Origin of the sequence: Pseudundibacterium arcticum (assembly GCF_042646465.1) — a bacterium.
In the GTDB taxonomy this organism is placed as follows: domain Bacteria; phylum Pseudomonadota; class Gammaproteobacteria; order Burkholderiales; family Burkholderiaceae_D; genus Undibacterium_A; species Undibacterium_A arcticum.
Genome location: NZ_JBHRTP010000072.1, coordinates 1 through 57,671, shown reverse-complemented (window position 1 = coordinate 57,671; position 57,671 = coordinate 1). Strand labels below are relative to the sequence as shown.

Annotated in this window: 51 protein-coding genes and 2 pseudogenes (1 of these 53 running past the window's edge); 12 read left to right on the top strand and 41 right to left on the bottom strand. The window is 60.4% G+C overall.

Features of this window, described 5'->3' with window-relative positions:
* From ACFOFO_RS20375 to ACFOFO_RS20325, 11 genes are all read right to left on the bottom strand, one after another.
* Positions 1–5 carry the 5' portion of a 2-hydroxychromene-2-carboxylate isomerase gene (locus ACFOFO_RS20375; protein ID WP_390326837.1) on the bottom strand. Its footprint begins 598 nt before the window's first position, so the window shows 5 of its 603 coding nt (coding positions 1–5); its start codon is at positions 3–5; its stop codon lies beyond the left edge, outside the window.
* Between the two features lie 18 nt (positions 6–23).
* A complete protein-coding gene (locus tag ACFOFO_RS20370) occupies positions 24–446 on the bottom strand; it encodes a CopD family protein (RefSeq protein ID WP_390326835.1) in 423 nt (140 codons plus the stop codon).
* Positions 447–517: 71 nt separating this feature from the next.
* The gene (locus ACFOFO_RS20365; protein WP_390326832.1) at positions 518–1,783 is read right to left on the bottom strand and encodes a glutamate-5-semialdehyde dehydrogenase; all 1,266 of its coding nucleotides are present in this window, start codon (positions 1,781–1,783) and stop codon (positions 518–520) included.
* 232 nt (positions 1,784–2,015) lie between these two features.
* On the bottom strand, positions 2,016–3,035 hold the full coding sequence (gene holA, locus ACFOFO_RS20360) for a DNA polymerase III subunit delta (protein ID WP_390326830.1): 1,020 nt from the start codon (positions 3,033–3,035) through the stop codon (positions 2,016–2,018).
* A gap of 9 nt (positions 3,036–3,044) precedes the next feature.
* Positions 3,045–3,596, bottom strand: a complete 552-nt coding sequence (locus ACFOFO_RS20355; protein ID WP_390332617.1) for an LPS-assembly lipoprotein LptE — start codon at positions 3,594–3,596, stop codon at positions 3,045–3,047.
* A 70-nt stretch (positions 3,597–3,666) separates the two neighbouring features.
* Positions 3,667–6,303: a leucine--tRNA ligase gene (gene leuS, locus ACFOFO_RS20350; RefSeq protein ID WP_390332614.1), complete on the bottom strand. Its 2,637-nt coding sequence runs from the start codon at positions 6,301–6,303 to the stop codon at positions 3,667–3,669.
* 237 nt (positions 6,304–6,540) lie between these two features.
* Positions 6,541–6,867: a barstar family protein gene (locus ACFOFO_RS20345; protein ID WP_390326823.1), complete on the bottom strand. Its 327-nt coding sequence runs from the start codon at positions 6,865–6,867 to the stop codon at positions 6,541–6,543.
* Entirely contained in the window at positions 6,867–7,328 is a 462-nt protein-coding gene (locus ACFOFO_RS20340) for an ExbD/TolR family protein (protein WP_390326821.1), read from the bottom strand. Before ACFOFO_RS20340 ends, ACFOFO_RS20345 begins: the two co-directional genes overlap by 1 nt.
* Positions 7,329–7,351: 23 nt before the next feature.
* Positions 7,352–8,062: a MotA/TolQ/ExbB proton channel family protein gene (locus ACFOFO_RS20335; protein WP_390326818.1), complete on the bottom strand. Its 711-nt coding sequence runs from the start codon at positions 8,060–8,062 to the stop codon at positions 7,352–7,354.
* 185 nt (positions 8,063–8,247) lie between these two features.
* The gene (gene dapB / locus ACFOFO_RS20330) at positions 8,248–9,054 is read right to left on the bottom strand and encodes a 4-hydroxy-tetrahydrodipicolinate reductase (protein WP_390328244.1); all 807 of its coding nucleotides are present in this window, start codon (positions 9,052–9,054) and stop codon (positions 8,248–8,250) included.
* Between the two features lie 16 nt (positions 9,055–9,070).
* Complete coding sequence (locus ACFOFO_RS20325) at positions 9,071–9,697, bottom strand: outer membrane protein assembly factor BamE (RefSeq protein ID WP_390326816.1); 627 nt, start codon at positions 9,695–9,697, stop codon at positions 9,071–9,073.
* Positions 9,698–9,808: 111 nt separating this feature from the next.
* Between ACFOFO_RS20325 and fur the strand changes: the two genes are divergently transcribed.
* Both fur and ACFOFO_RS20315 read left to right on the top strand, forming a co-directional pair.
* Entirely contained in the window at positions 9,809–10,240 is a 432-nt protein-coding gene (gene fur, locus ACFOFO_RS20320; RefSeq protein WP_390326814.1) for a ferric iron uptake transcriptional regulator, read from the top strand.
* A gap of 277 nt (positions 10,241–10,517) precedes the next feature.
* Positions 10,518–12,575 carry a S46 family peptidase gene (locus tag ACFOFO_RS20315; RefSeq protein ID WP_390332611.1) on the top strand — a complete coding sequence of 686 codons (2,058 nt, stop codon included), beginning with the start codon at positions 10,518–10,520 and terminating at the stop codon, positions 12,573–12,575.
* 117 nt (positions 12,576–12,692) lie between these two features.
* Here ACFOFO_RS20315 and hrcA read toward each other — a convergent pair whose 3' ends face one another.
* On the bottom strand, positions 12,693–13,715 hold the full coding sequence (gene hrcA, locus ACFOFO_RS20310; RefSeq protein ID WP_390326813.1) for a heat-inducible transcriptional repressor HrcA: 1,023 nt from the start codon (positions 13,713–13,715) through the stop codon (positions 12,693–12,695).
* Between the two features lie 267 nt (positions 13,716–13,982).
* Complete coding sequence (locus tag ACFOFO_RS20305) at positions 13,983–14,684, bottom strand: HAD family hydrolase (protein WP_390326810.1); 702 nt, start codon at positions 14,682–14,684, stop codon at positions 13,983–13,985.
* An 82-nt stretch (positions 14,685–14,766) separates the two neighbouring features.
* On the opposite strand from ACFOFO_RS20305, the gene ACFOFO_RS20300 reads away from it, so the two are divergent.
* The 8 genes from ACFOFO_RS20300 to can all read left to right on the top strand — a co-directional run bounded on the left by ACFOFO_RS20300 (position 14,767) and on the right by can (position 25,244).
* On the top strand, positions 14,767–15,660 hold the full coding sequence (locus ACFOFO_RS20300; RefSeq protein WP_390332609.1) for an NAD kinase: 894 nt from the start codon (positions 14,767–14,769) through the stop codon (positions 15,658–15,660).
* Positions 15,661–15,987: 327 nt separating this feature from the next.
* Positions 15,988–17,643: a DNA repair protein RecN gene (gene recN, locus ACFOFO_RS20295; protein WP_390326808.1), complete on the top strand. Its 1,656-nt coding sequence runs from the start codon at positions 15,988–15,990 to the stop codon at positions 17,641–17,643.
* 151 nt (positions 17,644–17,794) lie between these two features.
* Positions 17,795–18,898, top strand: a complete 1,104-nt coding sequence (hemH, locus tag ACFOFO_RS20290; RefSeq protein WP_390326805.1) for a ferrochelatase — start codon at positions 17,795–17,797, stop codon at positions 18,896–18,898.
* Positions 18,899–19,523: 625 nt separating this feature from the next.
* Positions 19,524–20,096, top strand: a complete 573-nt coding sequence (gene grpE / locus ACFOFO_RS20285) for a nucleotide exchange factor GrpE (RefSeq protein ID WP_390332606.1) — start codon at positions 19,524–19,526, stop codon at positions 20,094–20,096.
* A 149-nt stretch (positions 20,097–20,245) separates the two neighbouring features.
* Complete coding sequence (gene dnaK, locus ACFOFO_RS20280; RefSeq protein ID WP_390332604.1) at positions 20,246–22,183, top strand: molecular chaperone DnaK; 1,938 nt, start codon at positions 20,246–20,248, stop codon at positions 22,181–22,183.
* A 140-nt stretch (positions 22,184–22,323) separates the two neighbouring features.
* On the top strand, positions 22,324–23,472 hold the full coding sequence (gene dnaJ / locus ACFOFO_RS20275; RefSeq protein WP_390326804.1) for a molecular chaperone DnaJ: 1,149 nt from the start codon (positions 22,324–22,326) through the stop codon (positions 23,470–23,472).
* A 243-nt stretch (positions 23,473–23,715) separates the two neighbouring features.
* Entirely contained in the window at positions 23,716–24,336 is a 621-nt protein-coding gene (locus tag ACFOFO_RS20270) for a chalcone isomerase family protein (protein WP_390332603.1), read from the top strand.
* Positions 24,337–24,572: 236 nt separating this feature from the next.
* A complete protein-coding gene (can, locus tag ACFOFO_RS20265) occupies positions 24,573–25,244 on the top strand; it encodes a carbonate dehydratase (protein WP_390326798.1) in 672 nt (223 codons plus the stop codon).
* A 67-nt stretch (positions 25,245–25,311) separates the two neighbouring features.
* On the opposite strand, the gene ACFOFO_RS20260 is transcribed toward can, so the two are convergent.
* The 10 genes from ACFOFO_RS20260 to ACFOFO_RS20215 all read right to left on the bottom strand — a co-directional run bounded on the left by ACFOFO_RS20260 (position 25,312) and on the right by ACFOFO_RS20215 (position 33,902).
* The gene (locus ACFOFO_RS20260; RefSeq protein ID WP_390326797.1) at positions 25,312–26,397 is read right to left on the bottom strand and encodes an IS630 family transposase; all 1,086 of its coding nucleotides are present in this window, start codon (positions 26,395–26,397) and stop codon (positions 25,312–25,314) included.
* Positions 26,398–26,465: 68 nt separating this feature from the next.
* Positions 26,466–27,119: an energy-coupling factor ABC transporter ATP-binding protein gene (locus tag ACFOFO_RS20255; RefSeq protein ID WP_390326796.1), complete on the bottom strand. Its 654-nt coding sequence runs from the start codon at positions 27,117–27,119 to the stop codon at positions 26,466–26,468.
* Positions 27,116–27,814: an ABC transporter permease gene (locus ACFOFO_RS20250; protein ID WP_390326794.1), complete on the bottom strand. Its 699-nt coding sequence runs from the start codon at positions 27,812–27,814 to the stop codon at positions 27,116–27,118. Before ACFOFO_RS20250 ends, ACFOFO_RS20255 begins: the two co-directional genes overlap by 4 nt.
* Positions 27,815–27,883: 69 nt before the next feature.
* Positions 27,884–28,714 (bottom strand): 3-methyl-2-oxobutanoate hydroxymethyltransferase, encoded by an 831-nt coding sequence (gene panB / locus ACFOFO_RS20245; protein ID WP_390326792.1) that lies wholly within the window; start codon positions 28,712–28,714, stop codon positions 27,884–27,886.
* 35 nt (positions 28,715–28,749) lie between these two features.
* Positions 28,750–29,388 carry a deoxynucleoside kinase gene (locus tag ACFOFO_RS20240; RefSeq protein ID WP_390326791.1) on the bottom strand — a complete coding sequence of 213 codons (639 nt, stop codon included), beginning with the start codon at positions 29,386–29,388 and terminating at the stop codon, positions 28,750–28,752.
* Positions 29,389–29,505: 117 nt separating this feature from the next.
* Positions 29,506–30,006 carry a 2-amino-4-hydroxy-6-hydroxymethyldihydropteridine diphosphokinase gene (gene folK / locus ACFOFO_RS20235; protein WP_390326789.1) on the bottom strand — a complete coding sequence of 167 codons (501 nt, stop codon included), beginning with the start codon at positions 30,004–30,006 and terminating at the stop codon, positions 29,506–29,508.
* Positions 30,006–31,424: a polynucleotide adenylyltransferase PcnB gene (gene pcnB / locus ACFOFO_RS20230; RefSeq protein WP_390326788.1), complete on the bottom strand. Its 1,419-nt coding sequence runs from the start codon at positions 31,422–31,424 to the stop codon at positions 30,006–30,008. The genes folK and pcnB overlap by 1 nt, the downstream gene beginning before the upstream one ends.
* On the bottom strand, positions 31,417–32,091 hold the full coding sequence (locus ACFOFO_RS20225; protein WP_390326785.1) for a histidinol-phosphatase: 675 nt from the start codon (positions 32,089–32,091) through the stop codon (positions 31,417–31,419). Before ACFOFO_RS20225 ends, pcnB begins: the two co-directional genes overlap by 8 nt.
* Positions 32,088–32,777 (bottom strand): DnaA regulatory inactivator Hda, encoded by a 690-nt coding sequence (gene hda / locus ACFOFO_RS20220; protein ID WP_390326784.1) that lies wholly within the window; start codon positions 32,775–32,777, stop codon positions 32,088–32,090. Before hda ends, ACFOFO_RS20225 begins: the two co-directional genes overlap by 4 nt.
* A gap of 6 nt (positions 32,778–32,783) precedes the next feature.
* Positions 32,784–33,902: an AI-2E family transporter gene (locus ACFOFO_RS20215; protein WP_390332601.1), complete on the bottom strand. Its 1,119-nt coding sequence runs from the start codon at positions 33,900–33,902 to the stop codon at positions 32,784–32,786.
* A 194-nt stretch (positions 33,903–34,096) separates the two neighbouring features.
* Between ACFOFO_RS20215 and purM the strand changes: the two genes are divergently transcribed.
* Positions 34,097–35,140 (top strand): phosphoribosylformylglycinamidine cyclo-ligase, encoded by a 1,044-nt coding sequence (purM, locus tag ACFOFO_RS20210; protein ID WP_390326782.1) that lies wholly within the window; start codon positions 34,097–34,099, stop codon positions 35,138–35,140.
* 51 nt (positions 35,141–35,191) lie between these two features.
* On the opposite strand, the gene ACFOFO_RS20205 is transcribed toward purM, so the two are convergent.
* The 11 genes from ACFOFO_RS20205 to ACFOFO_RS20155 form a co-directional block, all read right to left on the bottom strand.
* Positions 35,192–36,112 (bottom strand): proteasome-type protease, encoded by a 921-nt coding sequence (locus ACFOFO_RS20205; RefSeq protein WP_390326780.1) that lies wholly within the window; start codon positions 36,110–36,112, stop codon positions 35,192–35,194.
* Positions 36,113–36,212: 100 nt separating this feature from the next.
* Positions 36,213–37,055: a transglutaminase family protein gene (locus ACFOFO_RS20200; protein WP_390332599.1), complete on the bottom strand. Its 843-nt coding sequence runs from the start codon at positions 37,053–37,055 to the stop codon at positions 36,213–36,215.
* A gap of 1 nt (position 37,056) precedes the next feature.
* Positions 37,057–38,010, bottom strand: a complete 954-nt coding sequence (locus ACFOFO_RS20195; protein ID WP_390326779.1) for an alpha-E domain-containing protein — start codon at positions 38,008–38,010, stop codon at positions 37,057–37,059.
* A 7-nt stretch (positions 38,011–38,017) separates the two neighbouring features.
* On the bottom strand, positions 38,018–39,460 hold the full coding sequence (locus ACFOFO_RS20190; RefSeq protein ID WP_390332597.1) for a circularly permuted type 2 ATP-grasp protein: 1,443 nt from the start codon (positions 39,458–39,460) through the stop codon (positions 38,018–38,020).
* Positions 39,461–39,564: 104 nt separating this feature from the next.
* Positions 39,565–41,610 carry a sodium:solute symporter family protein gene (locus ACFOFO_RS20185; RefSeq protein ID WP_390332596.1) on the bottom strand — a complete coding sequence of 682 codons (2,046 nt, stop codon included), beginning with the start codon at positions 41,608–41,610 and terminating at the stop codon, positions 39,565–39,567.
* Positions 41,603–41,893: a DUF4212 domain-containing protein gene (locus ACFOFO_RS20180; RefSeq protein ID WP_390326777.1), complete on the bottom strand. Its 291-nt coding sequence runs from the start codon at positions 41,891–41,893 to the stop codon at positions 41,603–41,605. Before ACFOFO_RS20180 ends, ACFOFO_RS20185 begins: the two co-directional genes overlap by 8 nt.
* A gap of 186 nt (positions 41,894–42,079) precedes the next feature.
* Positions 42,080–43,705, bottom strand: a complete 1,626-nt coding sequence (locus tag ACFOFO_RS20175) for a sensor histidine kinase (RefSeq protein ID WP_390326775.1) — start codon at positions 43,703–43,705, stop codon at positions 42,080–42,082.
* Positions 43,706–43,722: 17 nt separating this feature from the next.
* On the bottom strand, positions 43,723–44,439 hold the full coding sequence (locus ACFOFO_RS20170; protein WP_390326772.1) for a response regulator: 717 nt from the start codon (positions 44,437–44,439) through the stop codon (positions 43,723–43,725).
* A 175-nt stretch (positions 44,440–44,614) separates the two neighbouring features.
* The gene (locus tag ACFOFO_RS20165) at positions 44,615–45,619 is read right to left on the bottom strand and encodes an ABC transporter substrate-binding protein (RefSeq protein WP_390332594.1); all 1,005 of its coding nucleotides are present in this window, start codon (positions 45,617–45,619) and stop codon (positions 44,615–44,617) included.
* Between the two features lie 58 nt (positions 45,620–45,677).
* Positions 45,678–48,554, bottom strand: a complete 2,877-nt coding sequence (locus ACFOFO_RS20160) for an MFS transporter (RefSeq protein ID WP_390332592.1) — start codon at positions 48,552–48,554, stop codon at positions 45,678–45,680.
* Between the two features lie 244 nt (positions 48,555–48,798).
* Entirely contained in the window at positions 48,799–49,956 is a 1,158-nt protein-coding gene (locus tag ACFOFO_RS20155) for a pyridoxal phosphate-dependent aminotransferase (RefSeq protein WP_390326766.1), read from the bottom strand.
* Positions 49,957–50,139: 183 nt separating this feature from the next.
* On the opposite strand from ACFOFO_RS20155, the pseudogene recA reads away from it, so the two are divergent.
* Positions 50,140–50,290 (top strand): annotated as a pseudogene (gene recA, locus ACFOFO_RS20150) (recombinase RecA); the annotation flags it as partial.
* A 51-nt stretch (positions 50,291–50,341) separates the two neighbouring features.
* On the opposite strand, the gene ACFOFO_RS20145 reads toward recA, so the two are convergent.
* The 7 genes and pseudogenes from ACFOFO_RS20145 to ACFOFO_RS20115 form a co-directional block, all read right to left on the bottom strand.
* The gene (locus ACFOFO_RS20145; RefSeq protein WP_390332589.1) at positions 50,342–51,208 is read right to left on the bottom strand and encodes a fumarylacetoacetate hydrolase family protein; all 867 of its coding nucleotides are present in this window, start codon (positions 51,206–51,208) and stop codon (positions 50,342–50,344) included.
* 222 nt (positions 51,209–51,430) lie between these two features.
* Positions 51,431–52,663, bottom strand: coding sequence for a serine hydrolase domain-containing protein (locus ACFOFO_RS20140; protein WP_390326765.1), 1,233 nt, complete (start codon positions 52,661–52,663; stop codon positions 51,431–51,433).
* 62 nt (positions 52,664–52,725) lie between these two features.
* Positions 52,726–53,922, bottom strand: a complete 1,197-nt coding sequence (locus tag ACFOFO_RS20135) for a serine hydrolase domain-containing protein (RefSeq protein ID WP_390332667.1) — start codon at positions 53,920–53,922, stop codon at positions 52,726–52,728.
* Positions 53,923–54,165: 243 nt separating this feature from the next.
* Entirely contained in the window at positions 54,166–54,915 is a 750-nt protein-coding gene (locus tag ACFOFO_RS20130) for an aspartate/glutamate racemase family protein (protein ID WP_390326757.1), read from the bottom strand.
* 233 nt (positions 54,916–55,148) lie between these two features.
* On the bottom strand, positions 55,149–56,552 hold the full coding sequence (gene hydA, locus ACFOFO_RS20125; RefSeq protein ID WP_390326755.1) for a dihydropyrimidinase: 1,404 nt from the start codon (positions 56,550–56,552) through the stop codon (positions 55,149–55,151).
* Positions 56,553–56,565: 13 nt separating this feature from the next.
* Positions 56,566–57,294, bottom strand: a complete 729-nt coding sequence (locus ACFOFO_RS20120) for a maleate cis-trans isomerase family protein (protein ID WP_390332588.1) — start codon at positions 57,292–57,294, stop codon at positions 56,566–56,568.
* A 158-nt stretch (positions 57,295–57,452) separates the two neighbouring features.
* Positions 57,453–57,671 (bottom strand): annotated as a pseudogene (locus ACFOFO_RS20115) (MFS transporter); the annotation flags it as partial.

Below are 57,671 nucleotides of genomic sequence, written 5' to 3'. Positions count from 1 at the left end.
TTCATGGCGGGTCCAGTCCAGTTTCAGAACGGTTTGACGATCACCAGAATCACGATCGCCAGCAGCAGCACGACCGGCACTTCGTTGAACCAGCGAAACCAGGTATGACTGCGGGTATTGCGCGCATTTTCGAATTTTTTCAACAGCGCACCGCAGGCGTGGTGATATCCGATCAGCAGTAGCACCAACAGAAGTTTGACATGCAGCCATGCATTGCCCGGCCCTTTGCCGATGCCGTAACCGAGCCACAGCCACAGGCCGAATACGAGTGTCGGAATCATCAGCAACGACATGAAGCGGTACAGCTTGCGCGCCATCGTCAGCAGTCGTTCGGTCGCGACAGTTTCGGTTTCCATCGCCAGGTTCACCAGGATGCGCGGCAGGTAGAACAGGCCGGCGAACCAGGAGATGATGAAGACGATGTGCAGGGATTTGATCCAGAGCATGTAATTCCTTGTGAGCTTTTTGCTGGTTTTTCTTGCTTTTTTCCGCGCCGCTAAACACGCATCAGCGGCGTCTACACACGTACTTCGCCATGCCCCAGCACGACATACTTCAACGAGGTCAGGCCATCCAGTCCGACCGGTCCACGCGCGTGCAGCTTATCATTCGAAATGCCAATCTCGGCGCCAAGCCCATATTCGAAGCCGTCGGCGAAGCGGGTCGATGCATTCACCATCACCGACGCCGAATCGACTTCACGCAGAAAGCGCATCGCGCGGCTGTAATCTTCGGTCACGATGGCGTCGGTGTGTTGCGACGAATAATGGTTGATGTGCTCGATCGCTGCGTCCACATCGGCCACGACCCTGATGGCCAGAATCGGCGCCAGGTATTCGGTGCGCCAGTCTTCCTCGCTCGCGGCCGATAAATGCGGATAGCCGGACAGAATGCCACGCGCCTCGCCATCGGCACGTAATTCCACGTCTTTGGCGGCGTACAGTTTTGCCAGTTCAGGCAGCAGCAGTGGCGCAATGTTGCGCGCCACCAGCAGCGTTTCCATGGTGTTGCAGGTGCCATAGCGATGGCATTTGGCATTGAACGCGATGTCGAGCGCCTTTTTCTGGTCGGCCTTGTCGTCGATATACACATGGCAGATGCCGTCCAGATGCTTGATCATCGGCACCTTCGATTCACGCATCAGGCGCTCGATCAGGCCCTTGCCGCCGCGTGGCACGATCACATCGACGTATTGCGGCAGCGTGATCAGCTCGCCGACCGCGGCGCGATCGGTGGTCTCGATCACCTGCACCGCGTCAGCCGGCAGGCCGGCACCCAGCAGGCCTTCCTGCACCAGCTTTGCCAAGGCCTGATTGCAATGGATCGCTTCCGAGCCGCCGCGCAGGATCGTCGCGTTGCCGCTCTTGATGCACAGGCCGGCGGCGTCCACTGTGACGTTCGGGCGCGCCTCGTAAATGATGCCGATCACGCCCAGCGGCACGCGCATCTGCCCGACCTGGATACCGGTCGGGCGGTATTTCATGTTCGAAATTTCGCCGATCGGATCGGGCAGGGCGATGATCTGTTCCAGCCCTTCGATCATGGTGGCGATCGCCTGGTCGGACAGCGTCAGGCGGTCGAGCATCGCGTCGGTCAGTCCGTTGGCGCGGGCCGCCGCCAGATCCTGTTCATTGGCGGCACGCAGCAGCGCGGCATCGCGCCGGATCGCGGCGGCAATCAGTGCCAGCGCCTGATTCTTGACGCCGGTATTGGCCTTGGCCATCGCGCGCGACGCTTTGCGGGCGCGCTGGCCGACTTGAGTGATGTAGAGTTTGATGTCCATAATTATTGATTGTCGGGTACGTCGATAAATCGGGTCGTCATCCCAGAGAACGCTGGAACGACGCAGAACGTGAGTCCGCGCTGCCGGAATACCGATTCAGCCGCGAGAAAGTAGGATGGGTGCAACCCATCTTTCTCTTTTGGGGCCCAATGATGGGTTTCACCCATCCTACGAAATTACGCATCTTGCGCAAGCCCCAATTAATTTGAATTAACAATAGCAATTTCTCGGTTCAGGGCCCGCGTGCCACCGTCAGCCCCAGCTGCAACAACGCATCCCAGCTATCACCGGCGTAGGCTTTCGCCCGCAGCCCCTTGACCATCTTGTCGATCTGCGCCGCCCGCTGCAGCGCGCTTTCCAACACCGGTAATGTCAGACGTCGCAGCGCTGGCTCCATCAACCGTTCGCGCGGGCCCCAGATCCGGTATTCCTTCAGCAGCACGCCCAGCGGCCGGCCTTGCGCCACACCGGATTTTAATTTTAACAGTGTGCGGATCTCCTCGGCGACCGCCCATAACACCAGCGGCAACGCCTCGCCCTCGCCTTTCAGGCCTTCGAGCATGCGCACCAGGCGCGCCACATCGCCGCCCAGCATGGCCTCGCTCAGCTTGAATACGTCATAGCGCGCGACGTTCAGCACCGCGTCGTGGATCTGCTCGAAACTCAGCTTGCCTTCCGGGTGCAGCAGGCCGAGCTTCTGGATTTCCTGATGGGCGGCCAGCAGATTGCCCTCGACCCGTTCGACGATGAAGTCGATGCTTGGGCGGTCCGCGCTTTGGCGCTGCGCCGCCAGTCGGGTGCCGATCCAGTTCGGCAATTGTGCGCGCTCGACCAGCGGGATATCGATGTACACCGCCGTCTGTTGCAGGCTGGCAACCCAGGCTGCCTTTTGGGTGGCCCAGTCCAGCTTCGGCAGCGTGATGATCGTGACATTGTCGGGGCTCAGACTGGCCCCATACTGCTGCAAAGCCTGGCCGCCTTCCTTGCCGGGTTTGCCGCCCGGAATCCGCACTTCGATCAGCTTCTTGTCGCCGAACAGCGATTGCGACTGGTTGGCGGCCAGCAATTCGCCCCATTTAAAGCTGCGCTCCACGCTCAGCACTTCGCGCTCGGAAAATCCTTGCGCGCGCGCCGTCTTGCGGATCTTGTCGGCCGCTTCCAGCGCCAGCAGATGCTCGTCGCTGGTGATCACATACAGCGACGCCAGCGTCTTCGCCAAATGGCCGTCAAGGGCATCGACCCGCAATTGCATCGTGGCCCTTCAGGGCGCCAGCCGCAGTGCGCCAAGGCGGCGCATCAGCTGCTGTACCAGATCGGTCTGGATGTCGCGATACAACAGCGCTTCTTCACTTTCATTGGCCAGCGCCTGATTCTCGTTATAGCTGATCGCGCGTTTCAGCGTGATCTCGGTTGGTGCCAGGACTTCGCGTTCCTGGCTGTCCTTGACCCGAAACACCAGCGTATACGTCAGCGAATATTCGCGTACCCGGCCCTGCGAGTTGAGGGACAGGATCTGTTTGTTCTTCGCCTCCGACAGCACTTCCATCACGACCTGGGCCGCCTTCGGATCGGCCACCACCGTGGTATCGCCGCCGGCGCGCAAGTTGCGCTTGAGCTCGGCACCGAGTGGTGAAGATTCCGGCAACGCCACATAGATCGACTTGAACGGCAGGCTGGTCTTGCCGGTCGAGCCGCGCAGGTGGAAGCCGCAGGCCGACAGCGCGCACGCTGCCAGCACGAGCAGTGCGTAGCCGCGCACCTGAGCGAGCAAGTGGCCGGCGTTTTGGGCCTTTGAAAACTGCATCTTGAACATCCCGTTTAGTCCTGTCCGATTAGTCTTGTCCGATTTGCCTTGTACGATTTTCCTTGTTACAGGCAATCCATCAGGCCACGATATTGACCAGTTTGCCAGGCACGATGATGATCTTCTTCGGCGTGCCTTCGATGTAGCGTTGCGCCTGCTCGTTGGCGAGTGCGGCCGCTTCGATGGTTGCCTTGTCGGCATCCTTGGCGACCGTGATGCTGCCGCGCAACTTGCCGTTGACCTGGATCATCAGTTCGATCTCGGCCTGCACCAACGCGGCCGCGTCGACCTGCGGCCAAGGGGCGTCGAGAATGTCACCATCTGCCTTGGCGTAGCCGAGTTCCTGCCACAGCACATGGGTGATGTGCGGCGCCACCGGGTTCAGCACGCGCAGGAATATCGACAGGCCTTCGGCGATCACGGCATTCGATACCGCGCTGTCATCGAGCTTGGCGCCTTCCAGCGTGTTCAACATTTTCATGCAGGCCGATACGACGGTGTTGTATTGCGTGCGCTTCAAGTCGTGGTCGGCCTGCTGCAAAATCTTGTGGATTTCACGGCGCAAGCTCTTGTGCGTATCGGTCAAATCCTTCAGAGCGCCGGCGCCCGCCGCTATGCGTCCGGCTTGCGCGTATGCATACGCCCACACGCGCTTGAGGAAACGGTTCGCACCTTCGACGCCGCTGCCCGACCATTCCAGTGTCTGTTCCGGCGGCGACGCGAACATCGTGAACATGCGTGCGGTGTCGGCGCCGTACTGGTCGATTTGCGCTTGCGGGTCGATGCCGTTGTTCTTCGATTTTGACATCTTTTCGATGCCGCCGATTTCGACCGCAGCGCCATCGGATTTCAGTCGCGCCGACAGCGGCCGACCCTTGTCGTCCAGCTTCAGTTCGACATCGTCCGGGTTGAACCAGGTCTTCTTGCCGCCGGCCTCTTCGCGGTAATAGGTTTCGTTCAGCACCATGCCTTGGGTCAGCAGGTTGACGAATGGCTCGTCGAACTTGACCAGCCCGAAGTCGCGCATCACCTTGGTCCAGAAGCGCGCGTACAGAAGGTGCATCACCGCATGCTCGATGCCGCCGATATACTGGTCCATCGGCATCCAGTAATCGTTGCGCTGGTCGACCATGGCGTTACCGGCGTCAGGCGAGGTGTATTTCATGTAATACCAGGACGAGTCGACGAAGGTATCCATGGTGTCGGTCTCGCGCCGCGCCGGCTTGCCGCATTGCGGGCAATCGACGTGCAGGAATTTTTCATGCTTGTTGAGCGGGTTGCCGCTGCCGTCCGGCACACAGTCTTCCGGCAACACCACCGGCAAATCCTGCTCCGGCACCGGCACCGCGCCACAGTGTTCGCAGTGGATGATCGGGATCGGCGTACCCCAGTAACGCTGGCGCGAGATGCCCCAGTCGCGCAAGCGGTAGGTGATCTTCTTTTCGCCCAGGCCCAGCTCGGCGAGGTCGGCGGCGATCGCATCGACCGCGTCCTGATACGCCATGCCGTCGTATTTGCCGGAGTCGATGCAGACCCCGAGTTCCTTGTCGTCGTACCAGTCGTGCCAGCTTGCTTCGGAAAAGGTCTGGCCTTCGACCGCGATCACCTGTCGAATCGGCAGTACATATTTATGGGCAAATGCAAAATCGCGCTCGTCGTGCGCCGGCACGCCCATTACCGCGCCGTCGCCGTAGGTGATCAGCACGTAGTTGCCGACCCAGACTTCGAGCAGCTGGCCGGTCAGCGGGTGCTTGACGAACAGGCCGGTCGGCATGCCTTTCTTTTCCATCGTCGCCATGTCGGCCTCGGCCACGCCGCCTTTCTTGCACTCGGCGATGAACTCGGCCAGTTCCGGATTCGATTTGGCGGCGTGAGTCGCCAGCGCATGTTCCGGTGCCACCGCGCAGAAGGTCACGCCCTTGATGGTGTCGACGCGGGTGGTAAACACCCACAGCTTGCCGTCGTTAATCAGCTTGCCGTCGTCGTCCTTGATCTCGTGCGGGAATGCGAAGCGTACCCCGGTCGACTTGCCGATCCAGTTCGACTGCATCACGCGCACCCGCTCCGGCCAGCCGGGCAGATTGTGGTTGACGTGATCCAGCAATTCTTCGGCGTAGTCGGTGATCCGCGCGTAGTACATTGGTATCTCGCGCTTTTCGATTTGCGCGCCGGAACGCCAGCCGCGACCGTCGATCACCTGTTCGTTAGCCAGCACGGTCTGGTCGACCGGGTCCCAGTTTACGGTGCCGGTTTTCTTGTAGATGATGCCTTTTTCCAGCATCTTCAGGAACAGCCACTGATTCCAGCGATAGTATTCCGGCCTGCAGGCGGTCATTTCGCGCGACCAGTCGATTGCCAGGCCGATCGCCTGCATCTGCTGCTTCATGTGCGCGATGTTGGAATAAGTCCATTGCGCCGGCGGCACGTTGTTGGCGATTGCCGCATTTTCGGCCGGCATCCCGAACGCGTCCCAGCCCATCGGCATCAGCACGTTGTAGCCATTCATCCGCAGGTAGCGGTACATCACGTCGTTGATGGTGTAATTGCGCACATGGCCCATGTGCAGCTTGCCCGAAGGGTAGGGCAGCATCGAACAGGCGTAGAACTTGCCTTTCGGGAAACGGGGATCGTTTTCGACTGCTTTGTAGGCGTCGATGGCCCGCCAATGGGCTTGGGCGGATTGTTCGACGTCGGCTGGGCTGTATTTTTCTTGCATGAGGGATGCGGCCAAAAAAGTGATTTGAACCGAGCATTATACGGGCTCAATCTGCTGCTCCGCCTCGCCGCTGCGTCCGGACCCCGGGCCATCGCATTAAACAAGTGGCAAGTAGGATGGGTGCAACCCATCATTGCGGACCTGGATGATGGGTTGCACCCATCCTACTTGCTCAATCCGGGGTCCAGCCGCGCGGGTGCGCCCGGACCACGCTAGCGCCCGGATATCGGCGCCGGATCAGCGCAGCAGCAGCGACAGCGCCGGCAGTTCGCCGTAATCCTCATAGCGTTCGTTAAGGGCGGCGATGCAAAATTCCAGCTCTTCCAGAATCTCGGGCGCGCTCTGGCGCAGCTGTTCGGCATGCAGCAATTCGATCTGCAACACCTCATGTTCGGTCAGATGGAACTTCGACATGCCGTCGTCGTCACGCAGATAACTGAGGCAATCGACCCACGCGTTCATATTGCGGCCATAGAACTCAGGAAAGCCGAACGCCTGTTCGCACAGGTTGTGAAACGCGGCCCAGTCGCGGATGGCGGCGCCGTCGAGGATGACTTTGGTCATTATGGTTTCGCCTGGATATTGGTCTGTGTGGAGGCCGCTGCCATCCCTGGCTTCGGTTCGGTAACGAAGCCGAGCTTGCCCAGATTATTGCTCTGCGCTGCCGCCATCACCTGCGCGATCACCTCGTAACGGGTGTCCTTGTCGGCGCGCAGCTGCAGTTCAGGTTGCGGCGACTTTTGTGCCGCGGCTGCCAGCTTCGCGCCGAGCGCGTCCGGCGCGACTGGATCCTGGTTCCAGTACAGCTTGCCCTGGGCGTCGATCGACAGGGAAATCGTCTCGGGCTGGTCCGGTGCGGCGGCCGAGCGCGCATTCGGCAGATCGAGTTTGATCGCGTGCGTGAACAGCGGTGCGGTGATGATGAAGATCACCAGTAGTACCAGCATCACGTCGACCATCGGCGTGACGTTGATCTCGGACATCGGTGCCGCGTGCTGCTGGTCGTTGAATCCGCCAAAGGTCATGTCGACTCCCGCTTGAGATGAGGTCAGGCTTCTTTGCCAATCACGCGCGCGCCGGTGGTCAGGTAGGCGTGCAAATCGTGCGCGAAGGCGTCGAGTTCGGCCAGTGTCAGCCGGTTGACGCGGTTAAATGCGTTATAGGCCAACACCGCCGGGATCGCTACCGTCAGTCCGAGCGCAGTCATGATCAGCGCCTCGCCGACCGGGCCGGCAACCTTGTCGATCTGCACTGTGCCGGCCGTCGATACCGCCGCCAGCGCATGATAAATGCCCCATACGGTGCCGAGCAGGCCGACAAACGGTGCGGTGGCGCCGACCGAGGCCAGCAGTGTCAGGCCGGCTTCGAGGCGCGACGACACGCGGTTGATCGCCTGGCGCAGGGTGCGCGTGATCAGTTCACTGGGATCGATGCTGGCATTCAGCGAAGCCGGCGAGCCGCTCTGCGCCTTCATGCTGGCGGCTTCGACGCTTTGCGCCGCCAGCGGCGTGAACACGTTCTCGCTATCGGCCTGGCGTATCACGGCGATCGCGTCGGGCAGGGTCGGCGCCTTCCAGAATGCGTCCAGCGTGCCGGCGCTCTTGCGGATGCGCCACGAACTCCAGCTCTTGGACAGGATGAAATACCAGCTGACCAGCGACATCAGCAGCAGCACATAGGCGACTGTGTGGCTGACCGCGTCGCCTTGCGACCAGTAGTGGGACAGTCCTGAAGCTTGCGGTGCGAGAACGGGATTCATGGGGCCGGGGTCAGGGTCGATTTATGGTTGCTGCAGTACTACGGTTGCTGTGGTATCCCGGTTTCATCGAAGGCTGCCGGTGCTGACAAGCCGCTAATATACTCATCCGCTTGATGGCTTGTTGCGCAATTAAATCATGCAGAGTTGCAATATACTCCGTCAAAATCGGGTGAAATCAAGCAATATCAGCGAAACCCGAGCACATCCTGCATGTCGTACAAGCCGCTGCGCTTGTCGGCCAGGAAGCGCGCCGCGCGCAGGCTGCCGTGCGCGTAGGTGACGCGGCTGGATGACTTGTGCGAGATTTCGATCCGTTCGCCGATGCCGGCAAACAGCACCGTGTGGTCGCCGACGATATCGCCGCCGCGAATCGTGGCGAAGCCGATCGACGACGGGTCGCGCTCGCCGGTCACGCCTTCGCGCGCATACACGGCGACCTCGTCGAGCTTGCGGCCCATCGCGCCGGCGATCACTTGACCCATCTGCAGCGCGGTGCCGGATGGCGCATCGACCTTGTGACGGTGATGCGCCTCGATAATTTCGACGTCATACCCTTCGCTGAAACTCTGCGCCGCCAATTCCAGCAGTTTCAGCGTGACGTTGACGCCGACGCTCATATTGGGCGCGAACATGATCGCCGTTTTCTGCGCCGCCGCGGCGATCGCCGCCTTGCCGGCCTCGTCGAAGCCGGTGGTGCCGATGATCATCTTGATGCCGTGCGCGGCGCAGTATTCCAGATGCGCCAGCGTGCCTTCGGGACGGGTGAAATCGATCAGATAGTCGGCCTGGGCCAGTCCCTTGGCGAAATCGGATTCGATCAACACGCCGGCTGGTCGGCCCAGAAATTGCGCGGCATCGGTGCCGATCGCCGGTGACGACGGCTGGTCCAGCGCGCCGGCCAGCATGGTATCGGGCGCGTTCTGGATCGCTTCGATCAGCATCCGGCCCATGCGGCCGCTGGCGCCTGCAACGGCGATCTGCAATGGGGGCAATGGAGTCATGGCGTGATTACTTTGTGATGTGGATTTGCGGCGGCGCCGCTTCCGGCGCCGCGTCCGTGGCTTTTTGCGGAGCGCCGGCGATACGGGCGATGTATTCGTTTTCGGTAGGCAGGTTGCCGCCCTCGAAGTGGTCGAGACGCTTGTCCTTGAAGAACAGCGTGACGCGACTGGTGGTGAGTTCACCGTCGCCTTTTTGCAGACGGAACAAATAGTCCCAGCGGTCGGCGTGGAACAGGTCGGTCAGCAGCGGCGTGCCCAGCACGAAGCGCACCTGTTCCTGGGTCATGCCGGGATTCAACTGTGCGACCATTTCTTCCGACACGAAATTGCCTTGCTGAATCGTGATCCGGTACGGCGAGAATATGCCGAACACCCGCTGCAGCTTGGACGGGCCGGTGGTTTTCACTCCCGATTCGGCGGCTGTCGCCACCGGCGCGGTGCCGGGCGCACTGCCTTCAGCCGCCGGCGCCGCCGTGGCTGCAGCGGCGGCTTGCGGCGCGGGGGCATCGTCGATCAACGGGTTCCTGGTGGTGGCGCAACCTGACAGGCACGCGGCCAGTGCCAGGCACAAAGCGCCAGCGGCGGTGGGTGTACGGCGTAATGCATGATGTGAATACGAGAGCAACATTCGCATGGGCGGCTTTAAGTCGGATATCAAGATGGTGAGCCCGTCGCTGCAATTCGATTGAGCTTCGGCGCCAAAACGCTATATGATAAAGCAGATCACCGTTATCCAACCAATTACATGACCAATACCCCCTCCGACCTGAAAGCCAGCGGCCTGAAAGCGACCCTGCCGCGCCTGAAAATACTGGAAATTTTCCAGAACAGTGCGGTGCGCCACCTGACCGCCGAAGACGTCTACAAGATACTGATCACCGAGAATATGGATGTCGGCCTGGCAACCGTGTACCGCGTGCTGACCCAGTTTGAACAGGCCGGTTTGCTCAGCCGTAATCATTTTGAAACCGGCAAGGCCATTTTCGAGCTGAACGAAGGCTCCCATCACGACCATCTGGTGTGCCTCGACTGTGGCCGGGTCGAGGAATTTTTCGACGAGGAAATCGAAAAGCGCCAGCAAACCATTGCGCATCAGCGCGGCTTTGAAATTGCCGAGCATGCATTGGCGTTGTACGCCCATTGCAGCAAAACCGATTGTCCGCATCGCGCCCGATAATTTTTTTGATTGCAGCAGTGATGCTTGAACGTCGCTTTATTGCGCCGCATCAATTATTTCAGGAGTGAAATAACAGGGGAGTATTAATCAAAACCCTGTCCCGTCCGCCCGTTGATGAACGGGCTTTTTTTATACTGCGTCCAGTATAAAATCGTACCGGATCAGGCGCCGGTACAGAGTGGCGCGATCGCTGCTTTTCCCTGCCTTTTCCTTTCTTGCCAGCACTAATGATAGCGAGTAGATTGCTTGGTTTTGTCACCAAGCAAAGGGAGCAATCATGCGAATTCACTGGTTACTGGCAGCACTCGCGATACCCGGCATCACGCTGGCCGCCGAGGGCATGTGGACCCTCGACAACCTGCCGGCCAAGCGGATGCAGGCCGAATACGGTTTCACACCCGGCGGCGACTGGGTCAAGCATGTGATGCTCGGCTCGGCCCGGATTGCCGGCGGCTGCTCGGCCTCGTTCATTTCAAAAGACGGTCTGGTGATGACCAATCATCATTGCGCGGCGGAATGCGTGGAGCAATTGTCGAGCGCGCAGAAAAATTACATGAACGACGGTTTCATGGCCAACAAGCGCGAACAAGAAGTGCGTTGCCCGGAGATCGAACTCAATCGCCTGGAACAGATCAAGGATGTGACCGAACAGGTCAAGAGCGCCACCAAGGGCCTGGATGGCGAGGCCTTCAAGCGCGCGCAAGACGCGATCAATGCCAGGCTGAGCTCGGAATGCGTCGGCAGCGACAAGGATACGGTGCGCTGCGACGTGGTCAACCTGTACCACGGCGGCCGTTACCATGTGTACAAATACCACCGCTTCCAGGACACCCGCCTGGTGTGGGCGCCGGAACGGGCCGCGGCATTTTTTGGCGGCGATCCGGACAACTTCAATTTCCCGCGCTATGACCTCGACATCTCGCTGCTGCGCGTGTACGAGAATGGCAAGCCGGCGGTGATCAAGGATTACTTCCCGTTCAGCAAGAACGGCGCACAGGATGCCGAGATGGTGTTCGTCACCGGTCAACCGGGCCGGACCCAGCGTCAGCTGACGCTGTCGCAGCTGGCCACCTTGCGCGATACCGGGCTGATCCCGCGGCTGCTGCAATTGTCGGAGCTGCGCGGCGTGATGGAGCAATACGCCAAGACCGGCCCCGAGGCGGCGCGCCTGGCCGAAGCGGAACTGTTCGGCGTGGAAAACGGCTTCAAGGTATTCAAGGGCCAGCTCGAGACCATGCTGGACCCGGCGCTGATGAAGAAAAAGCAGGAGGATGAGGCTGCGTTGCGCCGCTTCGTGGCGTCCCGGCCGGATCTGAAGACCCGGCTCGGCGGCGCCTGGGATGCGATCGACAGGGTGCAGCAGGCGGCGCGCCAGCTCAGCGTGCCCCTGACCATGGTCGGGCGCGGTCGTGGTTTCGACAGCCATTACTTCCAGTACGCGCGGATGCTGGTGCGCGGCGCCGACGAACGCAGCAAACCGAATGGCGAGCGGCTGCCGGAATTCACCGATGCCAATACGCCGGAGCTGGAGCAAACATTGTTCTCGACCGCCCCGGTGTATCCCGACTTCGAAAAAGTCACACTCGGCCTGTCGCTGACCAAGATGCGCGAATCGATGGGCGCCGACGACGCGTTCGTCAAGCAGGTGCTGGGCAAACAGGCGCCGGATCAATTCGCCGCGGCGCTGATCGACGGCACCAAGCTGGGCGATCCGGCGGTGCGCAAGGCGCTGTGGACCGGCGGCAAGGATGCGATCGCAAGCTCGAACGACCCGTTCATCAAGCTGGCGCTGGCGATCGATCCGCACGCCCGTGCCATCCGCAAGCAATTTGAACAGGACGTCGAGGCGGTCGAGCAAAAGAACTCGGAACTGATTGCGCAGGCACGTTTTGCGCAGCAGGGTCTGGATGCGTATCCGGACGCGACCTTTACCTTGCGCATGTCCTACGGCGAAGTCAAAGGCTGGGATGACGCCGGCAAGAAGATCGCACCGTTCACCACCATCGGCGGCGCATTCGAGCGCGATACCGGGGCTGAGCCGTTTGCGTTGCCGGCCTCGTGGCACAAGGCGAAGGACCGGCTGAACCTGGCCCAGCCTTTCAATTTCGTCACCACCAACGACATCATCGGCGGCAATTCCGGCAGCCCGATGATCAACCGCAACGGTGAAATCGTGGGCCTGATCTTCGACGGCAATATCCACTCGCTGGGCGGTGCGTTCTGGTACGACGGCCGCATCAACCGCACGGTCGCGGTGCACAGCGGTGCAATCACCGAGATGCTGGGCAAGATCTACGGCGGTGAAAACCTGGTGCGGGAGATGACGGCGCACTGATGGCGAACTTGCAATATTGATGCCGGTATCGGCGATATTGGCTCGGGATGAAGCAAAAAAACACGGCTTTGATCATTGATCGAAGCCTTGTTTTTTTCGTGCCGGTCATGCCGAGTGCTAAGTGTGACTCAGCGCATTCGACAACAGTTTGGCCGTGATATCGACAATCGGAATCACCCGTTCGTACGCCATCCGGGTCGGGCCGATCACCCCCAGCGTGCCGACGATCCTGCCGTCGACGGCATACGGCGCGGTGACCACGCTCATGTCGTCCATCGGTACCAGGCTGGAATCGCCGCCGATGAAGATCTGCACGCCGGACGCCTTGCTGGACACGTTGAGCAGCTGCAGCAGGCCGGTCTTCTGCTCGAACATGTCGAACAACTGACGCAGCGACGTCATGTTCGACGCCAGATCGGACACGGAGAGCAGGTTGCGCTCGCCGGCAATCACCACATCGTCGCTGCTGTCGCTCATCGCCTCGCTGCCGGCCTCGACTGCGACCTGCATCAGCCGCGTCATGTCGTCGCGCAACTGGCGTAATTCGCCCTGCAGCCGGATACTGACTGCGTCGAAACTGAGGCCGCCGTAATTCTGGTTGATGTAGTTCGCCGCCTGGATCAGCTGGGTCGGCGTGTAATCGACGTCGGTCAGCAGCAGCCGGTTTTGCACATCGCCGCCGGGGGCGACGATCACCAGCAGAATGCGTTTCTCGGACAGGCGCAGAAAATCGATTTGCTGGAATACCGACTCGCGCCGCGGCGACAGTACCACGCCGGCAAATTGCGATAGCGACGACAGCATCTTCGCGGCATTCGCAATGGTCTTTTGCGGCTGCGCGTTCGGTAGACGCGATTGCAACCGCGCCTCGACCGCGCTCTCGTCGATGCCTTTTGCCGTCAGCAACCTGTCGACGAACACACGGTAACCGCGCGGCGTCGGGATCCGGCCGGCTGACGTGTGCGGGCTGCTGACGAAACCCATCGCCTCGAGGTCGGCCATGATGTTGCGGATCGTGGCTGGCGACAACTCCAGCCCCGAGATCTGCGACAGCGCGCGTGAGCCAACCGGCTGGCCGTCGGCGATATAGCGTTCAACCAGGGCCTTGAGCAGGGTTTGTGCGCGGGGTTCGAGTTGCATCTGGCGTGGCATGCGGCGTGAACCTGAGTGGATCGAATTGTCATTATGCGCTTTGTCATCGCGTCAGTGGTGGCGCCGATGATGCAATCGGGCAATTGCCGATGGATGTTGTCGTTTCAGTAATTTGTAACCGGCGACGGCAGCGTGAGCATTGCACGGAAAAAGTAGGGTGCGCCATGCGCACCAATGGTGCGTCGGCACGGGTAATGGTGCGCATGGCGCACCCTACATTCTTTATATTGCGTAAATCCTGTTACCGAATTTTGATTACTGCGTACTGAGCCATTGCTCCAGTTCAAACAGATTGGACACCACCGCATCCGGGTTGACATGGGGGGGCAGGCCGCGTTGCGGCAGCAGGTCGGCCCGATTCAGCCAGACAGCGCGCAGGCCGGCACCTTGCGCGCCCGCAATGTCGCGGGTCGGGTCGTCGCCGACATAGACCGCCTCGACCGGCGCTACGTGCAGCAAGTCACAGGCGGCGTGGAAGATTTCCCGGTCGGGCTTGGCGCAGCCGAACTGGTGCGCCGCGATTGATACCTGAAAATGATGGGCCAGGCCGATCGTCGCCAGATCGGCGAAACCGTTCGAGATGGTGCCGAGCAGGTGGCGCTGGCCGAGCCGGGTCAGGCTCGGCCGCACATCGTCATACAGCACCACATCGCTGCGTGCGCGGCTGAATACGTCCATCGCCGCATCGACCTTGCACAGGTCTTCGCCGCAGATATTGAAGGCCTCGGTCAGCACCGCATGGCGCAGCGCCCACAGGTCGATCTGGTAACGCGGATTGCCCGCCATCAGCACCTTGCGGCGGACCTGCAGGGTTTCGATGCTGAACTGCTGCGGCACCTGCGGCGCATGCTGGCGCATCCAGTCGAACAGCGCCGCCTCGGCGCGCACCAACACCGGCCCGATCGACCACAGCGTGTCGTCGAGATCGAACAGTACCGCCTTGACTGGCTTTTTCATACGTGCAAATTCCTGCCTACTCTGAAATATGGTTTAATCGTTCGCATCCATCTATTATCTTACCGAAGCGCGCCGATACGCCATGCCCCTTGAACCGAAAACGATCGCACTGGTTGGCAAGCTTAACGCCACCGGCATCCTGCAGTCGCTGGCCGAGATCGCCGATTTTCTGGATGACGCCGGACATACCGTCGTGATCGAAAGCGACACCGCGCGCAATGTCGAACTCGAAGGCTTCGCCACCATGACGCCGGCCGAGATCGGCCAGCATGCCGCTGCCGCGATCGTGGTCGGCGGCGACGGCACCATGCTCGGTATCGCGCGCCAGCTGGCTCCCTATAATGTACCGCTGATCGGAATCAATCAAGGCCGGCTCGGTTTCATGACCGATATCCCGCTGGACCGAATGATCCCCGTTCTGGCCGACATGCTCGAAGGTAAATTCGAATCGGAACGCCGCAGTCTGCTGGAAGGCTCGGTCGTGCGTGACGGTGAAACGATCTTCAGCGCGCTCGCGTTCAACGATGTGGTGGTGTCGCGTGGCGCCGGTTCCGGCATGGCCGAGCTGTGCGTCGTGGTCGATGGCCACTTCATGTATAACCAGCGTTCCGACGGCCTGATCATCTCGACCCCGACCGGCTCGACCGCCTACGCCTTGTCGGCCGGCGGCCCGCTGCTGCACCCGAATCTGGGTGGCCTGGTACTGGTCCCGATCGCGCCGCATGCACTGTCGAACCGCCCGATCGTGCTGCCCGACAGTTGCCAGATCGCCATCGAAGTCAAGGGCGGACGCGACATCAGCGTCAATTTCGACATGCAGACGTTTGCCAGCCTGCTGCACCGCGACCGTATCCTGATCCAGCGTTCCAGGCACAGCGTGGTTTTCCTGCACCCGAAAGGGTGGAATTACTACGACACGCTGCGCGAAAAATTGCACTGGAACGAGTATCCATCAGTAGAAGGCCAGCTAAAATAGGGCATCTCTGTCAATCTACTGCGCGGCCCAATCTCACGCTTGCGATGCTCACCGTACCTGCGTACGGCTGCGCTTCTCGGCGCGACCTTGGACCGCTCGCTACGATTGTCAGAGCGCCCGACACTGGCCATCCGAACCCAAGAACAAGAGTTGCAATGTCAACCTGCCGTGTCATTCCGGCGCACGCCGGAATCCAGTGTCGTTCGCGGATCATGCCGGGACGTGGGTTCCGGCCGTCACCAGAAAGCCACAATGCTTTGCAAATGGCGGCGTTGTTGTATAAATAGCAGTAACAATATTGACCACCAATTCACCTCGAACCTCCCTATGCTGCGTACCCTCTCCATCCGTGATTTTGTCATCGTCGATACGCTCGAACTGGAATTTTCCGCCGGTTTTTCGGTCCTGACCGGCGAAACCGGCGCCGGCAAATCGATCCTGATCGATGCGCTGATGCTGGCGCTGGGCGGACGCGGCGATGCCAGTGTGGTGCGCGACGGCGCTAACAAGGCCGATATCAGCGCCGAGTTCGCCACTGACGGCGCCGCCGGCGACTGGCTGGCGCTCAATGAATTTGCCAGCGACGAGGGCGGCGTGCTGCTGCGCCGCGTGATCGACAATGCCGGCCGCTCCAAGGCCTTCATCAACGGCATCGCCGCCACCGCCGCGCAACTGCGCGAGCTGGGCGAGATGCTGGTCGATATCCACGGCCAGCACGCGCATCAGTCCTTACTGAAAACCGATGCGCAGCGCGCCTTGCTCGATGGCCAGGCCGGTTTGTTCGGCGACACCCGCGCGGTTGCGGCCGCCTACAAGGTCTGGCAGGCGCTGGCGCGGCAACGGCTGGAGTTCGAAACCAACGCCAAGAATGTGTTGCTGGAACGCGAGCGGCTCGAATGGCAGGTCGGCGAGCTCGACAAGCTGGCGGTCAAGTCCGGCGAATGGGACGAGATCAGCAACGAACACAGCCGGCTGTCCCACGCGGCCAGCCTGATCGAGGGCGCGCAGGAAGCGGTGGCGGCAATCTCCGAATCGGACAATCCGATCCTGTCGCAATTGTTCGGCCTGCACCAGAAGCTGGCAAGGCTGGCCGACATCGACGATGCGCTGAAACCGGTGCTGGAATTCATCGAGCCGGCGCGCATCCAGCTGCAGGAGGCGACCTATTCGCTGAACGACTACCTGGGGCGGGTCGAGCTCGATCCCGAGCGCCTGCGCCATGTCGAGGCGCGGCTCGATGCGATCCATTCGACCGCGCGCAAGTTCCGTGTCGCGCCAAACGAGCTGCCGGCCTTGTGCGATACCCTCACAGCGCAACTGCAGCAGCTGGCCGATGCCAGCGACCTCGATGCGCTGCGCCAGCAGGAAGCGCGGCTGGAAGCTGATTATCGGGTACTGGCGCAGAAGCTCTCGAAGGCACGCGCCAAGGCCGCCAAGGCGCTGGGTGACGCGGTCACGGCCGCGATGCAGGACCTGAGCATGTCCGGCGGCCGCTTTGCGCTGGCCTTGAACGCCTGCGAGCCGGCCGCCTACGGGCTGGAGCAGGTTGAATTCATGGTCGCCGGACATGCCGGCACGGTGCTGCGACCGCTGGCTAAAGTCGCGTCCGGCGGTGAACTGGCCCGCATCGCGCTCGCACTGTCGGTGATCACGTCGAGCGCGACCACCACCCCGACCCTGATCTTCGACGAGGTCGACAGCGGCATCGGCGGCGGCGTGGCCGAGGTGGTCGGCCGTCTGCTCAAGCGGCTCGGCCAGGACCGCCAGGTGCTGTGCGTGACGCACCTGCCGCAAGTCGCGAGCCAGGCCATCCAGCACTTCCAGGTCAGCAAGGCCGTCAGCGTGGTTGCCGGCGGCAAGACCGTGTCGCGCATCGACCGGCTCGACGCCAAGGCGCGGGTCGAAGAGATCGCCCGCATGCTGGGCGGGCTCGAGATCACGGCCACCACGCGCAAGCATGCGCGCGAGCTGCTGGCCGGCTAGGAAAGCTGTTCTGCGGGAGTATGTGGAAAAATATGGTATCTTGCGCCCAGTTTCATTGGGCTTTGAAATATACACGCCCTAGTATATTTCCCATAAAAATATGTCCTAGTTCGGCTTGGCGCCGATGCTTAACCCCGGATCCGATCCATTCATGTCTTTTCGCAAAGAACCGCCCACCGTCCACGGCAGCATCGCCCACACCGCCGTGGTGCTGGTCAACCTCGGCACGCCCGATGCGCCGACCGCCGCCGCGGTGCGGCGCTACCTGAAGCAATTCCTGTCCGACCCGCGCGTGGTCGAGATACCCAAACTGCTGTGGTGGTTCATTTTGAACTGCCTGATCCTGCCGATCCGCTCATCGAAGTCGGCGGAAAAATACGCGGCGATCTGGACCAGGGAAGGGTCGCCGCTGAAAGTGCATACCGTTAAACAGGCGACGTTGCTGCGCGGCTATCTGGGCGAACGCGGGCATGCGCTGCGGGTCGTGTATGCGATGCGCTACGGCAGCCCGTCGTTGCCGACGGTGCTCGATCAGCTGAAGACGGACGGTTGCGAGCGGATTCTGATCCTGCCGGCCTACCCGCAGTATTCGGCCACCACCACTGCCTCGATCTATGACGCGGTGTTCAGTCATTACGCGCAGGTGCGCAATGTGCCGGAACTGCGCTTTGCCAAGCATTACCACGACCACGACGGTTATATCGACGCGCTGAAGGTCTCCGTGCTGACCCATTGGCAGCAGAACGGCCGGCCGGAGCGGCTGGTGATGAGTTTTCACGGCGTGCCGAAACGGACGCTGGAACTGGGCGACCCGTATCATTGCGAATGCTACAAGACGGCGCGACTGCTGGCGACGGCGCTTGGGTTGTCACAGGATCAATATGTGGTGAGCTTCCAGTCGCGCTTCGGCAAGGCCGAATGGCTGCAGCCGTATACCGCGTCGACGCTGCGACAGCTGGCGCAGCAGGGCGTGCGACGGGTCGACGTGATTTGCCCCGGCTTCACCAGCGACTGCCTGGAAACACTGGAAGAGATCGCGATCGAGGCGAAGCAGGATTTTCTGCATGCTGGCGGCCAGGAATTCCATTACATTGCCTGCCTGAACGAAACGCCGGAATGGCTGCACGCGCTGGCGGAAATTGCCGAGCAGCACATGATCGGCTGGCCCACCATCGGCAGCGCCGCACAACGGCAGATGCAGCAACAGCAAGCCGAACTGACGCGCAGCGAGTCGGCCCGGCTCGGGGCTAGATGAAAATATCTTGAGTATTTGCTGCTCCTGCCCTATTTATTTGCGGCATTGCAGACTATTGGCGGGAGTATCTGTCTTTGCCGCAAGAATAAATCGTGACCTCGCGCCGGAGCGCATTGCCGACGCTTGATCCCCGCGTCAGTTTCATCATTCACTTTGCTAGAATAGCGCCGCGCTCAAGGCAAGGAGGTCAGGTCGGCATAGCAGATCAGCGCCGCCGTGAGCAGCGTGTAGGCGACGACCGTCAGGGAAATCAGCGGAAGTTTCATCTGTGCTCCTTGCGCCGTGGGTGCCCGCGGCGAGAACGGGAATTTATTTTGTGGTCGGATCATCCAAGCCATACTAGTCCGCCGCAGCGTCGATTTCACACCGAAATGTGGTAAATCTTGTAACAAAACTTTGCGCGCCAAGCGGCCAGATCGGTCGCTCGGTACTCTTGCAGGAGTGCGGTCGCGCCTGCCGGGTTTTGGGGCGCAAGCGGGGCAAAATCAGTTGATAGGCGAGTTGATAGGCATTAACCGCGCGCCAACCGTGCCGCCATCTGCGTGACATCCCCTTGAAATAGAAACGAATAGCCCCATGTCGCCTGTGGGTTAAACATAAGTTATTGATTGTTGGAGGCTTTTTGATGCAAGACCAAGAAAAACAGACCGAGCAGATAGCACCGACGGAGGACAGCCCGCAGGTTGCCGCCGTCGGGCCGGTCGATGCGGCCGAAGCGACCGCAGCGACCGACTCAGCGCTGGCGCAGCAGCTGATTGAGGCTGAAGCGCGCGTAGCCGAGATGCAAGATGCGTTCATTCGCGCCAAGGCCGAAGGCGAAAACATTCGCCGCCGGGCCCAGGCAGACATCGCGAAGGCGCATAAATTCGCGATCGAAAGCTTTGCCGAGGCCATGCTGCCGGTCAAGGACAGTCTGGAAATGGCATTGAAGGTCGAGTCGCCGTCGCTCGAATCGCTGAAAGAAGGCGTCGAAATGACGCTCAAGCAACTGTCATCGGCGTTCGACAAGAGCCGTCTGGTGGCGATCGAGCCAGCCCAAGGCGACAAGCTCGATCCGATGCAGCACCAGGCGGTGTCGGTGGTGCCGGCCGACCAGGATGCCAATACGGTCGTCACCGTGTTGCAAAAAGGCTACATGATTGCGGATCGCCTGTTGCGCCCGGCGATCGTCGTCGTCGCAGCCGAGAAACAGGCTTGAAACTGGGGAAATGAACGCTATATAGGTCAAGTAAGCGGCAAATAAGCAGAAATCAAAAGGATTGTGGCCACGCGTTGAGCGCAAGCATGCATTACTGCGCAATCGACCGACCGGCCGCAGCAAAAATACAAGAATCGAAAGGAACTGACATGGCAAGAATTATCGGTATCGACCTGGGCACCACCAACTCGTGTGTGTCCATCATTGAAAATGGCCAGCCGAAGGTGATTGAAAACTCCGAAGGCGCACGCACCACACCGTCGATCATCGCCTATCAGGAAGACGGCGAGATTCTGGTCGGCGCGCCGGCCAAGCGCCAGGCGGTGACCAACCCGAAGAACACGCTGTACGCCGTCAAGCGCCTGATCGGCCGCAAGTTTGAAGAGAAAGAAGTGCAGAAGGACATCGCGCTGATGCCGTATGCCATCAGCAAGGCCGACAATGGCGACGCCTGGATCTCGGTGCGCGACAAGCGACTGGCACCGCCGCAAATCTCGGCCGAAGTGTTGCGCAAGATGAAGAAGACCGCCGAAGACTACCTCGGCGAAGAAGTGACCGAAGCCGTCATCACGGTGCCGGCCTACTTCAACGACTCGCAGCGTCAGGCCACCAAGGACGCCGGCCGCATCGCCGGTCTGGACGTCAAGCGCATCATCAATGAGCCGACTGCGGCGGCGCTGGCGTTCGGCATGGACAAGACCGAAAAGGGCGACCGCAAGATCGCCGTCTACGATCTGGGCGGCGGTACCTTCGACATCTCGATCATCGAGATCGCCGACGTCGATGGCGAGAAACAGTTTGAAGTGCTGTCGACCAATGGCGACACCTTCCTCGGCGGCGAAGACTTCGACCAGCGCATCATCGATTACATCATCGACGAATTCAAGAAAATCAACGGCCTCGACCTGAAGAAAGACCCGATCGCGCTGCAGCGCATCAAGGCCTCGGCCGAACGTGCCAAGATCGAGCTGTCGTCGTCGCAGCAGACCGAAATCAACGAACCCTACATCGCGATGGCGAACGGCGCCCCGGTCCACCTGAACCTGAAGATGACGCGCGCCAAGCTCGAATCGTTAGTCGAGGACCTGATTGCCCAGACCATCGAGCCATGCCGGATCGCGATCAAGGATGCCGGCGTGAAAGTAACCGAGATCGACGACATCATTCTGGTCGGCGGCATGACCCGGATGCCGAAGGTGCAGGAAAAGGTCAAGGAATTCTTCGGCAAGGACCCACGCAAGGACGTCAATCCGGATGAGGCAGTCGCGGTCGGTGCCGCGATTCAGGGTTCGGTGTTGTCGGGCGAGCGCAAGGATCTGCTGCTGCTGGACGTGACGCCACTGTCGCTCGGTATCGAGACTTTGGGCGGCGTGATGACCAAGATGATCCAGAAGAACACCACGATTCCGACCAAGTTCAGCCAGGTGTTTTCGACCGCCGACGACAACCAGCCGGCCGTGACCATCAAGGTGTTTCAGGGCGAGCGTGAAATCGCCGCCGGCAACAAGGGCCTGGGTGAATTCAATCTGGAAGGCATCCCGCCGGCAGGGCGCGGCACGCCGCAGATCGAAGTCACCTTCGATATCGACGCCAACGGCATCCTGCACGTCGGCGCCAAGGACAAGGCGACCGGCAAGGAAAACAAGATCACGATCAAGGCCAACTCCGGCCTGACCGAAGCCGAAATCGAGAAGATGGTGAAGGACGCCGAACTGAACGCGGCCGAGGACAAGAAGCTCAAGGCGCTGGCCGAATCGCGCAATCAGGCCGACGCGCTGGTGCATTCGACCCGCAAGTCGCTCGGTGAGTATGGCGACAAGCTCGACGCCGGCGAAAAGGAAAAGATCGACGCCGCGATCAAGGACCTGGAAGAAGTGATGAAGAGCAGCGACCAGTCGACCATCGATGCCAAGATCGAAGCGCTGTCGTCCGCTTCGCAGAAACTGGGCGAGAAGATGTATGCCGACATGCAGGCGCAGCAGGCAGCGGCAGGTGCGGCGGCTGGCGGCGATGCCGGTGCCGCGGAAGCCAAGCCGAAGCAGGACGACGTGGTCGACGCCGACTTCAAGGAAGTGAAAGACAAGTAATCTCCGGTCTAACGGCAAGCGTCACTGGAACGCCGTACAGACTTGCCGAGTCGATGATTGCCGCGTGCAATTTTCGACTCGGCTTTTTCACATATTTCGCTGACAGATTGACAGACAGATAAAGAGCAAGGTGCCGAAAAATGGCGAAGCGTGATTATTATGAAGTACTGGGCCTGGCAAAAAACGCCTCCGACGAAGAGATCAAGAAGGCGTATCGCAAGCTCGCAATGAAACACCACCCGGACCGCAATCCGGACAGCAAGACGTCGGAAGAAAAGTTCAAGGAAGTCAAGGAAGCGTACGAGATGCTGTCGAACGCCGAAAAGCGCGACGCTTACGATCGCTACGGTCATGCCGGCGTCGATCCGAACATGGGCGGCGGTGGCGGCTTCGGCGCTGGTGCCGGTGCCGGCGGTTTTGCCGATGCGTTCGGCGACATCTTCGGCGACATCTTCGGTGGCGGCGGCGGTGGTGCACGCGGTGGCCGTGGCGCTGGCCCGCAAGTCTATCGCGGCGCCGATCTGCGCTACAACCTCGACATTTCGCTGGAGCAGGCGGCGCACGGCTTCGATACCACGATCCGGGTGCCGTCATGGGACAAGTGCGATACCTGTCACGGTTCCGGCGCCAAGCCCGGCACCGCGCCGACCACCTGTACCACCTGCGGCGGCCACGGCCAAGTGCGGATGCAGCAAGGTTTTTTCAGCATCCAGCAAACCTGCCCGAAATGCCATGGTACCGGCAAGATCATTCCGGAGCCTTGCCCGACCTGTGCCGGCGCTGGCCGCATCAAGCGCAACAAGACGCTGGAAGTGAAGATTCCCGCCGGCATCGACGATGGCATGCGCATTCGCTCGTCCGGCAACGGCGAGCCGGGCATGAACGGCGGTCCGGCCGGCGATTTGTATGTCGAAATTCACATCAAGCAACATCCGGTATTCCAGCGTGACGGCGACGACCTGCATTGCGAGATGCCGATCTCGTTCGCCAAGGCGGCGCTCGGCGGAGAAATCGAAGTGCCTACCCTGAGCGGCAAGGCGGCGTTCACGATTCCGGAAGGCACGCAATCGGGCAAGACCTTCCGCCTGCGCGGCAAGGGCATCAAGGGCGTACGCTCGAGCTACGCCGGCGATCTGTTCTGCCACGTCGTGATCGAAACGCCGGTCAAGCTGACCGACAAGCAGAAGGAGTTGCTGCGCGATTTCGAGCGCCTGACCATGGAGGGCGGCGCCAAGCACAATCCGCAAAGCAAATCGTGGATGGAGAAGGTCAAGAATTTTTTTGAGTGATCTTGCGCCACAGCGGCCCAGTGATGGGCCGATCCACCAAGAACGCCGATCTGGACCGATCGGCGTTTTTTTGTGCCGTGTTTTTATTGTATTGAAGTAATAGTGCAGGCTTGCGTGAGCTGTCAGGTATGCTATCTTTGCTATCTTGTACCAAGGTAATTCGCGTGCTAATGATTCGTTTTAATGATTCATTGCAATGATTTTATTCCCCATGCATGGATAAGTGGGAACTCTGGAGACGATATGAATTGTGGCAACCGCATCAAATCCCTGCTGACCGTTGCGTCAGTGGCGTCGGCCCTATTGGTCGCGGCAACGCTGGTGTCGGCGCTGGAAGTGAGCGGCATCAAAATGGAAGAAACGGCGCGCGTCGCCAATCAGGAATTGAAATTGAACGGCGCCGGCATGCGCTACAAGGCGATCTTCAAGGTGTATGTAGGCGGCCTGTACCTGACCGAAAGGAAGACGAGCGCCGCCGACGCGCTGGCTGCGCCCGGCCCCAAGCGGATCACTCTGGTAACGATGCGCGAGATCAGCAGCGATGATCTCGGACGCAGCTTCATGGAAGGTCTGAACAAGAATTCCGACCGTACCGAAAAGACCAAGATCATCAGCCAGATGCAGCGTCTTGGCGAGGTGTTCGGCTCGACCCCGGAGCTGAAGAAAGGCGACGTGGTGACGATCGACTGGCTGCCCGGAACCGGCACCCTGATCGCGGTCAATGGCAAGAAGATCACCGATGCCTTCCCCGACCTGGTGTTCTACAACGCGTTGCTAAAAATCTGGCTCGGTGACAAGCCGGCGGACGGCCAGCTGAAGCGTGCGATGCTGGGCGAGAAACCGGAAGACTTCAAGCGCCAGTAAGGCAGCGACCAAGCGGAACCTGCGGAACACGGCGCTCACACCCGGAAAAATGGCAGCCTCGGCTGCCATTTTTTTGCCGGCGCGCTTGCTTGCCGCTGCAGCGGCCCCCGATGGCGAGGGCAAATGCTGGCATAATTCCACAACCTGACGGCTGCCCGGCGCCAATGCGCAAGCCGTCTTTTTGGCCGCGAGCCATGCAATTGGCCCGCGGTCCCACACATTGCTCTCCCGACCCGATGACAGAAACCACCCAAAAAACGCTTGCACTGGAAGAACTGCTCGACCGCAACCGGCGCTGGGCGACCTCGATGGTCGCAACCGATCCGCAATATTTCTCCAGGCTGACGGCCCAGCAGTCGCCCGACTACCTATGGATCGGTTGTTCCGACAGCCGGGTGCCGGCCAACGAGTTGCTCGGCTTGCCGCCGGGCGAACTGTTCGTTCATCGCAATATCGCCAACGTGGTGGTGCATAGCGACCTGAACTGCCTGTCGGTGCTGCAGTTCGCGGTCGAGGTGCTGCGCGTCAAGCACGTCATCATCGTCGGCCATTACGGCTGTTCCGGCGTCCATGCGGCGCTGACCGGACGCCGCGTCGGGCTGGCCGACAACTGGCTGCGTCATGTGCAGGATGTGCATCAGAAGCATGAAAAATACTTGGGCGCAACGCTCTCGCCGCGCGTCAGGCATGATCGTTTGTGCGAGCTGAACGTGATCGAACAGATCGTCAACGTGTGCCAGACCACCATCGTGCAAGATGCCTGGGAACGCGGTCAGCCACTGACCATGCATGGCTGGGTATATGGATTGCAGGACGGGCTGTTGCGCGATCTGAACATGACGGTCAGTGCCGCCGATGAGCTGGCGCCGAAGTGGGCCAACAGCCTCGCGCAGTATCCGGTGGAGTGATCTGCCCAGCCGGGCGCACCGGACCAAACGCCCCGCCAAGCCCTCCACAGGCTGCTAGTGTACTGCGTCAAACGGATTGCATCTTATTAAGCTTGGCGCGGGCACGCGTGACTTTCGCCAAAATGTCAGTTGCTTTCGCCGTCCAGATGAACGGTTTCGGAGAACGATTGTGCTTGTCTATGAATTGCTCAATCGTGCTGATCAAGTCTGGGACGCAATTGAAGACACCGCGTCGCAATTGGGTCCCGGACAGGTCGCGAAAGAACCGTTCGACCATGTTTAGCCAGGACGCGCTGGTAGGGGTGAAATGCATGTGAAAGCGCGGATGCTTGGCAAGCCACGCTTTCACGTTTGGATGCTTATGGGTCGCATAGTTATCAGCGATCAAGTGAAGCTCCTTGTCCTTGGGCGTACTGCGATCGATCTGCCGCAGGAAGCGCAGCCACTCTTGGTGGCGATGTTTTGTCATGCATTGGCCGATGACATTTCCATCGAGCGTACTCATCGCCGCGAACAGCGTCGTCACCCCGTTGCGCTTGTAATCGTGTGTCATCGTTTGACAGCGACCTCGCTTCAGTGGCAAGCCCGGCTGCGTCCGGTCGAGCGCCTGGATCTGGGACTTCTCGTCACAACAGAAGACTAATGCTTGTTCTGGCGGATCGAGATACAGTCCAACGATATCTTCCAGCTTCTCCGTGAAGTGTTTGTCGTTCGATACCTTGAAGGTCGCCATTCGATGCGGTTTGAGTCCGTGCGCCTGCCAGATACGCCGCACGCTCGCCGCACTTACACCGACCACAGCTGCCATTGTTCGCGTACTCCAATGGGTCGCGTTATCCGGTTGTTGCTGCGTCGTCCGCGTCACGATTGCCTTGATCTTACGCGCGGAAATCTTCGGCGTGCGCCCCGGCCGTGTCTCATCGTGTTCGATCCCCGGCAGCCCTTCATCGACATAGCGACCTCGCCAGCGTGCTACCGTGCCTCGCCAGACACCCAAGTCGGCGCCGATTTCCTTGTCCGTCTTGCCCTGCGCCGCAAGTAAGATCATCTTGGCGCGCTCGGCAACCCGCACCGATATCTTTCTGCCAGTAGCACACGCCTCTAACTGCTCACGCTGTGCTTCGGTCAACTCAACTTTCATCGCGATTCGCATGATTTATCCCTCCAAATACAGAATAGACGCAAATTGCAGTTAAGTTGCATTATTTATGACGCACTACACTAGCGCGCTGCCAGCCGGCCATCCATCAATTTGAGCCGCTGCACTGCGGGCAGCGCGATCAGGTCGCGGTCGTGGCAGGCCATCACGACGCTGCTGCCTTGTGCGATCAGGCTCGGGATCAGCGCGATCACCTGTTCGCGCGCCGCGCCGTCCAGGTTCGAGCTCGGCTCATCGAGCAATAATAATCTCGGTTTCAGGATACGGGCACGTGCAAGTGCGATGCGCTGCTTTTCGCCGCCGGACAGGGTCTGGGTCTTGCGCTCGCGCAGATGGCTGACGCCGGCCCACGCCATTGCCTCTTCCACCTGTCGCTGCCGGTCGTTGCGGGCCACGCCGCGCGCGCGCAGCCCGTATCCGATGTTGTCGGCGACGCTGGTCGCAAACATCGCCGGATGCTGGTGCACATACACGATGGCGGCGCGCAGCGCAGGCGGGTAGGGCGTCAGCGGCATGGCCTGCCCCATGAAGCTGAGGTGCGCGCAATGCGCCGGTTCCAGCCCGGCGAGGATGCGCAGCAGGGTGCTCTTGCCGGCGCCGTTGATGCCGGTCAGCGCATAGGCGCTGGCCGGCCCGATGTCGAGCGCATCGATGTCGAGCAGTGCGCGCGCACCGAACTGTTTGCGCAAGCCGCGGATCGCCAGCAGCGGCGTCATCGGGTCGCCTGTAGCGTATGGGCATCGCCCTGCAACAGCATCAGCGCGGCGTTGATCAGCAGCGCGATCGCGACTAGCACCAGCCCCAGCGCGATCCCTTGCGCGAATTCGCCCTTGCTGGTTTCCAGCGCAATCGCGGTGGTGATGGTACGCGTGGCGCCGGCGATATTGCCGCCGACCATCATCGCGCAACCGACTTCGGAAATCACGCGGCCGAAGCCGTTGATCAGCGCCGCCATCACGCCGAAACGGCCTTCGTGCAGCACGGTCAGCATCACGCGCCAGCGCGACGCGCCGAGCGTGACTGCGGTCTCGGCCAGGCGCGGATCGGTGGCCTGCACCGCCGCCAGCGTAAACGCGATCAGCACCGGCAGCGCAATCAATACCTGGCCGGCTACGATGCCGGTTTGCGTGAATAACCAGTGCCAGCTGCCCAGCGGGCCGCTGCGGCTCAGCCCCAGATACAGCAGCAGCCCGATCAGGACAGTCGGCAGTGACAACGTGGCCTGGGCCAGCCAGATCACGATGCGGCGACCACGGAACCGGTGCCTGGCGATCGCATACCCGGCCAGCACCGCGACCGGCGTCGCCAGCAGCAGGCCGATGACCGAGGTCTTGAGCGAGACCCAGATGATCTGCCACAGTGCCGGGTCGCCTGACAACAGCAGTCGGAACGCATCATGCAAGGCTTGCATCGGGTCAGGTGTGGTCAGGTTGGGTGGGACGTGGGGGCGGCTTTGGAAACGGCGTTAGCAGCAGCGGGTTTAGAAACAATGTTCCGGCGCCGGAAACGACTGGTCCTTGACCGCGGCGACATAGGCGCGCACGGCGCCATCGATGCTGCTCTGGCCGTCCATGAAATTCTTCACGAAGCGCGCCTTGCGGCCCGGGAAGGTACCCAGCATGTCGTGCATCACCAGCACCTGGCCCGAGCAATCGGGTCCGGCGCCGATGCCGATGGTCGGAATCGCCAGCAGCGCCGTCACTTCCTTGCCCAGCGCCGCAGGAATCGCTTCCAGCACCAGCAGCGCCGCACCGGCCGCCTGCAGCGCCAGCGCGTCCGCTTTGAGGCGGTCGGCCGCGTCGGCGGTCTTGCCCTGCACCTTGTAGCCGCCTAGCTGATGTACCGATTGCGGGGTCAGGCCGAGGTGCGCGCAGACCGGGATCGCGCGGTCGGTCAGGAAACGGATGGTATCGGCCAGCCACAGGCCACCTTCCAGCTTGACCATCTGGGCCCCGGCCTGCACCAGCAGCACCGCATTATCGAATGCAGCCTGCGGCGTCGCATAGCTGCCGAAGGGCATGTCGGCCACCACCAGCGCGGTCTGATTGCCGCGCGCCACGCTGGCGGTATGGTAGGCGATGTCGGCCACCGTGACCGGCAGGGTCGAACTGTGGCCCTGGCAGACCATGCCGAGCGAGTCGCCAATCAGCAGCATCTCGACCCCGCAGCGGTCCATCAACGCCGCGAAACTGGCGTCGTAACAGGTCAGCATCGCGATCCTGTCGCCGGCGGCGCGCTGCGCCATCAGACTCGGCAGGGTGACCGCCTTGCGTTGTTCCTTCGCTTCATTACCCTGCAAATATCCAGCCATGGTGATTCTCCGAAATTAATCTGCACTAATCTACATTAGTCTGCGCGATTGAAAAAATGACGCTTGCCGCGCATATTGCCGATATGCGCCAGCAGCAGCCCGAAATCCTCGTCCCGGATCGGGTTGAAGTGTTCTGCATTGACGATCAGCAGCGGCGCATCGTCGTAGTCGTAAAAAAAGCGGCTGTAACTCTCGCACAGCCGGTTCAGATAGGGCGCGGAAATGCCTTCTTCCATCTCGATGCCACGCCGGTTGACGCGCTCGATCAGTGTGGCCGGCTCGGCCTGCAGATAGATCACCAGGTCCGGCCGTGGCGCCTGCGGCCGCAGGTGGGAATACAGGTTCAGATACAGGTTGAACTCGTCGTCGCCCAGGGTCAGGCGCGCAAAGATCGGATCCTTGTCGAGCAGGAAATCGGACACGGTGCGGCTGTCGAACAGATCGGTCTGCGCCAGATCGCGAAGCTGGTTCATGCGCTGGAACAGAAAAAACATCTGGGTCGGCAACGCGTAGCGCGCAGCATCACGATAGAATTTTTTGAGGAAAGGGTTCTCGGCCGGCTGCTCGAACAACTCCTGGGCACCGAAATGGGTCGCCAGGCGGCGCGCCAGCGTGGTCTTGCCGACCCCGATCGGGCCTTCGACGACGATGTACTTGGTTTGCTCGAAATCCATGTTATGCGTCACCCTGGCTCAGGGGCGTGTTGGTAATCAATTTCATGGGAGTATATCCAAAAACCATGGTCATGCCGCGCGATTAATGTGCGGTTCAATTATATACTGGCGCCAGTATTAATCATCGATCATGCATATTGCCTGGTCCGCGACGGCCGGCGCGAAGCTGTGCGCCGGGCCCTGACCCGGAATCGTCAGCAGCGGGTCGAGCTGCAGCAGCGGGATCAGCGCAAACGCGCGTTGCGTCAGGCGCGGATGCGGTACGGTCAGGTGTTCCGATGCGATTTGCTGTTGCCCGTACAGCAGGATATCGAGGTCGAGCGTGCGCGGCGCATTCCGATAGGGCCGCTCGCGCCCGAACGTCAACTCCAGCGCCTGCAGGCGCTGCAGCAGCTCGGCGGCAGTTAATCGGGTCGTCAACTGCACCACCGCGTTGACGTAATCGTCGCCACCGGCATCGATCGGCGCGCTGCGAAACAAGCTCGATTGCGCAGTGACGCTGGTATCGGGCAACTGTGCCAGCGCGGCGATCGCGCGGCGCACCTGCAGCGCCGCATCGCCCAGATTGGCGCCTAGCCCGATGTAGGCGGTGACTGCCGTGGTCGGGTCGAACACCATTATTGATTGCCCTCGCCGCCGGACGGCTCCGCATTGCCGCGCTCCGCCGAGGTGTCAGCGCCGCTGTCCCCCGTTTTTGCACGACCGCGTCCGCCACGCCGTTTCGGCCGCTTCTTGCTGGCGCCGGCGCTGTCTTCCGCGCGCGATTTTTGCGCCAGCAATTGCTCGCGGCCGGGACCGTCGCCCTCGATGAATTCGGTCCACCATTCGCCGATCGCGCTGTCGATTTCGCCCGACGCGCAGCGCAGCAGCAGGAAATCGTAACCGGCGCGAAAGCGCGTATGTTCCAGCAATTTATACGGTGTCTTGCCGGTACGCCGCTCAAAGCGCGGCTGCATGGCCCAGATGTCACGCATGTCGGAGCCGATCTTGCGCTGCAGCGCCAGTTTCTCGGTCTGGGTATTGAGCACGTCGTCGGCCGCCAGATGCAGCGCCGGAATCGGATATTCGCCGGCGGCGCGGTAGGCGGTCCATTTTTCCAGCACCTGATGCCACAGCAGCGATGCGAACAGGAAGCCGGGCGACACCGGTTTGCCGAGCTTGATGCGCTGGTCGGTATTGTCCAGCGCCAGCGTGACGAAGCGCGCGCCGAGCGGCTGCTCCAGCACCACGTCGAGCAATGGCAGCAGGCCGTGATGCAGGCCTTGTTTGCGCAATTGCTGCAAACAGGCCAGCGCATGGCCGCTCATCAACAGCTTCAGCATCTCGTCGAACACGCGTGCCGCCGGCACGTTGTTGACCAGCGGCGCCATCACCGCGACCGGCGCGCTGGTCGATGGGTCGATGTCAAAGCCGAGCTTGGCAGCGAAACGCACCGCGCGCAGCATGCGGATCGGGTCTTCGCGGTAGCGCGCTTCCGGCGCGCCGATGATGCGCAGCGTCTTGTTACGGATATCGGCAATGCCGCCGTGATAATCGAGCACGGTCTGGCTGGCCGGATCGTAATACATCGCGTTGATGGTGAAGTCGCGCCGCACCGCGTCCTCGTGCTGCAGGCCGAAGGTATTGTCGCGCAGCACGCGGCCATGCTCGTCCTTGGGCGCGCCGTCGCTCGACGCGCCGCGGAAGGTGGTCACTTCCAGCAGGTCCTGGCCGAACATCACATGCACGATCTGGAACCGCTTGCCGATGATGAACGCGCGTCTGAATAAACGCTTGACCTGTTCCGGCGTGGCATTGGTCGCGATATCGAAATCCTTCGGCTTGACGCCGAGCAGCAAGTCGCGCACCGCGCCACCCACCACGAAGGCCTTGAAGCCGGCGTCCTGCAGCGTGTGCGTGACGCGCACCGCGTTGGCCGATAACAGCTGCGGGTCGATGCCGTGCTGTTGCTGGTTCAGCACCTGAGGTTCGGTCTGGTCGGTCGATGGTGGCGCCTGCTTGACGCCGAGCATGCGCCGGATGAACTTTTTAATCATTGAATAGTTTTAATAATGGCCAGCCGTGCGCAATCGCATGCGCTTCCAGTTTGGCGTTCGGGTTGGTGGCGATCGGATGAGTGACGATCGAGAGTAGCGGGATATCGTTGTGCGAGTCGCTGTAGAAATGGCTCCGGTCAAAGCTGTCGAGCGATTTGTCCATCGCGGCCAGCCAGTCGTGCATGTGGCTGACCTTGCCGGCGCCCGAGGTCGGGATCCCGACCAGCCGGCCGGTGATGTCGCCCGCTGGCGTCCGCTCCGGCATGGCGGCGATCAGGTGTTCGATGCCGAGCTGGCGTGCAATCGGCGCGGTGACGAAATGGTTGGTGGCGGTGATGATCGCCAGCAGGTCGCCGGCGTCCTGATGGCGCAGCAGCAGGTCGCTGGCCGCCGGCCGGATCGCTGGCGTGATGACTTCATGCATGAATTGCGCATGCCAGTCATCCAACTGCTGGCGGGAGAACTGGGCCAGCGTGCCGAGCGCAAACTCCAGATACGCGACCGGATCGAGCGTGCCGGCCTGATATTGCGCGAAGAATTCGGCATTGCGGCGTGCGAATTCTTTCGCATCGACCGCGCCGATGCGGGTCAGGAACTGGCCCCACTCGTAATCCGAGTCGAGCGGCAGCAAGGTGTGGTCGAGGTCGAACAGGGCCAGGTTGCTCATGCTTTGGGGTTGGTTGTGATTGCGCGCTCCAGTTGCAACAGCTCACGCAACAGCGGCAGGGTGATTGGGCGCTGGGTTTCCAGCGAATAGCCGTCGAGCGCGTCGAGCATTGCCGACAGCGAGCGCATATCGCGCCGGAAGTGGGTGATCAAATAGGGTAACACGCCGGGCGACAGCGTCAAACCGCGCAGCTGCGCTGCCTGCGTCAGGGCGGCGATCTTTTCGTCATCGGTCAGGCCGTGCACCTGATAGATCAGGCCCCAACCCATCCGGGTGCGCAGATCCTCGCGCACCGCCAGCAATGCCGGCGGCGCAGAGCCGGTGCTGACCAGATAGCCGCCATTGTCGCGGATCTGGTTAAATAGATTGAAGGCCTCGATCTGCAGTTCGGGCGACAGCCGGTCGCAATCGTCGAGCAGGTACAGCTCGATCTCCGGTGTATATAAAAACGCATCGACGCCGGCCGTGGCGGCATCGATGTAACGGCTCCGCGCGCCGGCCGCCAGCGCGTGCAGCAGATGGCTCTTGCCGGCCGCGGCTTCACCCCACAGGTAGGCGAAACGCTCACTTGCACTGCGCGCGGCGAACTGCTGCGCGAGCTGCGCCAGTTCGGCATTTTGCCCGGTCACGAAACTGTCCAAGGTTTGCGGCTGATTCGCGCCGATGTCGAGCGTCAACTGCCTCATTCGGACTCACACATGACTATTGGGGTTATTGGGGCTATTTGTTTGTGCATTATAAAAACTGCTATTCAGATAATGCAACCGCAAGTGCTTGAAGGCGACCGACAGGATCGCCGACGCCGGCAGCGCCAGCAACACGCCGACGAAACCGAACAGCTGGCCGAACGCGAGCAGCGCGAAGATCACCACCAGCGGATGCAGGCCGATGCGCTCGCCGACCAGGCGCGGCGTCAAAAAGAAACCTTCCAGCACTTGCCCGATGCTGTAGATGATTGCGACCGCCACCAGCCCATGCAGCCCGGTAAATTGCAGCGCCGCAGCAATCAGTGCCAGCACCAGTCCGATGCCAAAGCCGAGGTAGGGGATGAATACCAGCAGGCCAGTGACGATACCGACCGGCAGCGCGACATCGAAACCGGCGATTGTCAGCGCCACCGAATAATACGCCGCCAGGATGAGCATCACCAGCAACTGGCCGCGCAGGTATTGCGCCAGCAAGCCGTCAACTTCTTGCGCCATCGCCACGGTTCTGGCGGCCCAGCGCCGCGGCACCATGTGTTCCAGCTTTTTCAGGAACGGATGCCAGTCGAGCAGCAGGTAAAACAGCACCATCGGGATCAGCAATAGCGTCGCCAGCCAGCCCAGCACCGCGATGCCGCCGACCTTGGCCGAGGCCAGCATCGCGCGCCAGATTTCGTCGCCGCTAGTACTGAGCTGCTGGGTCAGCAGGGTCTTGATGCCGGCACCGTCGAGCCGTACATGGATGCCGAGCTCGGCCAAGGGCGGTGCCAGGGTGTTGTTCAGGCGGGTCAGGAAGGTCGGAATCTGGTCGCGCAGCATCGGGATCTCGGTCTGCAACACTGGCAGCACGATCAACACCAGCGCCAGGATCGCCGCCAGCAGCAACAGCATCATCAGCACCACCGCGAGCGAGCGCGGCACGCGAAATTTGCCGAGTCGCAGCGAGGCGATCAGGTCGACGCCGGGATTCAATGCGTATGCCAGGATCGCGGCGGCAATGAACGGCGTCATCACCGGCCCCAGCAGCACCAGCAGAACCAGCAGTGCCAGCCCCAGCACCAGCCATAGCGCGCTCTGTTTTTGCTCGAATGTGAAAGAAAATGGCATTGATTTGTCGGTTAATTGTCAGCGAGTTGTCTGTTTTGTCAGGCGGCGTTAAAGAGAAAGTCCGGGCCAAGCCAAGGTGGCCCCAGGGTTGATTCGGGGTCAAATTAGGGGCAATTTGCTACAATAGCGGTTTGGCCGAAGCCGCCAACTCGACCTTAACCATCTATTTTACCGCCTCTGCCGCCACTATCATCATGACATCTTCCTCAAAAGTATCTCTTTCCTACCGCGACGCCGGAGTTGACATGGTCGCCGGTGATGCCCTGGTCGAGGCAATCAAGCCGTTTGCCAAACGCACCATGCGGGAAGGCGTGATGGCCGGCATCGGCGGTTTTGGCGCGATGTTTGAAGTCAGCAAGAAATACAAGGAGCCGGTGCTGGTGTCCGGTACCGACGGCGTCGGCACCAAGCTGAAACTGGCATTTCACCTGAACAAGCATGACACGGTCGGCATCGACCTGGTCGCGATGAGCGTCAACGACATCCTGGTGCAGGGCGCCGAACCGCTGTTCTTCCTCGATTATTTTGCCTGCGGCAAGCTCGACGTGGCCTCGGCCACCGCTGTCATCAAGGGCGTCGCGCAAGGCTGCGAACAGGCCGGCTGCGCACTGATCGGCGGCGAAACCGCCGAAATGCCGAGTATGTACCCGGACGGCGAATACGATCTGGCCGGTTTCGCGGTCGGCGCGGTCGAGAAATCGAAGATCATCGACGGCAGCAAGATCGTGCCGGGCGACGTGGTGCTGGGCCTGGCGTCGTCCGGCATCCATTCCAATGGCTTCTCGCTGGTGCGCAAAATTATCGAAGTCTCCAAGCCGGACCTGAACGCCGACTTCCACGGCCGCACGTTGGGCGACGCGCTGATGGCGCCGACCCGGATCTACGTCAAGCCGCTGCTGGCGCTGATGGAAAGCATCGAAGTCAAGGGCATGGCCCACATCACCGGCGGCGGCCTGGTCGAAAACGTGCCGCGCGTGCTGGGCGACCAGCTGACCGCGGTGCTCGATCATAATGCGTGGACCATGCCGCCGCTGTTTAGCTGGCTGCAGCAGCACGGCGGCGTCGCGGACGCAGAGATGCACCGCGTATTCAATTGCGGTATCGGCATGGTGGTGATTGTGTCACAGGAGAATGCCGCTGCCGCCGTCGCCCAGTTGACCGCGGCCGGTGAAACGGTCAGCCGGATCGGTCAGATTCGCGCCCGCGCGGGTGATGAGGCGCAGACGATCGTGGTGTAGGCGGTCACGCTTGATCAGAAACGGCACGTTGCTAATCCAGCGTGCCGTTTTTTATTGCGACTCCGGGTTGGCCGAATGGGGGTTATCCCGCCGCGCGGCGGTCTCAGGATTTTCGGCGGGGCGGTCTTGCGCCAGCGTCTGTAACTCCGGACGCTCGCCTGTCGCCAGATGCGGCGGTACCGGCAGGAACACCGGCATGCTGCGGTGCTTTAGCGACGACAGCACGTTGGTTGTAGTTTCCGGCGACGCGTTCCAGATCGGATTGTCGATGCTGTCGAACACGCGCCGCAACTGGTCGCCCCAGGTGTTGCGGATCATCTGGAAATATTGATTCTTGTCGTCGATTGTCACGAAGCGGTTCAGCGCCAGGCTATTGGTCTCGTACAGCAGCAGGTCGAGCGGCAGGCCGACCGAGATGTTGGAACGCAGCGTCGAGTCCATCGAAACTAGTGCGCACTTGGCGGCATCATCGAGCCGCGTGGCCGGCGTGACGATGCGGTCGATGATCGGCTTGCCGTATTTCGATTCGCCGATCTGGAAATAGGTGTTTTCATTATGCGATTCGATGAAGTTGCCGGCCGAGTACATCTTGAACAAGCGGCAGCGCTCGCCCTTGATCTGGCCGCCGAAAATCATGCTGACATTGAAGTCGATGCCGAAGTCACCGAGCGCCTTGGCGTCGCGGTCGTGCACGGTGCGGATCGCGTCGCCTAAAATTTGTGCCGCTTCGAACATCGAGCCGGCGCTCCAGATACTTCGGCCGTCATCCCTGGTCGGCTCGGCAATGATCTGACGGATCGATTGTGAAATGGAAAGATTGCCGGCAGTCAGCAACACCATCATGCGGTCGCCAGGATTCTCGAACACGCTCATCTTGCGAAATGAACTGACCTGATCGACGCCGGCATTGGTACGTGAGTCCGACAGAAAAACCATTCCCGCATCGAGGCACATGGCAACACAATAAGTCATGGTGGCAATCTTTGATTCAAATACGTCCAGAAGCAGAATTTTACAGGAAGCCTGATGAGTCGTTTTTGCGCAGACACTGACCTTGCATCGATTCTGCGACTCACTGCACCGACGGCGATGACGCGACGCTGACATGGACTTCCAGCTTCTCGTCGCCACCCCCACGGCGTACGCCGCGCACCGGCGCCGCCGAGTCATAGTCGCGGCCGAGCGCCAGCCGGCAATATGAATCATTCAAGAAGCACGCATGCGTGACGTCGATGCTGACCCAGCCGCAAAAATCATCGTCGTCGACCCAGGCATCGATCCACGCGTGGCTCTCCGCGTGGGCGCTGCTGCCGGGATCGATATAGCCGGACACATAGCGCGCCGCGATGTGGTGCGCGCGGCAGCAGGCCAGAAACAAATGGGCGTGGTCCTGGCAGACACCGCGCCCCAGCAGCAAAGCATCGTCGGCGCTGGTGGTGACGACGGTGGCGCCGCCCTGATACGCGACCGCGGCGCAGATCGCGTCGGCCAGCTTCAACAAGTCGTCGCTGCGCACGCTCTGCACGCCATCGAGCGTGGGCAAGCGCGTGCCGGGTAAATAATGTGCCGCAAAGTCCCGAATGTTCGCGGTCGGCGCAGTCAAGGGCGTCGGCGTCGTAAACAGCAACGGCGATAGCCCATTTTGATCCTGCAGGCGGCCACGCTCGGGGCTGCTAACGTCGACCACGCCTTCGACTTCGATCCGCACCTCGTCATGCGGCCCGGTGATGGTCAGCATATGACCGAGGTTGCCGAACGCGTCGGTGAAAGCATGCAACTTGCCGGCGGTCGTGATTTGCCACGCCAGGCAGCGCTGCTGCGGCTCGCTGCGCGGCGACAAGCGCAGTTGCTGGATCGTATAGGCCAGCGGCGCGGTATAGCGGTACACCGTTTCATGACGGATGGTCAGTATCATGTCAGCTTGGTGCCAGCGGCACTAGGAAGTTGCGGCTGACCCGTTGGCCGAGCTCGTCAATGTGGTGGAAGAACTGCGTCAGATAGTCGTGCAAGCCGTCATGCAGGATTTCCTCGATGCGGCCGAATTTCAGCTGTGCATGCAGTTTGCCGGCCAGCCGCTCGGTGTCGCTCGACTCCTGGTTGCTTACCTCCTTCAGCGTCGCCACCACTTCGTCCATGCAGGCCAGCAGCGAGCGCGGCATGTCGGCGCGCAGGATCAGCAGCTCCGCCACGCGTTGCGGCGTGATCACGTCGCGGTAGACTTTGCGATAGATTTCAAACGCCGACACCGAGCGCAGGATTGCCGCCCAATAGTAAAAGTCGCGCTGCGCATCCCCCTCCTGCGGCCCGCTGGCGTGGGCGCCGTGGAACTTGACGTCCAGAATCCGCGCAGTGTTGTCGGCGCGTTCCAGAAACGTGCCGAGCCGCATGAAATACACCGCCTCGTCGCGCAGCATGGTGCCGAGCGTGACCCCGCGCGACAGGTGCGAGCGGTACTTGACCCATTCAAAAAAATGACTGGGATCGCGCTCCAGCAGGTCGCTGTCCAGCCGTTTCTGCATGTCGAGCCAGGTCAGGTTCTGGGTTTCCCACACTTCCGTGGTCAAGGTGCCGCGCACCGCCCGGGCATTTTCGCGCGCGCCGGTCAGGCACGAGGCGATCGAGGAGGGGTTGTCGGGGTCGCGCACCATGAAGTCGAGCACGGCGGCGGCGCTTAGGTGGGGGTATTTATCATCGAAGGCCGGTTGCAATTCGGAGATCCCCAGCATCGCGCGCCAGCCCTGTTCGGCCGCGGTCGGCGATTGCGGCAGCAACGAGGTTTGTACCGTGACGTCGAGCATGCGGGCGGTATTTTCGGCGCGCTCGGTGTAGCGGGCCATCCAGAACAGATGATCGGCGGTGCGGCTCAGCATGGTGGCCTCAATTTTCCAGTATCCAGGTGTCCTTGGTGCCGCCGCCCTGAGACGAATTGACGACCAGCGAGCCCTCGGTCAGCGCCACGCGCGTCAGGCCGCCCGGCACCATGGCCACGGTCTTGCCGGACAGTACGAACGGGCGCAAATCGATATGACGCGGCGCGATGCCGGACGCGACATAGGTCGGGCAGGCCGACAAGGCCAGCGTCGGCTGCGCGATATAGCCGGACGGATTGGCCAGCAGCCGCTGGCGGAAATCTTCGATCTCCTGCCGGCTCGACGCCGGTCCGACCAGCATGCCATAGCCGCCGGCGCCATGCACCTCCTTGACCACCAGTTCGGCCATATGGGCCAGCGTGTAGGCCAGGTCGTCCGGCTTGCGGCACTGCCAGGTCGGCACGTTGTTCAGGATCGGGGTTTCGCTCAAATAGAACTTGATCATGTCCGGCACGAACGGATAAATCGATTTGTCGTCGGCCACACCGGTGCCGATCGCATTGGCCAGCGTGACGCGGCCGGCACGGTACACCGACAGCAGGCCCGGCACGCCGAGCGACGAATCGGGGCGGAACGCCAGCGGATCGAGAAAGTCGTCGTCGACGCGGCGGTAAATGACATCGATGCGCTTCGGCCCGCGCGTGGTGCGCATGTACACGGCGTTGTCGTTGACAAACAAATCCTTGCCCTCGACCAGCTCGACGCCCATCTGCTGCGCCAGAAACGCATGTTCGAAATAGGCCGAGTTGTACATGCCGGGCGTCATCACGACGACCGTCGGATCGCTCGCCCCGAGCGGTGCCACCGAGCGCAGATTGTCCAGCAACAGGTCGGGATAATGTTCGACCGGCGCGATCTTGTGGCGCGCGAATACTTCCGGAAACAGCCGCATCATCATCTTGCGGTCTTCCAGCATGTAGGACACGCCGGACGGCACCCGCAGATTGTCTTCCAGCACATAGAATTCGCCGCGGCTGCTGCCATGATCGGCGCGCACGATGTCGATACCGGCGATATGGGCGTAAATGTCGGACCCGACCTTGATGCCCTGCATTTCGGGCCGGTATTGCGAATTGGTAAAAATCTGTTCGGCGGGAATCACGCCGCCCTTGACGATTTTCTGCGCGTGATAGATGTCGTGGATGAACATGTTCAGCGCCTTGACGCGCTGCACCAGGCCGGCTTCCAGCCGCTTCCATTCTGCGGCCGGGATGATGCGGGGGATGATGTCGAACGGGATCAGGCGCTCGGTGCCGGCGTCGTCACCGTAGACCGCGAAGGTGATGCCGACGCGCCGGAAGATCAGGTCGGCTTCGGCCCTTTTGCGGGCAATGGTATCGGCGCTCTGCGCCGCCAGCCAGTCATCGAAGTCGCGGTAGTGGGGACGCACCGAGCGCTGAGCCGCCGCGGCTGGGTCATCGATAAACATTTCGTCGAAACAATTTGCCATGGCATCGTTTCCTCGGTGTTCAGCGCGTCGGCTTGGTCGGCGAATATACTGGCGCCTATCTATCTATTTCAACCAAATAAATATTGCAGAATTAATGCATACTCCTACGGCGATCGAATATGATCGATCAACGCAGCGGTGCGCTGATCCGGCGCCGGCGTCAGCAGGCTGACCACGCCGACAGCGAACAAACCGGCCGGCACGCCAAACACACCGGCCGAGATCGGCGCGATGTGAAACCACTGCGCCGCGCCGGAACCGCCCAGGGTCGGATGCGTATGCAACATGTAATACACGCACGTCACAAAACCGGTCAGCATGCCGGCGATCGCGCCTTGCTGGTTCGCACGTTTCCAGAATACACCTAAAACCAGTACCGGAAACAAGGCCGATGCCGCCAACGAAAACGCGGCGCCGACCATGGACAGAATATCGCCCGGTTTCAGCGATGCGGTGTAGGCCGCGATCAAGGCAACCACTAGTAACAGCAGTTTCGAGATGGTGACCCGCTTCTGGGTCGACGCTGCCGGATCGAGCACCTTGAAGTAGGTGTCATGCGACAGCGCGTTCGAGATCGTCAGCAGCAGGCCGTCGGCCGTCGATAGCGCCGCGGCCAGCCCGCCGGCCGCTACCAGCCCCGAGATCACGAACGGCAGGCCGGCTATCTCGGGCGCGGCCAGCACCAGGATGTCGCCGTCGATCGCGATCTCGGCCAGCTGCACGATGCCGTCGCGGTTGACATCGACGATCGACACCAGCGGGTTGAGCTTGTCGATGTTGGCCCAATACGACACCCAGGCCGGCAACTGCGTGTAGTTGGAGCCGACCAGCACGGTGTAAATATCGTATTTCAGCAGCACCGCCAGCGCCGGGATGCACAGGTACACCAGCAAGATGAAAAACAGCGACCAGAACACCGACATGCGCGCGGCCTGCACGCCCGGCGTGGTGTAGCTGCGCATCAGGATATGCGGCAAAGCGGCGGTGCCCATCATCAGGCAAAACACCAGCGCCAGAAAATTATTGCGTTTGATATCGGATTCGGCCGCATCCTTGCCGGGGAAGGGCGTCGCAAACGGCGTCGGCGGCATCGCGCGCGCCAGGTAGCTGGTTCGCGCATCGCTCCATTTGCGCTGCGCCTCTGCGACACTCTTCGGGTAAGCCGCCAATGCGCGGGTCGCGGACTTGATCTCGACCAGCGACGCGCTGCCCATCTTCAGGTCGCTGACGTGGCGCTGCGCGTCGAGCCGGCCGTCTTCCCATGATTGTGGCAAGGCTTTCAGTCGGGCGTCGTAGTCGTTGGCCAGCTTGCGGTAGACCGCGCGCACCTGTTGTTCTTTCGGATCGCGTTCCAGTGCCAGTTCGCGCGCGCTCAACTTTGACAACACCGTGCCGTAGGCCACTTGCGGGATCGGGTTCTCGCTATGCTTGGCCGACAGCCACAGCACCGGGATCAGATAGGCGATCAGGATAATGATGTATTGCGCGACCTGGGTCCAGGTGATCGCGCGCATGCCGCCCAGAAAAGAGCAGACCAGGATGCTGGCCAGACCGAGGAAAATGCCGACCGAAAAATCAACACCGGTGAAGCGCGAGGCGATCAGGCCGACCCCGTAGATCTGCGCTACCACATAGGTAAACGAGACGATCACGGTGGCGACCACCGCCAGCATTCGCACCAGATTGCCGTTGTGACGGCCGCTATAGCGTGCCGCCAGAAAGTCCGGAATCGTGTACTGGCCGAATTTGCGCAGGAACGGTGCGATCAGCAGCGCCACCAGGCAAAAGCCGCCGGTCCAGCCCATGATATAGCCCAGCCCGTCGAAGCCCTGCACGTACAGGCCGCCGGCCAGGCTGATGAAACTGGCGGCCGACATCCAGTCGGCCCCCGTCGCCATGCCGTTGAACAGCGCCGGCACACGGCGCCCGGCAACATAATATTCCGACACATCCGAGGTGCGGCTGAGCAGGCCGATGCTGGCATACAGCACGCTGGTCGCGAACATGAACAGATAGCCGATCCAGATGCGCGGCACACCTTCCTTTTCGAGGATCGACAATGCAAGCAGGAACAGGATGAAGCCGCCGGTGTACCACAGGTAGTAGCGCTTCAGCTCGCCGAAAAATACCCCGCTAGCCGTTTTACGCATCGGACTGCCCTTCATCAATGTGGCTTTGGCACTGCCGGTCCAGCCGCTGCATGCGCCACGCATAGAACGCCACGATCAGCACATAGACCAGGACCGCGCCTTGCGCCGCCATATAGAACGAGACCGGCCAGCCGAACAGCTGCAGGGTGGCCAGCTGACGCGCGAAAAATACGACGCAGAAGGTGATCGCAAACCAGATCAGCAGCAGCCACAGCGTCAGGCGGCGGGTGTGGCGCCAGTGCAGCGCCAGGTTGTGCGGGGTGGGATTCAAGGGTTCTGGCATGGCACTGGTGGCTTGGTGTGGTTCCAACGGGTTCGGCAGATTGTCGCGGGTTTGGCACTGATGTTCGGCGCCATCAGACCTCGAATAATCAGCGCTTGCATCACTCTAAAAAAGAAATTTAACGGGAGTATTGATAAATTGTCCATTGAAAATATGCGGAATAACTTGATATAGGTTGGAGTATTCTCATTCTTCATAGACTCCCGAGGCTGCCGTACCGGCACGCGGCGCGCGGCGGAAACTGACCCGGAACAGGCAGCCGGGGAATTTCTGTTCATGACTGCGCGGATTGGTAAAAATATCGACTAGCGCCGCGTGCTGTTGCGCGATTTCACGCACGATCGACAGTCCCAGCCCGCTGCCGCTGACGTTGCTGCCGAGGATGCGATAAAAGCGCTCGAACACATGGTGCCGCTCCGACGGCGGGATCCCGGGGCCGGTGTCTTCCACCTCCAGAATCGCATATTCACCGTCGCCATCGCTGCGCACCCGCACCGTGACGCTGCCCTGCGCCGGCGTGTAGCGCAAGGCATTGTCGATCAGGTTGCTCAGCAATTCGCGCAACATCACCGGATTACCGAACAGCTCGACCGGTTCCGGCGCTGCTTCAAAGCCAAGATCGATGCGGCGCGCGAACGAGGCCTGGACCCAGTCGTGCACGATGTCGCGCGCCAGCGCCGACAACTCCAGCGGCTCGAACGGTTTGCTGGCCGGGGTCTGATTTTCGGCGCGCGCCAGTGTCAGCAATTGGTTCACGAGATGGGTTGCCGATTCCGAACTCTTGGACAGCTGTTCCAGCGAACGGTGGATTTCGTCCTGGTCGGTCTGACGCAACGCCAGTTCGGTTTGCATGCGCATGCCGGCCAGCGGCGTCTTCATCTGGTGTGCGGCATCGGCGATGAAGCGCTTTTGCATCTCGATCGATTGCGACAGGCGTTCCAGCATGTCGTTCAGCGAGCGCACCAGCGGCGAGATTTCTTCCGGTACCTGGCCCGGTTCGATTGGGCTCAGGTCGTCAGGACGGCGGGCCCGGATCCGTTGTTGCAAATCAGCCAACGGCATCAAGCCGCGCGACAGCGCGAACCAGACCAGCGCCAGTGCAATCGGCAGGATGATGAATTGCGGCAGGATCACGCCCTTGATGATGTCGTTCGCCAGCTGAGCGCGCTTGTCGAGCGTCTCGCCGACCTGCACCAGCGCCAGGTGCTGCTCCTTGGACGCATCGCGTTCGGCGCGGCTCTTGCGCAGGTCGACATACGAATACGCGATCCGCACGTCCGCGCCGTGCATGCTGTCATTGCGGTACATCACCGCACCCATCGGCGCTTTTTCTTCGTCGCCGGTCGGTGCCGGCAGGTCGCGGTCGCCATCCACGTATTCGCCGTGCGGCCCGATCACCTGGAAATAGATCGTGTCGACATCGTCGGCCCGCAGCATGTCGCGCGCCGAGCCGGGCAACTGGGTCAGGATCTTGCCGTCGACTTCCCGCACCTGCTGGGTCAGCACGCTCAGGCTGTCTTCCAGCGCGCGGTCGAACGGCTGGTTGGCGATGGTTTTTGCGACCAGATAGGTGATCGCGATACTGAGCGGCCACAGCAGCAGCAGCGGCGCCAACATCCAGTCGAGAATCTCGCCGAACAGCGAATGCTGGATGTTTTCTTCGGTCTCGGTGGCCAGCGGCTGATAGGGTGCGGGAGCTTCCGGCGCCGCTGATGTCGCGCCGCCGGCTTCACCCGTATTAGTGGCCGAAGCGGTGGCCGCAGCAGTGACCGATACGGTGGTCGAAGCGTTAGCGTCGTTCTTCGCTGACATGCTGGTCGGTGCTGACGTCAGCCGGCCGATGGTGCCGGCGGCATGGTGGGACCGGGCGGTGGCGCTTCGAGGAATTTTTCCAGGCAATAGCCCAGTCCGCGCACGGTCACGATGCGTACGCCGCCGACCTCGATCTTCTTGCGCAGCCGATGCACATACACTTCAATCGCGTTATAGCTGACTTCCTCGCCCCATTCGCACAGATGATCGACCAGCTGTTCTTTCGACACCAGCCGGCCGCTGCGTTGCAGCAGCACTTCCAGCAGGCCGAGCTCGCGCGCCGACAAGTCCAGCATCTGTTCATTGATATAGGCGCTGCGCCCGACCTGGTCATAGACCAGCGGGCCATGCTTGATCAGCGCCGACCCGCCGCCGGCGCCGCGCCGGGTCAGCGCGCGCACCCGTGCCTCCAGCTCGGATAGCGCAAACGGCTTGGCCATGTAATCGTCGGCGCCCAGATCGAGGCCCTTGACGCGCTGCTCGACCGAATCGGCGGCGGTCAGGATCAGCACCGGCAACATCGAGTTGCGCGCCCGCAACCTGCGCAATACTTCCAGACCGGACATCTTCGGCAAGCCCAGGTCCAGGATCAGCAAGTCGAAATCCTGGACCGACAAGGCAGCATCGGCTTCCTCGCCATTCCTGACGCAATCGGTCGCATAACCGGACTGCCGCAGCGAGCGGGTCAGGCCGTCGGCCAATACGCTGTCATCTTCGGCGAGCAGAATACGCATGGTCTGAATGGAGTGGCAGGTTGAGGTGAGGCGGGATGTTTAGTGTAATGCAGTAAAACCGAAAATGCCGCTTAGTTGCTTGTTTGGCTATTCATTGGGGCGGTCGACGCACCAATGTCCTCGATTACATTGAGGACTTACGCAAAACGGGAAAAAGTAGGGTGCGCCGGCAGCCTTATTTCTTTATCGTTTCAGCCACCTGGAGGAATGAGAATGGTGGAAAACGATTCAGCTGCCTCGCTACGTCCATGTTTACCACATACGCAAAATTTGTCGCGCGCACTATTGGGAGGTCTCCAGGCTTCGCGCCGTCCCTCAGGATCTTCAGCGCCTGATCCGCAGCAAGCCGACCGACAGAACCCAGTCGCGCGGCGATGGACAGGAGAGCGCGCTGCTCGCGCACCAGATCTTCATAGGGACTGACGACGGCAATGCCGTTTTCAATCGCAGAAGCAGTAAACACTTTTCCATTGACGTGCAGGAACGAGCTTGAGCCGAGATAGAGCCACTTGACGCCCTTGTCCTTGAGTTCGCGCATGCGAACCGGGATTAGCGCTGGATCCGGTGAGTTTGAATTCCCTGGGGCTACTTCGAGGGCCACCAGTTCTACGCCCATCTTGGGAGCGGCCTTGCTCAGCGCCTGCATGGTCAAGACAGAGTTCTTCTCATTGGAATTGTAGAGCAGGCCGAGCTTCTTGAAATCCGGATCGTATTTCCGGATGATGTCAATGTTCAAGGCCTCAGGCACGCGGTTGAACGTTCCGGCCACGTTGGGCCTGCCGCTGCGCTCAAAGCTCTGCGCTATGCGCGAATCGAAGGGATTGGCTACCACCGTGAAGACGACCGGTATGTCATGCAGGAAGCGCGGGTCGTCGCGATCATCGATCGTGCCAATGATCCCAAGCGTGCCGGTGGTCCCGTGGACCACCACCAGGTCGGCCTTCATGTCACGCGCCATCCGGACAGCCTCTGGCAGCCGCGATTTGTCCAGCTTCAGATCGAGGATCGTAATTTCGGCATCGAGACCACTGTCCGCGATGCCGGCCTTGAAACCGCGGCACGTCTCTTCGCAACCCTCATAGAACACGCCGAGGATGCGCTTCTTTTCCCCCGCCTGCACTGCGGCGCAAAGAGCGCAAGCGAGTATCCAGAGAATGACTTTGCCAGAGAATGTCTTCATTTTCACTCTATCCCCTTTGGTTTGGCGATGACATCCCTGGACTCATGGCCAACGACGATCACGTCAACGGTGCCTGCCTTGCCAGGCTCGAAAATGCAAACAGGGCGGCTCCTGCAATGGACCAGACGGCGATTACGCCAGTGGCAACGCCATAACCGGCTTGCCCGGCCAGCGCCGCGATGGCAAGCAGCCCCAGTATGCTGCCGAGCCGTTCCATTGTCCTGAGTGTCCCAAGCACCACACTTTCCCCCAAATGACTGAGGTCGGTTTCGGCGATCGACATGGCAACCGAGACCTGCGCCCCACGCACTAGTCCATGACCGATCCCGGCTCCCAGAACTGCGAAGATCATTCCGATCGCGCCGGGCGAGAAGGCGACGGCCAGCAGCGACATACCGGCGATTAGACCTCCAGCCAGCGCAATCATGGACGCCGGCACCCCGCGCTCGGCGGCCCGCCCGCCAATTGGGCCGATAAATATAATTGCAATAAAAAAGATCATCAGGGTACGGCCGATATCCGCCGACGAGGCGCCGAGAGAGCTGAGAGTCAGGGCCACAAGATAGCAAATGAAAGCCTGCAACAAGACATTGGACGGAATCGCGATGCCAAACACCAGAATGGCAAACTGCCTGTCCCGCAGCACCGAAAGGAGCGGCACGTTTGCCGTTTTCGGCAAAGCTGCGGGATCACTCTTCTCTGCAGGTTTGACGAACCACAGCGCCAGCAGGGCCGAAATGGTAACCAGCGAGGCGCTGAAGAGAAATACGTTCGAGGGGCCTAGCCTGTTGGCAAGGACGCCGCCGAGAGCCGTTCCGCAGAAAATGCCGCCAAAGAGGACTGCGGAGAACATGCCGAGAGAACGGTCGCGCTCTTCTTTCAGCGTCGTGTCGATCACATAGTCTTGGCAGGCCAGCGTCACCAACGCATATCCCGCGCCGATGATGGTGCGCGCAGCGACGATCTCTGGAACGGAGGTGGCGACGTACAGAAGAAGATGCGCTGCAAAAACCGGAATGGCTGCGGCAACCAGCAACATCCGCCTCCCCAACCACTGCACCAAAGGCCGGGCAAAAGGTGAAATGCAGACGATTGCCGTCAGATAGCCTGCCAACGGAAGACTGATGAGCACGCTCTCATCCATCCATTTCCAGGGGTTGTCTGCCGCTCGTGTATAGAGAGGCAGAAAGGAAAGCGGAAGCTCGTCGGCTGCGGCGAAGAGGAACAGTGCCAGGCGCAAGTCGGTGAAATAGGAAAAGCGCAGGGTCGTGGGTCCTTTCTCCGAGAGCGAATAGCGCTGGCGCAAGCTTTCAAGACGAGCGCGCCTGCTGCCCGCGTTTGTGCCTGTGTTTGTGCCCGTGTTTGTTATCGCAGCCCAGGCTTCCGCGAATCGCGTATTGAGTGTCTCCGCCCGTTCGATCAGGTTGCGCGCAACACGGTCCGCCGCATTTCTCGTGGAAATGGTTGCCCGTTTCGAAAAGTCACCCGCGGCTTGCATCGCCGCGATCCGCTGCAGTCCGTCGAGAGGCGCGGTCAAAGTCCGGCTGGTCATCAGCACCATGATCTCGAACGCCACCAGGATCGCAGCAAGGACCACCACGCCCATGTCGAGGAACACGTCGAAGAATTTCTTGGCGATGAAAGCCGGATCGATATCAATAACGACATAGGCGATCTCCTTGCCATCCACCATGATGGGATGGCTGCGGACATCCTTGCGCTCGCGAGGCGGAGCGAGATAGGGATCGATTCGCTTGCCAGCCTCGAGCACCACTCGGCCAGTGGCGACAGCGATGTAAGCCACTTCGGGAAGTTGCTGCAACATGTCGCCAAAGTAGCTCTCCGCCCCCACCAGACTGTCGAGGGGCACGCCGGCGCCCACCGCGCGTTGCACATCCTCGCTCACCACCGTGCCAATCAGGTTGCTGCGGGCGGCAAGCTCGGGTTCGATGGAGCGGTTAACCGCGCGCAGTATTGTGTAGCCAAGGATTACCGCGGAAATGAAAATGAACAAGGCCGCGAGCAGCGCGAGCCGCGACGCAATTCGGCGCGCCAGGGAGCGTGGAGAACTCGAGGCAATCTGTGACTCGGGCAAAGGCGTCTCCTGGCTTGCGTCCGCATGGACGAGCGTTCCTGCGGTATCGGGGCCGGCGGACGAACAAGCACTGAGCGATTGGCATGCCTCATCATGTTGGCGCTTTGCCTCAATGAGGTTGCTCCTGAGTTGTTCGATTTCGGGCCCGAACAGGCCGCGCCAGAAGGTCAGGGCCGGTGCCACTTGGGTCAACATCGGGGTCATCAGCGTGCCGCCCGCGACGATCTCGCCCCGCGATAGCGACTCGAGAGGCAAAATGGCGCGATCGGGCGCGGACAGCAGGAGACGCAGCAGAAGAAATGCAATGAATGAGACGGCGGCCCAGATTAAGATGGCCGTCTTCACGATGCTGCCGATGATCGCGTTGGAGGCCGCCTCGAGGCGTTCTTTGGAATGGACCACGACGACTGCACCCTGCGGGTCGGCGTCCTGGCCCGCAACGTTGAAGCCGCTGAAGATTTCGTCCGATGTTTCCGTGCTCCAGCGGATGTCCCGCGACAGTTTCATCGCCTGCAGGACTTGTTGCGGCACAGGCTGACGCGTGTTTCTTGTGCTGAAGACGACGTCGCCCTCCGGGCTCAGTGCAACTACGCCTGTAATCTCGTGGTCCATCTTCATGGCGCGTGCCACGATTTCATTGCCGTTGCGGATCGTCGAGAGAGGGAGGCCCAGATCGGTGATGGCCTTGAACGAGGAAGCGGTTGTTTGCGCGATGACCGAGTTGCGCTGGCGCAGAAGATCCGAGAATACCGCGTTGTGCTGGAGCACGGAAAGAAATCCAAGTATTGCGAGCAGAAGCGCTATGACGGTTGAAAAGGTCAGCCAGGTACGCATCAGCATTGCGGTTCCCCATTCAACACGGTACTGATCATCTGATCATCGCGCCGACTTCACACATGCTTGGGTGGGTTTGCCCGTGATGGCCATCATTGTGCAGCACGAGTTCCTGGAGTTGTTGCGTATTTCGGCCCAACTTTGATATATCCCGCAAAACTGCGGAAAAACGTGTCCACCTGCGAAATAACACGGCGCCAAACTTAAAAAAACTGTTCGCTGATATGGAGTTGGCTCACTATACGTTGCATTACGTCAATGCTCGTCTAACCCGTTCGGCCACCCCACGCAACCGATGCACCGGCTCGTTGGCAAACACCAAGCGAACATATTTATCGCTATTGGCGCTACCCCAATTGACCATCGGTGTCGCCGCGATTTTGCCCAATTCGAGCAAGCGTTTTGATGCTGTCGCGCTATCCAGCCCCAGTTGTGACACATCCAGAAACAGCGACCAGCCGCCACGTGGTGGAATGGCCGTAAATTCGCGCAACTCTTCCAGCAAGACATCGCGGCGGAGTGGCCATTCCGAAACACAGGCTTGAATGCCGTCATCAGGATCATTGATGGCTGTGGCAACAGCACCCATCGCGATTCCTGTTTGGCAGCACACGTTTGAAATGCTGACTCTGCCGACGTCGGCAATAATGTCAGCGGGCCCAACCACCCAACCCACCCGCCACCCAATCATGCGGTATTCCTTTGTAGCTGCGCCAACCGTAATGACTTTGTCGCGCATCCCCGGGAAGGATGCAGGATGAATGACACTACGGCCATCATAGAGAATGCGTTCCATGGCTGAATCGTCGATCAGCCAGCAATTGGCGTGTTGGCAAAAGTCAACCAAGGCCTGCCATTCTTCACGGTTGAATACGGCACCGGATGGCATAGCGGGACTCATCAGTAATGCTGCCTTGACTGGTTTGGTGTCAATCTTTGCCAGCGCTGCGACATCCAGTCGCCAACCCTGAGCCGAAGGAGTCAACGGCACAAAGCGCGGCACGCCACCAGCAAGACGAACACGATTAATCAATCCGACATAAATCGGATCGGTCGTCAAGACTTCATCGCCTGGTTCCAGAGTAGCCAGCAGTACATTCAAGATCCCTGATAGTCCGCCTGCGCTGATAACACACTCCGTCTTCCAGTCGTATGCTTGACCCGACTGCCGCCCGACCAGATTGGCGGCAGCCTGGCGCATGACATCCAGACCGAAGAACGGAAGATAACTATTGGCATCATCTTCATCTACTGCGCGTTTAGTGAAGGCAAGTGCGCTTGGTGGCGGGCGCAAATCGGTGTCGAGATTTTCAAGTCGCAACACATCAGGGTCTTTCAGGCTGTCGGCCAGATCACCCATCTGTTCGACACCGATTTTGGTGATATGGATAAGTCGTGATACGGACATGGCTTTGCTCCGTAATTGAGTGTCATCTCATCGTACACAGCCGCTTGGCCGCCCACCTTGTTATAAATCGCGAAATGCCAATTTAATGGCGCAGTCGCAGAAAACACAGGGAAACAAAAAGCGTGCTTGCAATAAGTACTGATTTTTTATGCAGTACTCGCTGTGTGATAATTACGCCGCCGGCTGGCGCAAATCGAGAAACAGTTCGGCAAAGGTTCCGTGATGCGGATGGATTCCGGCGCGGTGGTGGACGAAGTGCAGGTAGTGTCGACCGCTTCGCTCGGTCTGGACATCGCGCTCGGGGGCGGCGGCCTGCCGCGCGGTAGAGCTACGCCGATCGTTGCTGGTTGTCATACGGGGCTCTATCAGGGCCGCCGCAGCATAATCAGTCATCGATCAGCGCTGCATCCCACGTGTGCACGTTCTGCTGCTGCTGACCCAAGCCTGTGATGCCGAGCCGCAGTTGATCGCCGGGATGCAGGTAAATCGGCGCCGGTTTTTGCGCCATGCCAACGCCGGGTGGTGTGCCGGTACTGATGAAGTCGCCCGGGTACAGCGTCATGAAGCAACTGATATAGGAGATCAGTTGCGCCACGCTAAAGATCATGGTACGCGTGTTGCCGCTTTGAAAGCGCCGGCCGTTGACCTCAAGCCACAAGTCGAGATTTTGCGGATCCGGTATTTCGTCCGCTGTCACTAGCCAGGGGCCTATCGGTCCAAAGGTATCGCAACCCTTACCCTTGTCCCACTGGCCGCCGCGCTCCAGCTGGTATTCACGTTCAGACAAGTCGTTGCTCACACAGTAGCCGGCGACATATTGCAGCGCTTCCGATTCGCTGACATAGCGTGCCGTGCTACCAATTACGACGCCCAACTCGACCTCCCAGTCAGCCTTGACCGAGTTTCGGGGCAGGACTATCGGATCGCTACATCCGATCACCGCGCTGCTCGCTTTCAGAAACAACACCGGCTCGCTAGGCGCAGGCACGCCTGCTTCCGCGGCGTGATCGGCATAGTTCAGGCCAACGCAAATGAATTTGCCGATGCCGGCATACGGCGGCGCAATCCGCCCTACCTCTGTCACCACCGGCAATGTTGTGGCATCGAGCCGCCGCAGCTGAGCCAGCTGGTCGGGCGCTAGCAGCGCGGCAGTGAGATCCGGCACCACCTGGGACAGATCGCGCACCCAGCCGTCGCCGTCAAGCATCCCGGGTTTTTCCTTGCCTTTAGGGCCATAACGCATCAATTTCATATTTTATTGCCTTTCCCGAATCGATAACTGGCGAGACCCGGCGAGACCCGATTTGCTGCGGAATACAAGACAGCATTGCAGCGTCGCCGGCATTGCCGAGCGATGGCGGTGAATGCCGGTGCTGTACGGATCAGAGCGCCCTGCTTACTGAAGGGCACTCTGATCCCTGGCTTGCCGCTCAAAGCTTGTTGCTGTTAATCGTCCGTACCCTGTCAAGTATCGTCAGAACTCGGGTGGGTCATTGAAAGCCGTCGCCGTGCCGGCAACACCCTTGCTTTGCTGGCTCAAGCGCAACTCCTTCGTCAGAGCTGCCTGACGCGCTGCGCTGGGCGCGACTTTTTTTCCTGCCTGCAGCGCAGGCAGGATGTAGTCGTTGACCATGCGCCGATACATTTGCAGGTAAGTTGCATCCCGCAGCCCGCCATCGGTCGGCAACAGGCTGGTCATGACCACGATTGCGTTTTCTTTCGGCAGCACGGTGATGAACTGGCCCTTGAATCCCATCGCACCGAACTCGGGCTGGCCCTCGACAATGTGGTTGATCCAGCAGTAGTAGCCATAGTCTTTGGCCAGGACTGGATTGGCGGGCGTGGTCATCTGCTTGATCCATGCTGCTGGCACGACTTGCTTACCCTGCCACTGTCCGTCATTGAGTAGCAGCGTCCCGAGCTTGGCCATATCGATCGGACGCAGTCTGAGTCCCCATCCGCCCGACACAAAGCCGGTCTGATCGATGCCATCCCAGCGGTAGTGCGACATCCCGAGCGGCTTGAACAGCTTTTCTTCCGCGAATTTCTGTTCGCGCTGCCGCGCAGCGGCGCTCACCATCGCGCCAACCAGCACTGGATTCACGTCGGTGTAATCGAATTCTTTGCCGGGTGGTAATTTGGCCTGGCTTTTGGCCGCGACCGACAGTCGGTTAGGAACGCCGTAGTACAGCGTGTCGGAGCCCTCGGTCTGCTTATAGAATAGTCCGCTCGACATCGACAGCAAATCGCGCACCTTCAGGTCTTGCTTGTCCGCCAGTGCGTCCTTGAGCTCCGGATGTGCGGCGACGATCCCGGGCACAACCTTGTCGTTCGGTCCGAGTTTGCCTTCGCCGTTCAGAATCCCTACCAGCAGCGAGGTAACGCTCTTGGTTACCGAATACAGCTCGTAGTTGTTATCGCGCACCAGCCCACCGCTATAGCGCTCGAAAATCAGTTTGCCATCCTTGATGACGAGCAGGCTGCGCACGTCCAGTTTGTCGTTGCGGATCCATTCGGACATGCGAATCAGCGGCTGCGAGTCGACGCCGACTGCTTCCGGCGAGCTCGATGGAAAGTCGGCAGTCACGCTGCTGGCCGCTAGCTTCGCGGCTGCTGTGCTGGCAGCCTCCAGAGTTTGGGCCTGGCCGATGCTTGCAATGCCGATCGCGGGAAGAACAACCAGACGAATCAATTTAGTAACGTTCATATCAATATGCTCCGTATTCAATGATCATGTTTTGGTACGAAAAATCGCCGACAGCGTGATGCTTAGTTTGACGCCGTACTGTTGCGTGGCGTATCGGTCGGGTCGGCTGCCACGCCCGGGTTTCCCTGGCTCTGCGCGCTCAGCTTGAGCTCGTGTTGCAAGGCTTGCTGGGCTGCCTCCGAAGGAGTTGTCTTATTGTCGGTGGCTGGAATGATGAAATCATTCACGATGTCGCGAAAGATCCGTACATTCTTGGCATTCCTGAGACCACCCTCGATCGGCAACATGCTGGTCATCACCACGACCGTGTTGCGCTTCGGCAGCACGCTGATGAATTGCCCCTTGAATCCCATCATGTCCAATTCCGGTTCGGTTTCGACGATGTGGTTGAGCCACAGGTAATAACCAAAATCGCGCGCCGCTTTCGGGGTGGCCATCTGCTTGATCCATGCTGCCGGCACGATCTGCTGGCCTTGCCATTTGCCGCCATCCATCACCAGCAGTCCGATCTTGGCCATGTCGACCGGACGCAAGCGCAGGCCCCAGCCGGCAGAAACCAGCCCGGTCTTGTCAGCGCGATCCCAGGCGTAATTTTTCATCGCCAGCGGTTTGAACAGTTTTTCTTCCGCATACTTCTCGACCGGCATGCCGGCCGCAGCGCTGACCATCGCGGCAGCGAAAATGGGATTGACGTCGGTGTATTCGAACTCCTTGCCGGGCGCAATTTTCGGGGAGGTATTGGCGGCCAGTTTCAGCCGATCCGGGGCGCCGTAGTATATCGGGTCATCCTTCGGCTTGAAGTCGTAGAACAGCCCGGACGACATCGCCAGCAGATGGCGCAATTCAATCGCCTTCTTGTCGGCCAGACTGTCTTTCAAGTCCGGGCGAAATTTCGCAATCGTCGTGCTGACCTTGTCGTCCAGGCTGAGGCGACCCTCGTTCATCAAGATGCCTGCAGACAGCGCAGTGACGCCCTTGGTGATCGAATACAACTCGTAATTGTGATCGCGGGTCAAGCCCTTGCTATAGCGCTCGAAGATCAGTTTGCCATCCTTGATCACCAGCAGGCTGCGGACATCCAGGTTTTCCTTGCGTATCCATTCCGACAAGCGGACCAGCTGCCGTGAGTCGACCCCGACCTGTTCGGGCCAGGCACGTGGCAGCTCGCTCGCGCTTGCCGCCAGCGCGGAGACCGGTTCGGCGGTGTTGGCAGCCAGTACCGGTCCGGCGCAGGCAGTGGCCAATAACAGCGAGGTCATGTAGCGGGAAATCGGCGCGTGCTCTTTTCGGCTTTTACCGCGCAACGCTTTGAAGCAACCACTCAAAGTTTGTGTGTCTTGCATTGCTGTCTCCTGATTTTTTAGGGCGTCTTGGCGCTATTGCATGGTTTGACTCAGCCTGGTTTTTCTATGGTGTCCTCCTGTGTTAATTTCTATCCTGCCTCGATGGCAGGAACACCACGAGGCAGTAAGTCATGGCGATCTTTTTTTGGGGAGGGAGGATCAAGTGTTGCTGCCGCGATTAAGCAGCCGCGCAAGTTCCGGGGTCAGACCACGGTTGGGTTTAACAGGAGGCTGCGCGAAACTGCCACGGATCGCGTGACCAGGTTGCAGCGCGACCAGTGTCTCAGCGTGGCGGACGGCGCTGGACACGCCATCGACGGACGGCACCGGCAGGCGGCCGCGCAGACTGCGCGCCAAGCCAGCCAGTGGCGCGCCAGCCAGCACAATGACGTCGGCGCCATCCTCATCGACGCAGCGTTCAGCAAGTTGTACCAGGCGTTCGCCTTGATTGCCCTGCACATGGCCTATGTCCAGTGGTTCGTCAAGGCCGCGGATGCTAGCCAGCCGACCGTCAAGTCCGTAGGCTTGAACCGTTTCGAGATACCAAGAACGGATGCGCTGCGATATCGCGACGATCGAAAAGCGCTGCCCGAGCAGGCAGGCACTGGCCAGCGCCGCTTCAGTAAGCCCGATCACCGGGATCTGCAGCGCCTCGCGCAGACCGGTCAGACCAGGGTCACCAAAGGCGGCGACGATGACAGCATCGTAGCGTTCGTGGTGCTCGGCGGCCAGTTGTGCGGTAGCAAAGGCGCCGATCAACGCCTCGAAACGTGTCTCGATGTAAGCCACGCCAAATGGTGCTGTAAGCACCTCGATTTCAGTGCCCGGCGCGGCCGTACGCAGCGCTTCGGCACGAATCAGGTCGGAGACGCTGTCCGAAATATTGGGGTTAATCAGTAGCAGGCGCATTATCTTGTCCTCAATTTGGAAGTATTCATATCAATAGGTTCCATATTCAATAGTCATGGTTTTGGCACGTAACATTGCCAACAGGTTGTGCTTAGTTTGGCAATACACCGCGGCGCGGCGCATCAGTCTGATTGGCTGCCACGCCCAGTTTTCCTTGGCTCTTCGCACGCAGATTGAGTTCGTTTTGCAAAGCTTTTTTGACTTTTTCAGCCGGAATCAGCTTGTACTTACGCTTAGATGGAAGGAGTGCCGCAAGGCAGGAATTGCCCGCTGCCCGCTGTGCCCACGAAGGACTGGTCTTTACTGACCACCTTGCCGCGCGACAGCGTCAGCACCGGCCAGCCCTGCACCGTGGTGCCTTCATACGGCGTGTAATCGACCTCGTGGTGCAGCAGCGCATTGTTGATCACCACCTTGCACTTGGTGTCCCACAGCACGATATCGGCATCGGCGCCGATCATGATCGATCCCTTGCGCGGATACAGGCCGTACATCTTGGCTGGGTTGGTCGATGTCAACGCGACGAACTGGTGCACGTCGAGGCGCCCCGCCATCACGCCGCCCGAAAACAACAAGGGCAGGCGGGTTTCCAGGCCGGGTATGCCGTTCGGAATGTATTGGAACGGCTGCTCCTTGCCGCCCAGTTTCTTACCCTGCGCATCGTCGTAACGGAACGGCGCATGATCGGATGAAAAGATGCTGAATACGCCATTGGTCAGGCCATCCCAGACCGCCTTCTGATTTTCGTGGTCGCGCGGTGGCGGGCTGCAGACGCACTTGGCGCCGTGATAGCCTTCGCCGCCGAGATCGTGCTCGGTCAGGAACAGATATTGCGGACAGGTTTCCGCATAGATGCGCAGCCCGCGGCCGTGCGCCCAGCGGATCTGTTCGATCGCTTCGCGTCCCGACACATGCACGATCAGGATCGGCACATCGACCAGTTCGGAAAAGGTGATGGCGCGATGCGTCGCCTCCCGCTCCACCGCCATCGGCCGTGACAGCGCGTGATACTTGGGCGCGGTCTGGCCGGCCTGGCTCAGCCGATCGGTCAGCCACCCGATGCAGTCGGAATTCTCCGCGTGGATCATCACCAGCGCCTTATGCTCGCGCGCCACCGACAGCACTTCCAGAATCTCGCGATCGTTCAGCTTCAGGTCGTCGTACGTCATGTAGATCTTGAACGAGGTATAGCCCTGCCGGATCAGGTTCGGCAGTTCCTCTTGCAGAACCTGCGGCGTCGGGTCGGCCACGATCAGATGGAACGCATAGTCGATCACGGCTTTGCCTGCGGCGCGCGCATGGTAATCCTCGACCGCCGCATTCAGCGAGCCGCCCTTGGCTTGCGCCGCGAACGGAATCACGGTAGTGGTGCCGCCGCAGGCAGCGGAACGCGTGCCGCTAAAGAAATCGTCGGCCATGCGCATCCCGTCCGGCATCGGTTGGTCCAGGTGGCAGTGGGCATCGACGCCACCCGGCAAGACCAATAAACCACTTGCATCAATTTCTTCAGCGCCGGCCGGGAGTTGCTTGCCGAGCGCTTCGATCTTGCCGTCACGAATGCCGATATCGCATTGAAATCGATCAGACGCCGTCGCCACATCGGCATTCCGAATTACCAGGTCGAACGCTGTGCTCATGATGCGGCTTCCTTTATGCGACTTCTTGGAACAAACGGCCCCAGCCGGTCAGCTTGGTCGTGTCGTAACCGGCCATGCGCAGCGATTTCCACACCACGGTAGCAATCGTGTCGTAGATCGGCACGCCGATTTCAGCTTCCAGCTCCGGCACCAGATGCGCCGCCTTCAGATTGGTGCAGAAAGTCGAAATCGCTTTCGGCGCCTTGCGCGCAACTTCCCGCACCATGCCGCGAATCTGGTCTTCCGTGACTTCCGAAAAGGAAAAATTCACATGCAGGTTCAGGTGGCGTTCAGCGACGCAGTTGAAGCCGGAGCGGTCATAGTTGGCGACGATTTTTTCCATCACGTTGTCCAGGTAAGGCGTGACCAGGCCGAAATCCTTGGCATTGGTTTTTTCCAGGATTTCATTCAGCGCCAGCACCGAGGTAGTGGCCGGAATCCCGGTCGCTTCGGTAATGCGCTGGCACAGGCGCTCGTCGGCTTCGAAGCCGAGCCAGCCGGACGAGGTACCGTTCCAGCCGATCACGTCGACCTTGGCGTCGGCCAGCAGCTTGGCCGCCTCGATGATCTTGCTGTCGTCGAACTGGCCGAGCGCCTGGTCGCGCAGCGAAATCTCGGTCACGGTAAAGCGCGCGAAGTGGGCGGAGACGCCGGGCAGGCCGCTGATCATCGCGCTGGTGATCGGTTCCAGCGCGGTGTTGGAAGACGGGGTCAGCATGCCTAGAAGAGTGCGTTTAGTCATTTTATTTGTTCCGGAAAAATAATTTATTTTGGGCACATCTATTAATTCAATTCCATGAAATTCAGCATCAATAGAACCAATGACTTAGCTTCATGAGGTCAGCAAAAAAACCAATTAATAGAAGTGCCCTTTTACTTCATTCACCATCCGACACGAAATCAGATTGGGATTTTTTTCTCGTAGTTGATGCTGGTCGAGCAGATGAACAGGCCGACACCGGCTGCCGCGAAGAACATCAGCGCCAGGAAGTAAGAACCGGTGACCTGCACGATGGTGCCGACGATGATCGGTACGCAAATGCCGCCGATATTGCCGCCCAGGTTCATCAGGCCGCCGAGGAAGCCGATCTTGTCGCGGGTGCCGAGAATCGACGGGAT

Coding starts and splice junctions, on each gene's coding strand:
- ACFOFO_RS20370 (WP_390326835.1), bottom strand. CDS start 446: ATGCTCTGGATCAAATCCCTGCACATCGTCTTCATCATCTCCTGGTTC.
- ACFOFO_RS20365 (WP_390326832.1), bottom strand. CDS start 1,783: ATGGACATCAAACTCTACATCACTCAAGTCGGCCAGCGCGCCCGCAAA.
- holA (WP_390326830.1), bottom strand. CDS start 3,035: ATGCAATTGCGGGTCGATGCCCTTGACGGCCATTTGGCGAAGACGCTG.
- ACFOFO_RS20355 (WP_390332617.1), bottom strand. CDS start 3,596: ATGTTCAAGATGCAGTTTTCAAAGGCCCAAAACGCCGGCCACTTGCTC.
- leuS (WP_390332614.1), bottom strand. CDS start 6,303: ATGCAAGAAAAATACAGCCCAGCCGACGTCGAACAATCCGCCCAAGCC.
- ACFOFO_RS20345 (WP_390326823.1), bottom strand. CDS start 6,867: ATGACCAAAGTCATCCTCGACGGCGCCGCCATCCGCGACTGGGCCGCG.
- ACFOFO_RS20340 (WP_390326821.1), bottom strand. CDS start 7,328: ATGACCTTTGGCGGATTCAACGACCAGCAGCACGCGGCACCGATGTCC.
- ACFOFO_RS20335 (WP_390326818.1), bottom strand. CDS start 8,062: ATGAATCCCGTTCTCGCACCGCAAGCTTCAGGACTGTCCCACTACTGG.
- ACFOFO_RS20325 (WP_390326816.1), bottom strand. CDS start 9,697: ATGCGAATGTTGCTCTCGTATTCACATCATGCATTACGCCGTACACCC.
- fur (WP_390326814.1), top strand. CDS start 9,809: ATGACCAATACCCCCTCCGACCTGAAAGCCAGCGGCCTGAAAGCGACC.
- ACFOFO_RS20315 (WP_390332611.1), top strand. CDS start 10,518: ATGCGAATTCACTGGTTACTGGCAGCACTCGCGATACCCGGCATCACG.
- hrcA (WP_390326813.1), bottom strand. CDS start 13,715: ATGCAACTCGAACCCCGCGCACAAACCCTGCTCAAGGCCCTGGTTGAA.
- ACFOFO_RS20305 (WP_390326810.1), bottom strand. CDS start 14,684: ATGAAAAAGCCAGTCAAGGCGGTACTGTTCGATCTCGACGACACGCTG.
- ACFOFO_RS20300 (WP_390332609.1), top strand. CDS start 14,767: ATGCCCCTTGAACCGAAAACGATCGCACTGGTTGGCAAGCTTAACGCC.
- recN (WP_390326808.1), top strand. CDS start 15,988: ATGCTGCGTACCCTCTCCATCCGTGATTTTGTCATCGTCGATACGCTC.
- hemH (WP_390326805.1), top strand. CDS start 17,795: ATGTCTTTTCGCAAAGAACCGCCCACCGTCCACGGCAGCATCGCCCAC.
- grpE (WP_390332606.1), top strand. CDS start 19,524: ATGCAAGACCAAGAAAAACAGACCGAGCAGATAGCACCGACGGAGGAC.
- dnaK (WP_390332604.1), top strand. CDS start 20,246: ATGGCAAGAATTATCGGTATCGACCTGGGCACCACCAACTCGTGTGTG.
- dnaJ (WP_390326804.1), top strand. CDS start 22,324: ATGGCGAAGCGTGATTATTATGAAGTACTGGGCCTGGCAAAAAACGCC.
- ACFOFO_RS20270 (WP_390332603.1), top strand. CDS start 23,716: ATGAATTGTGGCAACCGCATCAAATCCCTGCTGACCGTTGCGTCAGTG.
- can (WP_390326798.1), top strand. CDS start 24,573: ATGACAGAAACCACCCAAAAAACGCTTGCACTGGAAGAACTGCTCGAC.
- ACFOFO_RS20260 (WP_390326797.1), bottom strand. CDS start 26,397: ATGCGAATCGCGATGAAAGTTGAGTTGACCGAAGCACAGCGTGAGCAG.
- ACFOFO_RS20255 (WP_390326796.1), bottom strand. CDS start 27,119: ATGACGCCGCTGCTGGCGATCCGCGGCTTGCGCAAACAGTTCGGTGCG.
- ACFOFO_RS20250 (WP_390326794.1), bottom strand. CDS start 27,814: ATGCAAGCCTTGCATGATGCGTTCCGACTGCTGTTGTCAGGCGACCCG.
- panB (WP_390326792.1), bottom strand. CDS start 28,714: ATGGCTGGATATTTGCAGGGTAATGAAGCGAAGGAACAACGCAAGGCG.
- ACFOFO_RS20240 (WP_390326791.1), bottom strand. CDS start 29,388: ATGGATTTCGAGCAAACCAAGTACATCGTCGTCGAAGGCCCGATCGGG.
- folK (WP_390326789.1), bottom strand. CDS start 30,006: ATGGTGTTCGACCCGACCACGGCAGTCACCGCCTACATCGGGCTAGGC.
- pcnB (WP_390326788.1), bottom strand. CDS start 31,424: ATGATTAAAAAGTTCATCCGGCGCATGCTCGGCGTCAAGCAGGCGCCA.
- ACFOFO_RS20225 (WP_390326785.1), bottom strand. CDS start 32,091: ATGAGCAACCTGGCCCTGTTCGACCTCGACCACACCTTGCTGCCGCTC.
- hda (WP_390326784.1), bottom strand. CDS start 32,777: ATGAGGCAGTTGACGCTCGACATCGGCGCGAATCAGCCGCAAACCTTG.
- ACFOFO_RS20215 (WP_390332601.1), bottom strand. CDS start 33,902: ATGCCATTTTCTTTCACATTCGAGCAAAAACAGAGCGCGCTATGGCTG.
- purM (WP_390326782.1), top strand. CDS start 34,097: ATGACATCTTCCTCAAAAGTATCTCTTTCCTACCGCGACGCCGGAGTT.
- ACFOFO_RS20205 (WP_390326780.1), bottom strand. CDS start 36,112: ATGACTTATTGTGTTGCCATGTGCCTCGATGCGGGAATGGTTTTTCTG.
- ACFOFO_RS20200 (WP_390332599.1), bottom strand. CDS start 37,055: ATGATACTGACCATCCGTCATGAAACGGTGTACCGCTATACCGCGCCG.
- ACFOFO_RS20195 (WP_390326779.1), bottom strand. CDS start 38,010: ATGCTGAGCCGCACCGCCGATCATCTGTTCTGGATGGCCCGCTACACC.
- ACFOFO_RS20190 (WP_390332597.1), bottom strand. CDS start 39,460: ATGGCAAATTGTTTCGACGAAATGTTTATCGATGACCCAGCCGCGGCG.
- ACFOFO_RS20185 (WP_390332596.1), bottom strand. CDS start 41,610: ATGCGTAAAACGGCTAGCGGGGTATTTTTCGGCGAGCTGAAGCGCTAC.
- ACFOFO_RS20180 (WP_390326777.1), bottom strand. CDS start 41,893: ATGCCAGAACCCTTGAATCCCACCCCGCACAACCTGGCGCTGCACTGG.
- ACFOFO_RS20175 (WP_390326775.1), bottom strand. CDS start 43,705: ATGTCAGCGAAGAACGACGCTAACGCTTCGACCACCGTATCGGTCACT.
- ACFOFO_RS20170 (WP_390326772.1), bottom strand. CDS start 44,439: ATGCGTATTCTGCTCGCCGAAGATGACAGCGTATTGGCCGACGGCCTG.
- ACFOFO_RS20165 (WP_390332594.1), bottom strand. CDS start 45,619: ATGAAGACATTCTCTGGCAAAGTCATTCTCTGGATACTCGCTTGCGCT.
- ACFOFO_RS20160 (WP_390332592.1), bottom strand. CDS start 48,554: ATGCTGATGCGTACCTGGCTGACCTTTTCAACCGTCATAGCGCTTCTG.
- ACFOFO_RS20155 (WP_390326766.1), bottom strand. CDS start 49,956: ATGTCCGTATCACGACTTATCCATATCACCAAAATCGGTGTCGAACAG.
- ACFOFO_RS20145 (WP_390332589.1), bottom strand. CDS start 51,208: ATGAAATTGATGCGTTATGGCCCTAAAGGCAAGGAAAAACCCGGGATG.
- ACFOFO_RS20140 (WP_390326765.1), bottom strand. CDS start 52,663: ATGAACGTTACTAAATTGATTCGTCTGGTTGTTCTTCCCGCGATCGGC.
- ACFOFO_RS20135 (WP_390332667.1), bottom strand. CDS start 53,922: ATGACCTCGCTGTTATTGGCCACTGCCTGCGCCGGACCGGTACTGGCT.
- ACFOFO_RS20130 (WP_390326757.1), bottom strand. CDS start 54,915: ATGCGCCTGCTACTGATTAACCCCAATATTTCGGACAGCGTCTCCGAC.
- hydA (WP_390326755.1), bottom strand. CDS start 56,552: ATGAGCACAGCGTTCGACCTGGTAATTCGGAATGCCGATGTGGCGACG.
- ACFOFO_RS20120 (WP_390332588.1), bottom strand. CDS start 57,294: ATGACTAAACGCACTCTTCTAGGCATGCTGACCCCGTCTTCCAACACC.